The sequence below is a fragment of the Pseudomarimonas arenosa genome (assembly GCF_014841215.1).
GTDB classification, from domain to species: Bacteria; Pseudomonadota; Gammaproteobacteria; order Xanthomonadales; family Xanthomonadaceae; genus Pseudomarimonas; species Pseudomarimonas arenosa.
Map to the genome: position 1 here is coordinate 1 of NZ_JACYTR010000037.1, position 44,881 is coordinate 44,881.

The window sequence follows — 44,881 nt, forward strand, 5'->3', positions numbered from 1 at the left end:
GTTGCGTCAGCGTTGTATCGGGTTACGAAGAGCTCAATCTCACCATCCGCGCGCAATCGGCCCATCAGCGTTTCCCGCAACCAAGCCCGGAAAAGTATACGTCATTTATGAATGTTATTTATGTGACATGACGCTAGCAGCGCGCAAAACGTCTGAGGCGCAGTGCTGATGCGAACCGAGCAGCGCTCCGCGTGAGCTGGCTACGACAGGCCAGCGAAGAGCTCGGTGACGCCTTGGCGCTACCGCTGGTCCTTGTCCGCACCTTGCTGGCCGCCGGTCTCGTTCTTATTCAGCCGGCCAGCTTTGCGCAGGGCTTCACGCAGCACGTACTCGATCTGGGCGTTGACTGAGCGAAGCTCATCTTCGGCCCACGACTGCATGGCCGTCAGCACGGCTTCGTTGATGCGCAAAGGATAAGCTTTCTTGTCGGCCACGGGTGCTTACTTCGTGCTGAGACGCTGCACCTGAATCGAGCAAATCAGCGTAGCGATGACCATGACGCCCGAGACTGCGTGAATCAAGGGCTTCAGCGTTGCCGGCGCCACGGAGATGAGCGCGATGCCGATGATGGCAAGGCCTACGGCCGCCACCGCAAAGATGGTGATGAGCCATGGACGAATGCGTTCGCAGTTGGGAGAGCGAGCAAGTTTGGCAGGCAGCCACTTGCCAGTGGCCACCAACAGGCCTAGTAGGCCTGTTGGCAGAGCGGCTAGAACCACAATCAGCGAGGCCACGGTTTTCGCGTCCATCAATCGCTCCTCAATACATCGAACCGGTGTTCACGACCGGCGTGGTGGCGCGATCCGAACACAACACCACCAGTAGATTGCTCACCATCTGCGCGCGGCGTTCTTCATCGAGATCGACCACGCCGCCTGCTTTCAGTTTGTCCAGTGCCATCTCGACCATGCTGACCGCGCCTTCAACGATGCGGGTACGGGCGGCAATCACGGCATTGGCCTGCTGCCGCTGCAGCATGGCGTGGGCGATCTCCGGGGCATAGGCCAAATGGCTGATACGTGCTTCCAGTACGTCGATGCCGGCGGTGGTCAGGCGCTCATCCAGTTGCTCCTTCAGATGAGCGCTGATCTCGGTGGGATGGCTGCGCAGCGAGATCTGACCTTCTTCGTGCTGATCATAGGGATAGCTTGAGGCCATGGCGCGCAGTGCCGATTCGGACTGCACGTGAACGAAACTCTCGTAGTCGTCGACGTTGAACACAGCTTCGGCGGAATCAACCACTTTCCAGACAATGACCGCTGCAATCTCGATCGGGCTACCTTCCAACTCATTAACCTTGAGTTTGCCGCTTTCGAAATTGCGCACCCGCAGCGAGACTTTCTTGGTGCTGTAGAAGGGGTTGTTCCAACGTAGGCCCTGTTCCTTGACCGTGCCTCGATAGGCACCGAACAGACTGAGTACGGCGGCCTGATTGGGTTCCACCATGTAAAAGCCGCCCAGGCAGATCGCCGTGACAATCAAGGCAACGATGCTGCCAATAGCGATCAAGGGGCTGCCCATGCGCGCGCCATTGATCAAGGTAAACAGCTCGATCAGAAGCAGGGCGAGGAGGGCGATCAACACCGGAATACCGGCGGCGGAGGAAATGAGTTTTTCTTTCATGTCAGGGCTCCAGTCAGAACTCCGACCGACCGGGTCGGATGCACCGCGTGCGTTAATTAGATATCAAAAAGATATCTATGTGACCGTGCGAGCTCGATTTGTTTTGCTTTGGTTCAGCTAAAACGAAGAGGGCCACCCGTTCGGGTGGCCCTGGAAACTTGCCGCTACGTGTAGCCCAGGTGCTAAAGAGGCGCTGGCCGCTGCTTGCAGGTCAAGGTCTGGCCGTTGAAGGTGCAGGTCCACTCATACAGTCGCGCATTGCTGCCAACGATCTGTACACCCATGTTGCGCATGTGATCGATGAACCGATTCGAGGCGTTGCGATCGTCGCCAAAATAGTAGGTGCCAGCGTACGAGCCGGAGTTCTCCTCCGGCACGATCTGACCGCGTTGATCGCGAGCAGACCCTTGAATGTATCGGCAGCCTGTCGGAGGTGTGCATTCGATTTGCGCGCTTCCTCCCTGACCGCCACTGAAATTGATTCTCACGACAGTGACCAAGCCATCAGTGAATCCCATCGCCGCGCTAGCGCGAGAGCCAAGAAACGAGGCTGCCGCCGATAGTCCCGGAACGTTGCCGGCAGCTAAGGCGTCGCCGAAGCGAATCCGGTAATTCACATTGCCGATGAACTCGTAGACGCCAGAGTCGCCGATGCCCAGTTGCGAAGGGCTGAGATCGAGGTTCACCTTCATGGTTCCCCTGGTCTCAATCCACACCTGATAGGCTTGGCTGTAGAACTCGCTGTCGTCGACGCTGGTGGGCATTGACTCCATAACGCAGCGTTGCCTGGCCGCTAATTGGCTGGCGGTCGTTCTCGGCTGAGACCGCGGCTGGTTACCGATTCCACACTGGGCCAGAAAGGTTGCAATCCGGTTGTTGCGAAAGTCGTAGACGTTGGTGACGGAGCCATGCGCCTGCACTGCGAGCGACGAATAGCTGTTGGGATTGCAGCCGTGGCAGGCGCGCCAATAAGCATCTTGTGCATCGGCGCCGAAGCTAAGAGCGGTCAGTACCAAGATCAGCAGTCGCCCCATTAGTGCTTGTTTTCTCACTTGTGACATTTCCTTCTCATCCATCTTGTGGTGTGTTGGACGTGCCGCATCATATGTGCTTCTAAGGGGGGGGGCGCAACGACTGGTTAGCGCTCCGAAGGGCCATTGATGTCCTGCCAATTGATGATCAGCAGGCATTTGGCTGGAAACGAAGTCAAATCATTGGCAACGCCCTGAACCTGTGCTCATGCAGATCTATGTGGACTCTGAGGTAGTGATTGGCATCCCTTGGGCGATTGATAGAATGCGGCCAATACGTTGCCTGGCGGCCAGGCTACTAAACACATGAGTCCGTCAGGGCTCTCAGGAGAATTGACTTGGGTACTTTCGGATCCGCTCATTGGCTGTCAGTCGCTGTCTTCGGCGCTGTGTTCGTTATCCCGGCGTGGCGGATTTTGAGCAAGGCAGGATTCAACGGGGCACTGTCGCTGGTACTCCTCGTTCCGATAGTGAATCTTGTCGCCTTGTGGATATTCGCCTTCGTTCAATGGCCGATCGAGCGGCGCAGCAGCTGAGGGCAGTGCCCGCATGGCTGGGATGCGATGTGACGCATTCTGAATGTCGGCTGATGTCCATCGTCAAACGGTCTTGATTCCGAAGCCATCTGGAGGTTCGGGGCGCAAGCCGGAGGGTCGAGCTAGACGGGAAAAGGAGAAATTGAAGCCTAGACGACCGAGGATCGAGTTGGGCCAGACCCGCTTGTCTCAGGCTCGCGCTAGGTCTAGGCTCATTCTAAGGTCTGAGATGTAAACTCGGCCCCGCTACCGATTCGCGAACATCCCATTCGGAGATCCGCATGTTTGGGCGAATGAAGATCGGTCGACGCATCCTCGTCTCCTTCCTGTTGCTTGCTTTGTTGCCCTTGCTGGTGGTCTCCCTGGTGGCCTGGCGACAGGCCGTGGCGCAGTTGGAGACCGCAGCCGAGCAGCGTATGCAGGCCCAGGCCTCGCTCAAGGCCGCGCAGCTGCAGGATTATTTCGAGGCGATCGTCAACGATGTGCTGTCGTTGTCGGAAAATTTCATGACCACCTTCGCGGTACGCGAATTCAGTACCGGCTTCGCCGCGTTCGAGGCTGAGCGCATTGCCGCGGAGCTGGGCGACGAGGCCGCGCAGGAAGACATCGAGAATGCCTCGGCCGCCCAGGCCAGCCTGGATGAGGCGGCGGTGTCGGCCTTTTGGCGCGATCAGTTCGGCCAGCGCTATGCCGAACTCAACGCCGGCCGAGCGGCAACTGAGCGCGCCGACAGCAGTCGATTGAGTACGACCGCACAGGCCTTGCAACGCTACTTCATCGCCGAGAACCCGGCACCCTTGGGCGAGAAGGACAGCCTCGACGCGCTGCCGTTCGAGTCGGCCTACAGCAGCACCCACGCGCAAATCCACCCGGTGCTGCGCAGTCATCTGAAGCGCAACGGCTACTACGACATCTTCATCGTCGACCTTCAGGGCAATGTGGTCTACACGGTGTTCAAGGAAATCGACTTCGGTACCAATTTGTTAAGCGGGCCGTGGCGCGAATCGGGATTGGGTCGAGCATTCCAGTCGGCCCTGAACCTGCAAGACAACAATGCTGTGGCGGTGGACGACTACGATCCCTATCCGCCGAGCTACGAAACCCCGGCCATGTTTCTGGCCAGCCCGATCGTCGATGCGGGCGAACGGCTGGGCGTGCTGGTGGTGCAGGTCAATGTCGGGCGGGTGGCCGAAGTCGCCGGCAATCGCGAGGGTCTGGTGGAAGGGCAGGACGTCTATTTGCTGGGGCCCGATCGCCTGTTGCGCTCCGATTCGCTATTGGCCGAGAACTGGACCGTTGCCAACAGTTTCGCTGCCCCCGATCAGCACCGGGTGGCCGACGACCTGTGGCTGGCCGGCGAGCAGCGCTCGAGAAATACCCGCAGTGCAACGCTGCGCGGCATGCCAGCCGTGACTTCGCTGGCTGGGCTATCGGTGACGCCGGAGCTACGTTGGACGGTGGTTGCCCAGTATCGCGAAACCGAGGCCTTTGCGGCCTCGCGCGCCCTTAGCATCGCCCTGGGTGGGGCGGTGTTGGTGGCAGCGGCGCTGATAGCGGGGGTAGGGCTGCGTCTGTCGCGCAGTCTGGTCAGGCCGATCACCCGGTTGAGCGATGCCCTCGGGCAGGTGGCCGAAAGCGGCGATTTTTCGCGGCGCATCGACGCCAGCGGCCGCGATGAGCTAGCGATGGCGGGACAGACCTTCAACCAGTTGCTGGTGACCTTGGAGAGCTCGCTGGCCGAGGTGGCCGACTTGGCCGAAGCGCTGGCTGCGGGACGACTGGATGTGCGGATCAGAGGACGTTACGCCGGAACCTTGCAGGACCTGACCACGCGCATCAACACCAGTGCCGAGGTGATCGGCCATTCGCTGTCGGCAATTGCCGCAGCCGGCGACGCCCTGGCTCGCGGCGATCTCAAGCACCGAACCGAAGGTGAGTTTCATGGTGCCTACCGGCAGGCGGTGCAGGGCGTGGAGCAGGGTAGTGTCGCCATCGCGCTGGCATTTGACGAACTCAATCGCGTGCTGAGCGCGATGACCGGGGGCGACTTCACCCAGCGCATCGAACACCAGTTCGCTGGTGACGTAGCACGGGCAAGCGAGGCCATCAATCAATCGCTGGATGTGCTGGAGGATGCCTTCAATACCATTGCCAGGGTGGCGGGAGAAATTTCCGCTGGCGACCTGTCCGGTGCGATGGAGGGCGAATACCAAGGTCAGATTGCCGATGTGCAGAAAGCGTTGAACGCTGCGCTGAAGGCCTTGCGCATGCTGGTCGATGAAGTGCGCGGGGCGGCCGATACGGTGAACCAGGGCTCCAAGGAAATCGCCAGCGGCAATTCTGATCTCTCCGGGCGTACGGAACGGCAGTCGGAGTTTGTGTCCAGGTCGGCGGCCGACATGCAGCGCATCGTTGACGCGTTGGAGCAGGCAGTGGCCACCACGCGCCGCGCCGATACTTCGGCGCGCGGCGCTGAGTCGCGGGCCAAGGACGGCGCCAATACGGTGAGTTCGGCAATCGAGGCCATGGGTGCGATCACTCAGAGCAGCAAGCGGATTGCCGAGATCGTCAAGCTGATCGATGACATCGCCTTCCAGACCAATCTGCTGGCACTGAATGCTGCGGTGGAAGCAGCGCGGGCCGGTGAGCAGGGACGCGGATTTGCCGTGGTCGCCAGCGAAGTAAGAACGCTGGCCTCGCGCTCGGCGGAGTCGGCCAAGGAAATTCGCACCTTGATCAATGAGTCGAGCCAGAATGTGCACAACGGTGCTGAATTGGTAGAGCGCTCTGGTCAGGCCTTGCGCGAGATCGCCGAACTGGTGGGGCAGGTGTCGGCCGATGTCGGTTCGGCGGCAGCCAATATCGCGGCGCAAAGCGAGGCCAGCACTGAGGTCAATGCCGCGCTTGACCAGTTGGAGGTGTTGAATCAGCAGAATAGCGCCCTGGTGGAGGAGACGGCCGCGACCAGTGCCCATCTGCAGGAGGGGGCCGGCAATATGGCCCGGCTGATAGCCCGTTTCGTTACCCGCGAGAGTCGACGCACGGGGCGCTGAAGCGCTTCACTCGTTCGCCCATGGATGAACGCCGGCGCGGCCGGCTTTCGTCCCATGCTGCACTGCGATAACCTGCGCGGTCTCCCTTTGCCATCTGGGCTCCAGGCCCAAGCTCTTTCATGCACGAACAGTACGAAGCCCAGTCGATTGAGTCCGCCGCCCAGGCCTTCTGGCAGCGCCAGCGCGCGTTTGAAGTCAAGGAGGACCAGGGCAAGCCGAAGTTCTATTGCCTCTCGATGCTGCCGTACCCCTCCGGGGCGCTGCATATGGGCCATGTACGCAACTACACAATCGGCGACGTGATCAGCCGTCATCGGCGCATGCTGGGCTACAACGTGCTGCAGCCGATGGGCTGGGATGCCTTCGGCCTGCCGGCTGAGAACGCTGCGATCAAGAACAAGACGGCGCCGGCCAAGTGGACCTACGCCAACATCGATCACATGCGTCAGCAGCTGCAGTCGCTCGGCTATGCCATCGACTGGTCGCGCGAATTTGCCACCTGTCGCAGTGACTACTACGCCCACGAGCAGCGCGTGTTCACCCGCCTGTTCAAGAAAGGCCTGGTCTATCGCAAGAATTCGGTGGTCAACTGGGACCCGGTCGATCAGACCGTATTGGCCAACGAGCAGGTGATCGACGGGCGCGGCTGGCGCTCCGGCGCCGTAGTCGAAAAGCGCGAGATTCCGCAGTGGTTCCTGAAGATCACTGCCTATGCGCAAGAGCTGCTCGATGGCCTGGACCAGCTGCCGGGCTGGCCGGATGCGGTCAAGACCATGCAGCGCAACTGGATCGGACGCTCCGAGGGCCTGGAGATCGACTTCGGCGTGGAGGGCAGCGATGAGGCCCTGCGCGTCTTCACCACCCGCCCCGATACTTTGCTGGGCGTGACCTATATGGCGGTGGCGGCTGAGCACCCGATCGCCCAGCGTGCAGCACAGAGCAATGCCGAACTGGCTGATTTCATTGCTGGCTGCCGCCAGGGCGGCGTATCGGAAGCCGAACTGGAAACCCAGGAAAAGCGCGGCATGGCGACTGGCGTGTTTGCCATCCATCCGATCAGCGGTGAGCGGGTGCCGATCTGGGTCGCCAACTTCGTGCTGATGGGCTATGGCACCGGTGCGGTGATGGCGGTGCCGGGGCATGACGAGCGCGATTTCGAATTTGCCCACAAGTATGGCTTGCCGATCAAGCAGGTGATTGCGCTGGGCGCCGAAGCTGGCGGCGATGGCCTGTACGACACCGCCCAGTGGAAAGACTGGTATGCCGACAAGAACCATGCCGACATGCGGGTGGTGAACTCGGGTGTTATTGATGGCCTGAACCACCGCCAGGCGTTTGACAAGATTGCCGAGGTGCTGGGCGACAATGCCGAGCGTCGGGTCAACTTCCGTCTGCGTGACTGGGGCGTTTCGCGGCAACGCTACTGGGGTTGCCCAATTCCGATGATTCTCTGTGCTAAGTGCGGCGACGTGCCGGTGCCGGAGGAGGAACTGCCGGTGTTGCTGCCGGAAGATGTCGAGTTCAGCGGCGTGCAGTCACCGATCAAGGCCGATCCCAATTGGCGCAAGGTCAGCTGTCCGTGCTGCGGCGGCGAGGCCGAGCGCGAAACCGATACCTTCGACACTTTCATGGAGTCGAGCTGGTACTACGCCCGCTACACCTCGCCCGGTGCGCCGGATATGGTCGACGGCCGGGCCAACTACTGGTTGCCGGTCGATCAGTACATCGGTGGCATTGAGCACGCCATCCTGCATTTGCTGTACTTCCGCTTCTACCACAAGCTGCTGCGCGATCTTGGCATGGTGCAGGCCGATGAGCCGGCCACCCGTTTGCTGTGTCAGGGCATGGTGATTGCCGAGACCTTCTATCGCGAGGAAGAAGTCGAGATCGAAGAGTCTCGTCCAGACGGAACCGTTTCGACGACCAAGACGGTGTCGAAGACATGGATCAATCCAGCCGACGTCGAAGTGGAACGCGATGATAAGGGGCGGGTGATCGGCGCCCATCTGGCGGCCGATGGTCAGCCGGTGCAGATCGGTGGCACCGAAAAGATGGCGAAGTCGAAGAACAACGGTGTCGACCCGCAGTCGATGGTTGGCAAATTCGGCGCCGATACGGTGCGCCTGTTTTCGATGTTTGCCTCGCCGCCGGATCAGAGCTTGGACTGGAGCGAGGCCGGCGTCGAGGGCATGGCGCGCTTCCTGCGCCGGCTGTGGACCCAGGTCAGCAAGCATGTCGCCGGCGGCCCCGCGGGGGCGGTGGATCCTTCCGCGCTGAACGCCGAGCAGAAGGCCCTGCGTCGCAAGTTGCACGAGACGATCGAAAAGGTCGGCGACGATTACGCCCGCCGTTACGCGTTCAATACCGCGATCGCTGCCGTGATGGAGTTGGTGAATGCGCTGATGAAGGCCAATGACGACAGCGAACAGGGCCGTGCGGTTGCCGACGAGGCCTGGAAGGCCATCGTATTGATGCTGAACCCGATTGTGCCGCACACCTCGCACGCGCTGTGGCAGGCCTTTGGCAACGCCGAAACCCTGCTGGAAGATCAGGCCTTCCCGGTGGCCGATGCGGATGCATTGAAGCGCGATGCGATCACCCTGGCGGTGCAGGTCAATGGCAAGCTGCGCGGACAGATCGAAGTCGCGGTCGATGCTGCGCGTGAGTCCATCGAGTCGCAAGCCATGGCCGAATCCAACGTCGCCAAGTTTCTCGAAGGTGTAACCGTGCGCAAGGTTATCGTCGTGCCCGGCAAGATCGTCAATATCGTGGCCAACTGAGGCGACTCTGATGCGATTTCTGGTTCTAGCAGCACTCTCGCTTGGTCTGGCCGGTTGTGGCTTCCAGCTCAAGAAGGAACTCAGCTTGCCGCCTTCCTTGGTGAAACTGGAGGTGCTGAGTTCGGATCCCTACTCGCCGGTGCAGCAGGGGTTGGAGCGCGCGCTGCGTCGCGCCGGTGCCGTGGTGCCGGGCGGCGAGGGTAGCGGACAGTTGGAGCTGCGCAATCTGAGGATCAGCTCGCGACCGCTGTCACTGGCCAATACCGGTCGAGTGCAGGAGTTTTCTCTCGAGTATCGCGCGGACGTGATCCTCACCGACGGTACCGGTAAAGTCGTGTTGCCGCTGGAACCGATCGTGCTCGAGCGTGACTACAGCTTCGACAGCGCCAATCCCTCGGGCTCGCCCGCCGAAGAGGAGCTGATTCGCCAGGAGCTCGATCAGGCGATGGTGGATGCCGTGCTGCGCCGGTTGGACGTGGCCTTGCGTCAATAGCCGATGCCTCTGCAGCTAGCGCAACTCGATCGTCAGCTGGCCGAACAGCGGCTGGCCAATGTCTATCTGATTGCCGGCAGCGAAGACTTGCTGCGCATTGAAGCAAGTGATGCGGTGCGCGCCCTGGCGCGCGAGCTGGGCTTTACCGAGCGCGAAGTGTTTGATGTCGAGTCGGGTTTCGACTGGAACAGCCTGACCATGAGTGGCGCGTCGATGTCCTTGTTCGCCTCACGGCGACTGATCGAGCTGCGCCTGCCTACCGGCAAGCCGGGCAAGGAAGGCGGCGCTGCTATCGAACAGTGGTGTGCCAACCCACCGCCGGATACCTGTCTGCTGATCATCGCCAATGACTGGAGTCGCACGCACGAAGGGCGATGGTCGCAGGCGGTGGACAATGCCGGCGTGTTCCTGCCGATCTGGCCGCTGAAGCCGAATGAGTTTCCTGGCTGGCTGCAACGCCGGCTTCGTGCGGCCAAACTCGATGTTGAGGCGGATGCGGTGGCCCTGCTCGGCGAGCGGGTCGAAGGCAATCTGCTCGCGGCCAGCCAGGAAATCGAGAAGCTGGCACTGCTCTGCCGTGGCGAACGAATCACTGCCGAACGTATGCTGGCCCTGGTCGCCGACAGTGCGCGATTCAGTGTCTTCTCGCTCACCGAGGTGGCAATGGCCGGCGATGGCGAGCGGGCTCTGCGCATGCTGCGTGGCCTGCGCGCCGAAGGTGAACAGATCGTTCCGCTGATGAATTGGGTGGCGGGGCAGGTGCAGATTCTGGCCTTGGCGGCACAGGTGGCCGACAGCGGCGGCAATCTGGCCACGGTGTGGCAGCAGGCACGGGTCTGGGAGTCACGGCAACCGCTGTATCGCAAGACTGTTCAACGACTGGGCAATCGCGGCGCTGCGCGGCTGCTGCGCGCTTGCGCGCAGCTCGATCTGGCCAGCAAGGGGCGCGATGACGAGGATCCCTGGCGCCTGCTGGAGCGCATCCTGCTGGCACTTGCCAACGCCCGAGCTCTGGACTTGCTGCAGCCGGCCGGATGAATCCGCTTCGATTGATCTACGGCGGCACATTCGATCCGATTCATAGCGGGCATCTCGCTGTGGCGCGTGCTGCGCGTGAGGCGGTGGGCGCCGAGCGCGTCATCCTGTTGCCTTGCGGCGATCCTCCGCATCGCGCTCGTCCGGGAGCCTCAGGGGAACATCGCGCGGCGATGCTGCAAATCGCAATCGCCGATGACCCACTGTTCGTAATTGACACGCGCGAGCTGAGCCGGGTCGGTTTGAGTTATACGATCGACACCCTGCGCGAGCTTCGCCAGGAGCTAGGGCCGCTGACGCCGATGGTGCTGCTGCTCGGGCGTGACGCCGCAGACGGCTTGGCCAGCTGGCATCAGGTGGCCGAAATGCCCGCGCTGACTCATCTCCTCATCATGGCGCGACCCGGTTATCCGGGGATGCATCCCGAGCGTGCGCTGGGCTGGCAGGTGGCTACAACGACGGATGCCTTGGCGGGTTCTCCGGCGGGTCTGGTACTGGAAATGCCGCGACCGGTATCGACGGCGTCATCCACCGCGGTTCGTGGCGGTTGCGATGAGGCCTGGCAGGACCTGCCGCCCGGAGTGGCCGACTACATGCGGGCGCACCGGCTGTATCGCTGAGCCGAGGTGCGCAGAATTGCCCTTGGGATGGTGTCGCGCGGCCGCCAGCGGCCTATACTGATCCTACCCTGGACTCACACGAGCACGGGCGCTGCGCCATCATCACAGCCAGCCGTGTGAGTCGAAGGTAGTGGGGCTGCCGTGTGCCCCGCGCCGACCCCGACACGGCACCACAGTGAGGATCGCATAACTTGACACCCAGTCCCTTGCCGCAGCGCAAAACGCCTGCCCCGAAACTCGCCTCCAAGCCAGACCTCAGAAAGACCGTGGCCGAAGCGTTGGAGAATCTCAAGGCCAAGGACACACGCGAGATCGATGTCCGCGGCAAGACGGGCATCACCGACTTCATGGTGATTGCCTCCGGAACATCGAATCGACACGTTAAGTCGATCGCCGATGAGGTGATTCGCAAGTCAAAGGAGATGGGCGTTCAGCCCCTGGGCATAGAAGGCGAGCGGGAAGCCGAATGGGTGCTGGTGGATCTCGGCGACGTCATTGTCCACATCATGTTGCCGCGAGTACGCGAGTTCTATGGCCTCGAGCGGCTGTGGACGGTCGGCGATCAGCGGCCGGAAGAGATCGACGCTGCATCGGTGCAGTGAGCGCATTGACGCCTGTGGCTGGGCTTGTCAGCCCGGCCTGCCCGGCGCTTCCAAAGCTGCATGGTCGGTGGCTTGGCGACGCGAATCCCAGCATTGTTTGCCGCCTGACGGCAGTCGGGGTGTTGTCCCCAGGCGGTGACGTGCCGGGCTTGCCAGCCCGACGTGCCACCGCGCATCGAAACGCTGGCTCGTGAGAGGCAAGCTGATCGCCGTCGGCGTGTCGATGCCGCCCTGGGTGCAGGAGGGCTTCGGCGAATACCAGAAGCGGCTATCGCACTGGTTGCCGTTGGAGCTGCTGGAAATCGCGCCCGGCCTGCGTGGCAAGAGTCGTGATCCGCGCCGCGCCATGGCCGACGAAGGCGAGCGCGTGCTGGCTGCTTTGCCCAAGAATCCGTATCTGATCGTGCTCGACGGTCGCGGCAAACCCTGGTCGTCCGAGCAGCTGGCCGAGCGGCTGGAGCATTGGCGCGGCCTCGGGCGCGATCCTTGTTTCCTGATCGGCGGGCCGGAGGGGCACGATCAAGCCGTGCTGGCCAAGGCCGACGAGCGCTGGTCGCTCGGGCCGCTGACCTTGCCGCATCCGCTGGTGCGCATTGTGCTGGTGGAACAGCTGTATCGCGCCGCCAGCATTTTGGCCAATCATCCCTACCACCGCGCCTGAGCTGGGCGCTGCGGCAGCATCAGCCGCGGTGCTTGCCCGGATTCCAGCCGATATGCTGCAAGTGCTGTTCGCCGGCGGCTATGGCGCCGGCTTCGATCGATGTGCCCATCGAGTCGTTCCAGCGATTGAGATAGCCGAACAAGGCGATCACGCCGAGAATCTCGACGATCTCGCCCTCATCCCAATGCCGGCGCAGTTCGTCTGCAATCGGTTCGTCAACGGCGTTGGGCACGGCCGAGGCGGCCAGGGCAAATTCGAACGCCGCTTTTTCCGCGGCGCTGAACAGATCGCTGTCGCGGAAGTTCCAGATCTCGTGCAAGCGTGAATCGCTGCCGCCATAGCGATGCGCCGCCAGGATGGTATGCGCCTGACAGTAGCGACACCCGGTGTTGGCACTGGTCAAGTAGCCGATCAGGCGCTTTTGTTCACTGGTCACCCGGCCCTGATTCTCCATCACCGCCTTGTTGAGCTGGATAAAGGCTTTGGCAATGGCCGGCCGACGCTGCATGGTCAGCACGCTGTTCGGCGGAAAGCCCAGGGTTTCGTTGAAGAACTTGGCAAGTTCGGCCACTTCATTGTCGTGGTCGGTGGGCAGCGGACTGATCAGTGGCATCGGAGCTTCCAGGAAAACGAAGGGCGCGCCGCATGGTAGTACGTTACGGCGATTATGCCGAGCCGCCGATGGCGTTCAGCCAGGGCTGCCTGATTCGTGCAATGCGGCCTGCAGCTGCTCGGCGGTGAGAAAGCTTTGTTGTGCCGTCTGTTCGATCAATCGCAGCATCGACTGGTTCAACGGTGCCGACTGACCATGGTGTTGTGCCAGACGGACCACGGCGCCGCACAGATCGTGAATCTCGGTGGGCCGGCCAGCCTGGCGATCGTCGTACATTGAGGACCGTGCATCGGGCCGAATGCGCAGCATGGCCGAGGCCAGCAGACGAAACAGCGGGGTCGGCAGGCGCAGTAAGCGTGGAATCCAGGCGGTCGGCAGCGGCGTCACCCGCGCCAGCGGCAGGCCGGCGGCATCAATCACGCGCAGTGCTTCGCCCTGCAGGTCGGCGAGTACCTGGCGAAAGCCCCTGTTCAAGAGCTGCTCGCGCAGTGGCAGGCCGGATAGAGCGTTGACCGGATTATTGAGGTTGAGGATGAGCTTTGCCCACTGTACGGCACGCATGTCTTCGTACAAACGCAGCGACAGGCCGGCCTCTTCAAAGCGTGGCTTCCAGGCCTGCGTCAGCGGGTGCTGCTGCGCAGCCAGATGACCGTCGGTGGTTTGCCGCACTTCGCACTCTGAGATCTGCACCACGTTGAACGGCACCATGCCAGCCAGGGCAGCCAGGCGCGGCGCACCACGCTGCAGCCGCGCCAGATTGTCGACGCCGTTCTGCATCGACAGCACCACATTGCCGGCCGGCAAGGCAGCGGCCAGTTGGCCGGCCGCCGCCTCGGTGTGCGGACCCTTTACGGTCAAGAGGCACAGTGCAGGATCGATACCCGGCGGGACCTCGGTGCTAAGCCGAAGCTTCGTCGGTTCCAGTCGCTTTATCTGCCCATCAAGTCCGACGCAGGACAGGCCCCGATGGCGCAATGCCTCGACCACCCTGGGTCGGCCGACGAAGTGGACCTGGACGCCGCTGGCCGCCAGTCGTCCGCCCAGATATAGCCCGATGGCCCCGGCTCCGAGTACCAGAACCTCAGGCGCAGCCCCACTCAATAGCCGAGGCCGATGCGGCGGAACAGTTTTCCGAGTAGAAATATCGGCCCGACCAGCAGGTACTGCACATCCTCAAGGAAGGACGGCTTCTTTCCTTCGATATTGTGGCCGATGAACTGGAAAACCCAGGTCACCACGAACAGTACCAGGGCTACCCAACCGGGGTAGGGAACGAAAGTAAGTGTCCATAGACAGAGCAGGGCGTAGGCCGCCATCGCGATGGCAAACTGCCACGACAGCTTGAGGTAGTAGCCCAGCGAAAACACCGCCGCCGAGGCGGCCAGCAGAGGGTGAATCACCCACAGCATGGCCAGTACGCACCAGACAATGATCGGCACACAGATCCAGTGAATCAGCACATTGGTCGGGTGTCGATGTGATTCTGCGTAGTGCCCGATAAGGCGATCGACTTGCCGAATATCACGGCCCAAGGCGTTCGAATGCATGATCTGGCTCCGTGCAGCAGGTTCAAAACCAGCCAGCGCCGTCAGGCGGTCGATGGCTGCAACTCGCCACAATGTCAGCACAACCACCGATGCGGCACAACTGTGGCCGCTGAGGCGGTCACGTTCACGGTTTTCTCGCTAAGCTTGCAGGCATGCTCTACCTCGCCTCTCAATCGCCACGCCGCCTGGAGCTCTTGCAGCAACTGGGATTGCGCCCCGGCGTGCTGGAAATTCGCATTCCCGAGCAGCGCGACTCGCAGGAATCGCCGGAGGATTACGTGCGCCGGGTTGCCCGCGAAAAGGCCGGTGCCGGATTGCTGCAGGTCAGCGGTGCGCGGTCAGCGGTGGTCTTGGCTGCCGACACCGAGGTAGTGTTGGGCGATCGGGTCTTCGGTAAACCGGCCGATGCGGAGCAGGCGATCGAGATGCTGCGGGCGCTGTCGGGCCAGGTTCATCTGGTCATTTCTACCGTGTGCGTAGTCGATCATGGTCGCGAGGCCACCGAAACCTGCATTTCCAAGGTACGCTTTGCCACCCTTGACGAGCAGCTGATTGCCGCCTACGTGGCCAGCGGAGAGCCGTATGGAAAGGCCGGCGCCTATGCCATTCAGGGGCGCGCTGCCAGTTTCGTCGCTCATCTTGAGGGCAGTTACAGCGGTGTGATGGGACTGCCCTTGTTTGAGACCTGTCGACTGTTGAAGTCATTCCACGTCCTGTGTTGATTCGGCGGGGCCATTGCGCGTTTTGAAAGCTTTACCGATCTTGGCGAGGGAGCGCCTATGTCCGAAGAAATCCTGATCAATGTCACGCCGCGTGAGACGCGGGTCGCGGTAGTCGAAAACGGCATGCTGCAAGAGGTGCATATCGAGCGCGCCGCCAAGCGCGGCTATGTCGGCAACATCTACAAGGGCCGCGTACAGCGCGTCATGCCCGGTATGCAGGCTGCATTTGTCGATATCGGCCTGCAGCGCGCGGCCTTTCTGCACGCCTCGGATATCGTCCGTGCCTTCCAGGGTATGGTCGCCGAAGGTGATGCCGCACCGCCACCGTTGCCGTCCATCCAGGAGCTGGTGCGGGAAGGCCAGGATGTCGTGGTGCAGGTGGTCAAGGATCCGATCGGCAGCAAAGGGGCGCGATTGACCACCCAGCTATCCATCCCGGCGCGCTACCTGGTGCTGCTGCCGCACACCAAGGTGTTGGGTGTGTCGGTGCGGATCGAAGACGAAACCGAACGCAATCGTTTGAAGGAACTGCTGCAAGGGCTGATCGACGAAGAGCCGATGGGCTACATCGTGCGCACCAATGCCGAAGGGCAGGGCGAGCAGGCGATGCTGGAAGATCTCGACTATCTGCACAAGGCCTGGCAGGTGGTGGAAGAGAGCATGAGTGATGCGCCGCTGGGTTCCTGTGTCTACGAGGATCTCAGTCTGCCCCTGCGCTCGCTGCGCGATCTGATGCGTGACGATGTGGAGAAAGTGCGGGTCGATTCGCGCGAAACCTACGAACGCATGCAACAGTTCATGGCGCGCTTTCTGCCCGATATGGTGGAGCGACTCGAGCACTATCCGGGCGAACGTCCGATATTCGATCTGTTCGGCATCGAAGACGAGATTCAGCGTGCCTTGCAGAAGCAAGTGCCATTGAAGTCGGGTGGCTATCTCATCATCGACCAAACCGAAGCAATGACCACCATCGACGTCAATACCGGCGCGTTTCTCGGTCATCGAAACCTCGAGGACACGGTTTATCGAACCAATCTCGAGGCCGCCCAGGCGGTGGCGCGGCAGCTGCGGCTGCGCAATCTTGGCGGGATCATCATCATTGACTTCATCGACATGATCGATGTCGAGCATCGGCGTCAGGTAACGCGGCAACTGGAAAAATCCCTGTCGCGCGATCATGCCAAGACCACGGTGTACGAGTTCTCGCCGCTGGGGCTGATCGAGATGACCCGCAAGCGCACTACCGAGAGCCTGGAGCGGCAGCTTTGCGAGGAGTGTCCGACCTGCAGCGGACGCGGCAGCCTGAAATCGGTCGATACCGTGACCTACGAGATTTTCCGCGAGATCACCCGCGCCGTTCGGCAGTTTGAAGCGGCGACCCTGCTGGTGCTTGCTTCGCCGAAAGTGGTAGCTAAGATTCTGGAAGAAGAGTCGGCGGCAGTGGCCGAGCTCGAAGAGTTCATCGGCAAGAGCATTCGACTGCAGGCTGACGAGCGTTATGGTCAGGAGCAGTACGATGTGGTGCTGTTGTAAGCCACTGACCGAGCCCGCCTCAGCGTCGAACCGTGCACTGACGGTGGCTGAATGAGCCGCCTGCGTCGAGCGCTGCGTCGCCTGCGTCGCTGGACGACGCGCGCACTGGTGCTGGTCATCGTGTTGAGCGGCCTGCTGGTCGCCATTCTGTCGCGTATTCTGCCCTGGCTGGAAGCCAGGCCCGAGCAGGTCGAAGCTTGGCTGAGCGCCCGGCTGGACGAAGCGGTCGACATCCAGCGCCTGCGCGCCGAGTGGAATGGCCGTGGCGTGCGGCTGGATATCGATGGGCTGCGTATCGGTGACGCCGAAGGCATCGCGATCGATCGTGCCGTCGTTCAGTTGCATGCCTTCACCGGCTGGTTGCCCGATCAGCCCTTGACCTCGCTGCATCTGCTCGAGACCCATGTTCAGCTGGAGCGCTCCGAGCAAGGGCAGTGGCGGGTCAGCGGGCTTCTGGCGCGGCGTGGCTCGGGTGAAGTGGATGTCAGCTTGCTTGAGCGGATCGGGGAACTGGTACTCGACCGGGCCTCCTTGCACGTCGATGACCGCGCCAGTGGGCACACCTGGACCTTGCCGCACCTCGATGCGCGCTTGCGCACTCAGGGCGGACGTTTGCGCCTGGGCGTGAACGCCTACAGCGGTAAGTCTCGACCGCAAAGCCTGATCGCCGATTTTGACTTGCAGGGAGAGAGCGGGCGCCTGTATCTGAATCTGGATGTGGCGCGCGCGAGTAATTGGGCTGGCAGCTGGATGGCGGCCCATCAGTGGCCGGATGTGGCGCTGGCTGGCCAGTTGTGGGTCGACATAGCGCGGCGACAGGTGGTGTCGGCGCAGGGCAGTCTGGATCTGGGCCTGTTGCCGCCGACGCTGGCCGAGGGCGAGTCCGTGGTCGGTCCGATGCAACCTGCATCAACCCCGAACATGGCTCTGCAGTTTGCCCTGCAGAACGACCACAACGGTTGGCAAGGGTGGGCGCAGGAGAGTGGTGAGTCCGGTGCCTGGATCCGCTTGAGCAGCCATGCGGGTCGGCGGCAGGTCGAGGCATCGGGATGGCGGGTCGAGCGGCTGCTGCCCTGGCTGTTCCGGCTGCCGAGCGAGGCGCTGCCGGGGCTGGATGAAGGACAACGACAGCGTTGGCAACTGCGCGCGCCGCGCGGCGATCTCAGTGGCCTGCGGATGGCCTGGGGCGGCGACCAACCCCTGCAGATTGCCGCCCTGCTGCAGGGCGTGGGCATCGAGGCGTCTGGCAACGAGCCGGGCTTTGCCGCGCTCGATCTGGCCGTCGACGGCGAAGGCCAGCGTTTTGCGGTGCAGCTGCATGCCGCTGATCTGGCCTTTGATTGGCCCACCAGCCTGCGCAGCGTGTTTCACTCTTCGTTGCGGGGTGAATTCATGCTGTGGCGCGATGAGCAGCAGCACTGGTGCCTGTCAGCCCTGGACGCCGCTGTCCACGACGCTGAGTTTCAGATCGACGTAGGTGGCGAGCTGTGTTTCAACGGCGGCCGCCCCAAGGTGGAACTGTCAGTTGAGGTGGCGCCGGCAGAACTGGTGGTGGCAAAGCGCTTCTGGGTGATCAACAAGATGCCGCCGCCAGCGGTTTCCTGGCTGGATGATGCGATTGAATCGGGTCGACTGAGTCGCGGCCGACTGCTGTTGTCGGGCGACCTGGATGATTGGCCGTTCCGCAACGGCGACGGGCGCATGGAAGCGCTGGCTGATCTGGAGGGTCTGCAGCTGAAATACCGCAGGGACTGGCCCGCCGGCACCGAATTGACCGGCTGGGCGCGTTTTCTCAACGACTCGATGGAGGTCGAACTGGCGGGCCGGGTCGACGGCATCGAGGTCGAGCGGGTGACCGGCGGTATTGATCGCTATCGCCGAGGACTGCTCGATCTGAATATCCAGGGCAAGGCGGATACCGCGGCGATGATGCGGTTGCTGCGCGACACGCCTTTGTGGGCCAAGCTTGCGCCGGGCCTCGACAAGGTGCGCATGCAGGGGCCGGGCAGCATCGATCTTGCTTTGCAAGTGCCGCTGAAGAAGGAGGGAGGCAGTCCGCGCATTGATGGGCGAGTCAAACTGCTGGAAGCCGATTTGCGGCAACCTGAGTGGGGGCTGAGCTTCGAAGGTGCTCAGGGCGTTGTCGAGATCAGCGAGCGCGGCGCGCGGATCGAACAGCTGGAGGTGATCCATGCCGGCCGACCTGCGCGTTTTGATCTGAAGGTTGGCAGTTTCGTGCCCGATCCGGCCAATCTGGTCGAGGCGGCGCTGACCGGCCGCCTTGACGCCGAGGCCCTGCTCGACACGCAGCCCGATCTCACCTGGTTGCGCCCGTATTTCGAGGGCAATTCGCTGTGGCGAATCGACTTGGGCGTGCCCAGCGACGGCGTCAGTGCCGCCAGACTCCGGCTACGCTCAGACCTGGTTGGCGCCAGCCTGGAGCTGCCGGCGCCGCTGCGCAAGTCAGATGCGGTGTCCATGCCGCTGGATCTACAAGTTGAGTTGGGCAAGGAGCAGAAGTCCATCGATCTGGCTCTCGGTGAGCTGATGCGCCTGCGCGGCAGCTTGAGTGAAGATCGTCCGTTCAATGGCGTGGCGGAGTTTGGGCTCGACTCCGGCATTGAACGCCCGGCGCGCGGCCTGGCCGTGGTGGGCAGCGTGCCGGTGCTGGACGCCAGCGGCTGGATGGGGCTCGCCGGAGGCGGTGGCGGGCTGATCGAATCGGTGGACCTGCGTTGCGGCGAATTGGACATCGGCGGTCGCTCGTTCTCGGAAACTGAAGTTCGCTGGAACTCAACATCCACCCACAGCCAGCTGGAGTTTGAGGGCCAGGGATTGCAGGGCGAGGTGGAGATCCCCACGGCGATTGAACAGTTTCAGCGTGGCATAACGGCACGTTTCGACCGACTGTACTGGCCGCTGAATGAACAGGCCAAGGGCGCCGAGGCGGGTATCGATCCCGGTTTGCTGCCGCCCCTGCACGTGCACGTGACCGATCTGCGCCTGGGTGATGCAGAACTGGGCGACACGCGGTTGGAGACCTTTCCGGACGCCGGCGGCATGCGTATCGATCTGCTGCAGTCGCGGTCCAGTGCACTGGAGCTCAGCGCACGAGGGTTTTGGCATGGCACGGGTGAACGAGAATACTCGCAGGTAGATGCCGAGTTCGTCTCTCTGGATCTGGGAGCGATGTTGAAGGCCCTCGGTTTCTCGGCCCTGGTCGAGGGTGGTCAGACCCTGTCGACGCTCAAGGCCCGCTGGCCGGGGCCGCCCTCTGCCTTTGCGCTGGAGCATGCCGAGGGCAGCCTGAGTCTAAGCGTTGAGCGCGGCACCATTCCGGAAGTCCGCCCGGGTGCCGGCCGCGTGCTGGGGCTGCTGAGTCTGTCGGAAATTCCTCGTCGTCTGGCGCTCGATTTCAGCGATTTCTTCAAATCAGGCCTGGCATTCAACAAGATCGAGGGCGAGTTTGTATTGGCCGGTGGTTCGGCAGTGACCGAAGGGTTGCGGATCGACAGCCCGGCCGCGGAAATCGTCATTCGCGGCCGCACCGGCCTCGCCGCACGCGATTATGACCAGACCATGGAAGTGATGCCTCGGGCCAGCAGCGTGCTGCCGGTGGTGGGCGCTCTCGCTGCCGGACCGGCCGGAGCGGCGATCGGTGCTGTGGCGCAAGCTGTGCTGCAGAAGCCCTTCAAACAGATGACCCGCACCCTGTACTCGGTCAAGGGCAGCTGGGAAGAGCCGCAGATCGACATTGTAGAACGAGGTCCTCGGCGCCCCGCCGCCAGTGAAGCGACCGATGAGCAAGGTGGAGGGATCAGCCGCCCGGTGCCCTGACAGGCCGGAAATCAAACACGTGCGTGCTTGCTTTCCGGGCGCGCCGTCCTGGGCGCGCAATATCAGGCTGCTGAAATGAGTCTCAGCAGCCTGCAAAGCCCGCGCTACAATGAGGGCAAGCTGCCGCTCATCGGCGGCAATGCAACCGGGCGTCGCCTTTTGATCGCCTGGCCTTGCCCCCATCTACTGGGGAAAGCCGTTTCAACGGCTCCTCTCTTTTGCTCGCCAGGGCTCTCTCCAGCCTTCCGCCCCACGAACCGAATCGGATATCGAATCGCATGACTGAAAACCTGCTGTCCTTGGTGCAATCGCGCCTGCTGACGCCGTCCGGCCTGGAGCAGGATGCGCTCGATCAGGTGTTGGGGCGCCTGCTCGCACCGAGCATCGATTTTGCCGATCTGTACTTCCAGCATAGCCGCCACGAGAGCTGGTCGATGGAGGACGGCATCGTCAAGAGCGGCACGCATTCGATCGAGAAGGGTGTCGGCGCCCGCGCCATCAGCGGTGACAAGACCGGCTTTGCCTATTCCGACGAGCTGCAGCTGCCGGCCCTGATGGAGGCGGCCGGGGCAGCGCGTGCCATCGCTCGCACCAGTGGCGATGGCCAACGCGCCGACCTGCGCTTGCATAGCCCGACGCCGCTGTATCCTTCGATCGACCCGATCGACAGTCTCAGCAGTGAGGCCAAGGTCAAATTGCTCGGTGAAATCGATCGTTATGTGCGCGATGCCGACAGCCGCGTGCGTCAGGTCATGCTGAGTCTGGCCGCGGTGGTCGACACCATTCTGGTGGCCCGCAGTGACGGCGTGCGGGCGGCAGATATTCGCCCCCTGGTGCGCTTCAACATCAGCGTGATTCTGGAACAGCACGGACGCCGGGAGCAGGGTTATGCCGGCGGCGGTGGGCGTTTTGATTTATCCGAGTTGATTGCCGGCGACCGGCTGAAAACACTGGCCGACGAGGCGCTGCGCCAGGCCCGGGTCAATCTGGAGGCGATCGATGCACCGGCCGGCACCATGCCGGTGGTACTCGGCCCGGGTTGGCCCGGTGTACTGCTGCACGAAGCGGTCGGGCACGGTCTGGAAGGCGACTTCAACCGCAAGGGCAGTTCGACCTTTGCCGGCAGAATGGGCGAGCTGGTGGCTTCGCCGCTATGTACCGTGGTCGACAACGGCACCATCGCCGGCCGTCGTGGGTCGCTGACCGTAGACGACGAGGGCACCCCGGCGGGCAACAACGTGCTGATCGAAAACGGTCGACTCACCGGGTACATGCAGGACACCCTCAATGCCCGTCTGATGGGCGTGAAGCCGACCGGCAATGGTCGTCGCGAGAGCTTTGCCCATCTGCCGATGCCACGCATGACCAACACCTACATGCTGGCCGGCCAGGATGCGCCGGAGGACATCATCAAGAGCGTCAAGCGCGGATTGTATGCGCCCAATTTCGGCGGTGGTCAGGTCGACATCACCTCCGGCAAGTTCGTGTTCTCGGCCAGCGAGGCGTATCTGATCGAAGACGGCAAGATTACCGCACCGGTCAAAGGAGCCACCCTGATTGGCAACGGGCCGGAAGTGATGAAGCGCATTTCGATGCTGGGCCACGATCTGGAACTCGACGCCGGGGTCGGCATCTGCGGCAAGGACGGCCAGAGTCTGCCGGTGGGCGTGGGTCAGCCGACTCTCAAGATCGACGCGCTGACGGTGGGCGGAACCCAGGCTGGATGAACCGAACAGCGACGGCCGTCCGCGGCTACTCTTCTTCGTCGCCGCTCGGTCGGCCCGAATCGAACAAGGTCTTGAGTTCGCGGAAGATCTCGCGAAACGCCTGCGGCGGCTTGTTGTGCAAGTGCTCGTCGCGGGCATTGCGCATCAGCTGGCGCATATGATGACGATCAAGCTCGGGAAACAGCTCGGCCAGTTGGCCGAGGGCCGCGTCGCCTTCGTTGAGCAGGCGCTGGCGCCAGCTTTCCAACCGATGCAGCAGGGCCGTTTCGCGCCGCGCTTCAGCGCCCTCGTGGTGCAGGGCATCGCGAATGGCTTGAAGCTCCTCGTCGTCTTCGCGACGCATCAGTTTGGCCAGATAGTGCAGCTGGCGCTTGCGCGCGATATGCGAGGTAATGCGCTGAGTGTCGCGAATCGCATCGCGCAGATGATCGGCAATCGGCAGGCCGCCCAGTTGCTGCGTGCTCAGCGCAACCAGCTTCTCGGCCAATTCGAGCACAGCCTCGGCTTCCCGCTTTCGCTGGCTGCGACTCGGGGCAAGGAAATCACCAGATTCAGGATCACGTCCGCGCATGGCGCGGGAAGGATACGCGGATGAGCCAACAAATCGCAAAGAAATTGTCGAACTCGGAGGTGGATCACTCCGGGCGTCTGGCCGAACTGGCCGAAAAAGTACTGGCCGAATGCCGTCGACGCGGCGCTTCGCAGGCCGAGGTCGGATTGAACGAGGAGTCCGGTCTGTCGGTGAACGTGCGCCTGGGCGACGTGGAGACCATCGAGTACACCCGCGATCGCGGCCTGAGTCTCACCGTCTATTTTGGCAAGCAGCGTGGCAGCGCCAGCACGGCGGATCTCGATCCCGAATCGATCGATATCACGGTCGATCAGGCCTGCGCCATCGCTCGCTACACCCAGCCCGATGACTGCGCCGGCCTGGCCGAAGCCGAACTGATGGCCACCGAGTTTCGTGACTTCGATGTCTGGCATCCCAACGCCATCGATGCCGACGCCGCCGTGGCGCTGGCCGTGGAGGCCGAATCGGCTGGGCGAGAACTCGATCCGCGGATCAAGAATTCCGATGGTGCCAGCGTCAATGCCGGTCAGGGCTTCTCCTTGTACGCCAATAGTCACGGTTTTCTGGGTCATGAGCGAGCCACCTCGTACAGCGTGAGCTGTTCGCTGATCGCCGGAGAAGGCGAGGGCATGCAGCGCGACTACTGGTATGACGGTGGCTGCCGGCTGGATCTGCTGCAATCGGCGCGGGACATCGGCCGCACCGCCGCGGAGCGCGCCTTGGCCAGGTTACAGCCGCGCTCGCTGCCCACCGGCCGCTACCCGGTGCTGTTCGCCGCCGAGATGGCGCGCTCGCTGATCGGGCACCTGTGCTCGGCGGCCTCTGGCAGTGCCCTGTACCGGCAGGCCTCGTTCCTGCTCGATCATCTGGGGCAGCCGGTGTTACCGGCCGGCATCAGCCTGATCGAACGGCCGCACAAGATGCGTGGCCACCGTTCCGCCGCCTTCGACAACGAAGGTGTGGCTACCTACGACAATCCCTTGGTGGAAGACGGTGTATTGCAGCGCTACATCCTCAGCAGCTATTCGGCGCGCAAGCTTGGCCTCAAGACCACCGCCAACGCCGGCGGCCTGCATAACCTCGAGGTAAGTTGCGGGGCCAAGAGTCGCGAGGAGCTTGTACGGGAGATGGGGCGGGGCGTACTGATCACCGAGCTGATGGGGCAGGGCGTGAATACGGTCACCGGCGACTACTCGCGCGGCGCGGCTGGTTTCTGGGTGGAAAACGGCGAGATCCAGTATCCGGTCGATGAACTGACCATCGCCGGCAATCTGAAATCGATCCTGATGCAGATCGTCGAGATCGGCGCCGATATCGATACCCGTTCTTCCACCTCAGTGGGCAGCATTCTGATCGAGTCGATGACCGTCGCCGGTAGCTGATTGGCCGGGGCGGCCGCTTAGGACAGGCGTGCTGACGGCTGCTGCGGCGCGCCGCTGAATGCATCGAAAATCGGTCCGTCACAGCATCCAAAGGTCGTCGTCCTTGACCTTACGAGCGGAAGCGCCGACAGTGGCGACCGAGCCAGCCGTTTCAGCGGCTGGTCCAAGGTCCGTTCGTTTCTAAGCCCGCGAGGAGGATACCGCAGTGACCGATGCTCAGAACCCCAGCCCGACCCCGCCGCCGCCCGGCGATCCCGCAGGCCCAGGTCAAGAGGCACGCCAATGGGCCATGTTCACCCACTTGTCAGCCCTGGTCGGATTTCTAATCCCACTCGGTAGCATCATCGCGCCGCTGATCATGTGGCAGGTGAAGAAAGCCGAGTCGCCGTTCATCGACGAACAAGGCAAGGAAGCGCTGAACTTCCAGATCACCGTATTGATCGCCGTGATCGTCTGTATCATTCTCAGCTTCGTGCTGATTGGCCTGCTGTTGCTGCCGATCGTCGGCATCGGGGCCCTGGTGCTCACCATCATTGCCGGCATCAAGGCCAACGAAGGTGTCAGCTATCGCTACCCGATGACCTTGCGCCTGATCAGCTGATCAAAGGTGCAGCGCCTCGTTTCAGTTCAACGAAGCGAGGCGCTAAGTGGTGCAGCTGCGCCGCGATCGGGTTTCCCAAAGTAGGCGTGTAGCCCCAGAATCGTAGGGTGGGCCTATGGCCCACCGGTCGCAGCACCGGGGTGCGCCATTCGCTTCAGTGTTGCCGCACGGCCACCCATTGCCCGATGGCGTGCAGGGCGGAAGAGTCGCGCTGCAAGCGTTGCAACGCCTGATCTATGGCTTCTCCTTGCAAGCGCAGCTTACTGCGCGCGCCTTCCAGCCCGAGCAGGGCCACATACGTCGGCTTGTTGGCGGCATCGTCCTTGCCGGCGGTCTTGCCCAGGGTGGCGCTGTCAGATTCGACGTCCAGCAAGTCGTCCTTGATCTGAAAGGCCAGACCCAGGGCATTGGCGTAGTCATCCAGTGCAGCGAGTTCGGCGCCATCGGCATTGCCGGCGATGGCCGCGATACGCACCGCGGCGCGAATCAGCGCGCCGGTCTTGCGTCGATGCATATCTTCCAGCGCCATCAGGCTGAGGGTTTGGCCGACCGCGGCAATATCGATCGCCTGTCCGCCGCACATGCCGATCGAGCCTGAGGCCCGGGCCAGCGTTCCAACGATCTCAACCAGACGCTCGGTCGGCAGCGCAGAACGGCAGGCGACGGCGAAAGCTTCGGTCAACAAAGCATCGCCGACCAGTATGGCGGTGGCCTCGTCAAACGCACGATGCACAGTCGGTCGGCCGCGGCGCAGGTCATCATTGTCCATCGCCGGCAGATCGTCGTGGACCAGGGAATAGGCATGGATCATCTCGATCGCCGCCGCCAGCGCATCAAGTCGTTCTGGGGCGTCGCCCAGCACGTGCCCGGTGGCGTACACCAGGGTAGCGCGCAGGCGCTTGCCGCCGCCCAGAGCGGCATAGCGCATCGCTTGGTGCAGGCGCCGTGGCTCAGCCTCGGCCTTCGGTAGGTGTTGATCGAGCGCCTGTTCTGCACGCGCCGCCCAGGCGGCCAGCGAGAACTCAGTCTTCATCGAAGTCCTGAGCGGTTTCCGGTTTCAACGGGTCACTCAGCAGCTTGACCCGCAGCTCCGCCTTCTCCAGTGCACCCTGGCACTGCCGATAGAGCGAAATGCCGCGTTCGTAAGCGCTGAGCGATTCGTCCAGACTCATATCACCCCGTTCCATCTTCTGAACCAGTGACTCCAGCTCATCGAGGGATTGTTCGAAGCGGTTGATCGAGGCGTTGTCGACTTGCTCGGCTGACTCGGCTGACTCGGCGGGGGGCGGCGTGCCTTTCTTGCTCATGAAGCGCGATGCTCGGGGTGCGGGTCTGCCGCGAGTGTGCCGAGGCCGGGTCTCAGGGTCAACGCATGACTGGTGTTCAGGCCACTCGATGTGCGGCGTCGCGCCAATGCACCAGGGCCTGCTCGATGGCCAGTTCGGTGCGCGCCCGTTCGGCCTGTTGTGCTCGATACGCCATCACCGCCTGCTCCAGACTGACCGGCTGAAATCGCAGTTCGCTACTGGGCCGGCATTGCGCCATCAAGCCGAGGTCGGCTTGAATCACCTGACCCATGACCGGATAGCCGCCGATGGTCTGTGCATCGACCCCGAGCACGATCGGCAATCCATTCGGCGGCAGCTGCAGCGTACCCGGCAGCACCGCTCGCGACAGCAGACTGCCGTGTGCGGGTGCAGCCAGCGCCGTGCCCTGCAGGCGCAGTCCTTGGCGATTGCTGTCCGCGCCGACGCGCCAGGATTGCGCCGTGAACGGTTCGATCTGGGCGGCCATCTGCGCAGCCGCTAGGAATCGGATCGGCAGCGAGCCTCTGCGGATCGATGGGGGCGGCGCCAGCCACCACGCCGGTGCAGATGAAATGTCGCGAGAATTTACCTCTCGTCGTGGTGGGTGGGCCAGGAACAGCTGATCGCCTTCACGCAGCGCCCGGCCGTGCAGACCGCCAAACCCAGCACGAAGATCAGTGGCCGCGCTGCCCATCAGGAAATCGGCTCGCCACCCGCCATCCACGCAGAGATAGAACAGACTGCCCCGACTCAGCCGGCGCACTCGCATTCGTGTGCCTGCCGGCAGCTCGACCGGACGCGCGAGCGCCAGGCGCTGGCCATTGCAATCGATTTCGGCGTCCGCACCGTAGGCGGCGATGCGCGCCGGCCGATGGAACTCGATGTGAAGGCCGGATTGCCAGATCTCCAGTGCCGCGCAGCCGGGCGCAGCAGACAGCAGGCGGCAGGTCAGTTGATAGGCATGCAGGTCAGCGGCGCCACCGGCGGCAATGCCCAATCGACGCAATCCTGGTCGACCGGCATCCTGCAGACTGCACAGCAGTCCTGCGCTGAGCACGCTGGCCAGTGCGCTGGAGGCGAGCTCGTTCATGCTCACTTGCCATCGGCCACGGCCACAAATCTGACCCGCTGGCCAGGCTGTAGCAAGGTCGGTGGATTGGCATAGGGGTCAAACAATGCAGCCTCAGTGCGGCCGATCAACTGCCAGCCACCCGGGCCGGCGATCGGATAAATGCCGGTTTGACTGCCGGCGATGCCGACGCTGCCGGCAGCGACCTGCCGACGCGGGGTGGCATGACGCGGACAATGCAGGCGATCGTCAAGGCCGATCAGGTACGGAAACCCGGGCGCGAAGCCGAGCATGGCCACGGTGTACAGCGGCGCCGAGTGCGCTGCGATGAGTTCCTGATCACTCATCCCCACGCGCTGGCACAGGGCAGTGAAATCCGCGCCGAACCTGGCGCCGTAGCGTACCGGAATCTCGATTGCTGCCTGACTGTTCGAAATGCGGTGGCTGCTTTGCTCAGCGCGGTGCCTTGCTGCGATGGCACCTTGCAGCAAGCTCAGGATCTCTGCGCGCCGTTCCATCAGCACCACGGGATCGAACACCAGGCCCAGGCTGGCGTACGCTGGCACCGTATCGAGTAGGCCTGGCAAGGATGTCAGCGTCGCGGCCAGGCCTTGCACCTCGGCCACGAGCAGCGGATCGATCTCCTCATCTGACCAGCGCACCAGATAGCCAAACTCGCCAAGCGGCTCGAGCTTGGGATGGGCGGGCTGAGGTGCCGCGCGCAGGGAGGTCAGTTTTCCAGCGCCTGACGCAGGTCGCGCACCCTCTTGACCAAGGCCTCCGGTTCGTACGGACGCGCGTGGGTGCGACCCCACACCGGCGCCGGCCAGGCCGGGTCGTCGGTGAAGCGGGCGATAACATGCACGTGCAGCTGCGGCACCACGTTGCCAAGTGCGGCGACATTCAACTTGTGCGGTCGAAACAGCTGTTTCAGAACGCGCGAAACGCTGTTGATTTCGCCCATCAGCAGGGCTTGCTCGCCGGCATCGAGATCGATCAGCTCGACGGCTGCGGAAACCCGCGGTACCAGAACCAGCCAGGGATAATTGCAATCATCCATCAGGCGCAGCGAGCTGAGCTCGAACTCCGCCACCGGGTGTGAGTCGGATGCCAGTTGGGCATGTAGCGAAAACGGCTGCTGACTGCCATTGGCGTGGTGGCTGGGTTTGATCATTGGCGTGCTGGGTGAAGGATAGCTATGCATGATCAACTCCTCAGGACCCGGGTAAAGAAGTGCATGGTGCGTTCCATCGCTTGAGCCGAGGACACCGGGTCGTAGTCGGCACGTTCATCGCAGTTGAATCCGTGGCTTGCCTGATAGGTGTAGACGCGCGCGTCGATATGATTCTCACGATGCGCCTGGATGTCTTCGGCACTGATCAGCGGATCGTTCTCGCCGAAATGAAACTCCATCGGTGCCTGCAGTCGCTCGCGAATGAAGGGCATGCTACGCGCACCGTAAAAATCGACCGCGGGCAGGCCCAGGCGCGTGTTTGACAGATAGGCCAGGGTGCCGCCCCAGCAGAAGCCGACTACACCGACCATGGCTTCAGAGGACAGTTCGCGCTGCAGAGAATTGATGTCGCCGAGGCAGCGTTCGAAGCCCAGTTGTTCGACCAGCTCCCGGCCCCGCGTCACGCCGGCCTCGTCGTAATTGAGCTCGATATGTGGGGCGATGTGATCGAACAGGGCCGGGGCGACGGCGATGAATCCATGGTGGGCAAAGCGATCCACCAGATGGCGAATATGACCATTCACGCCGAAGATCTCTTGCACGATGATCACTGCCCCGTGCGGCAGATTGGGCGGGTCGCAGCGCCAGCCGCCGATGCGACCGGTGGGTGTGCTGATGGAAACCGGATGACCCATTGCTCTCTCCGCGCCGAATTCCCCATGTTCGCTGCCATCCTGCATCCTGCAGTTTTGCAGCGCAATCGGTCGCGACAAAGCCGCGCCACCACTGCCGGAATTCAAGCACTTGCGTGTTCGATTTCCGCGCATGCCGCTCCCTGGCATGCGACACCGGCTGCCGGTGAACCGCAGCCGCCTTGCCTGCTTAGATTACGTCAATCCCACGGCGACGTAAGCCCTATAATGTCGAGGTTCAGGGCTGATGATCGGCTGGTTGGTCCATTGCGCCCGGTGGCTCGCATTTGCGCGCTGCACTTCAGACTCTTTGCGGAACTCATTCATGTCGCGTCAACAACCCAAAGTCGGATTCGTCAGCCTCGGCTGTCCCAAGGCACTGGTCGATTCCGAGCGTATCCTCACCCAACTCAAGGTTGAGGGCTATGACATCGTGCCCACCTATGACGCTGCCGACGTTGTAGTCGTCAATACCTGTGGTTTCATCGAATCGGCGGTAGATGAGTCGCTAGGCGCGATCGGCGAAGCGCTGAACGAGAATGGCAAGGTGATCGTCACCGGCTGCCTCGGCAAGCGGCCAGAAAAGATTCTTGATGTGCACCCAGGGGTGCTGGCGATCAGCGGCCCACAGGACTATGCCAGCGTCATGGATGCGGTGCACAAGGCGATTCCGCCCAAGCACGATCCGTTCGTCGACCTGCTGCCGGATTACGGTCTCAAGCTGACACCCAAGCACTACGCCTATCTGAAGATCTCCGAAGGCTGCAATCATCGCTGCAGCTTCTGCATCATTCCGTCGATGCGTGGTGACTTGGTTAGTCGGCCTGTCGATGATGTGCTTCGAGAGGCGGAACGTCTAGTTAAAGGTGGCGTGAAGGAACTGCTGGTGATCTCGCAGGACACCAGCGCCTATGGCGTGGACACCCGATATGCCGAGAGGCAGTGGCGCGACAAGACCTACGCCACGCGCATGGGCGACCTGTGCAAGGGGCTTTCGGAACTCGGTGTCTGGGTGCGGTTGCACTATGTCTACCCGTATCCGCATGTCGACGACATCATTCCGCTGATGGCTGAAGGCAAGCTGCTGCCCTATCTCGACATCCCGTTCCAGCATGCCAGCCCAAAGATTCTCAAGGCGATGAAACGGCCCGGCGCGATCGACAAGGTGCGCGAGCGAATTCACCGCTGGCGTGAGATCTGTCCGGAGATCACCTTGCGCAGCACCTTTATCGTCGGCTTCCCGGGCGAGACCGAGGACGATTTCGAGGAACTGCTCGACTTCATCGACGAGGTCGAACTCGATCGGGTGGGTGCCTTTGCCTACTCACCGGTCGAAGGTGCGGCGGCCAACAATCTGGCCGACCCGGTGCCGGAAGACGTCAAGCAGGAACGCCTGCAGCGCTTCATGGAACTGCAGGCCGAGATCAGCGCCGACAAGCTGGCCGACAAGGTCGGTAGCCTGCAGGAAGTGCTGGTCGATCGCGTCGATGGTGAACTCGCCTTCGCCCGCTCGAAAGCTGACGCGCCGGAAATCGATGGCTCAGTGCAGATCCAAAACGGGGCAGAGGCCGGCCTGAAGCCGGGCGACTTCATCGAAGTCGAAATCATGGGCAGCGACGAGCACGATCTCTACGCCCTGGTGCGCGATTGATCCGGCAGATCGAGAGCCGCGCTTTGCACCTCCCCTTGCGACGCGCAGCGTCGGAGGGGGAGGCCGGGAGGGGGTAGCTGCGCTTGGCCAAGCAACGCTTCGTTGCCCCGACCCGAGCCAAGCTCGATCGCTCGGTATTCGATCACCCGGTGTTCGCCGAATTCGAGTTCGCCAAGCCCTGGCTGCAGTCCACTGACTGGCCAGGCCTGGTCGAACTCAACGATAGGCTAAGTGAGCGGCTGTCGAATGAAGGGCTGCCGAGCACTCGCCTGGTGGCGCAAACGCCGGGTTTGTTGGCTGATGGACTGCACTATGAGCAGCGTATCGCCGAAGGGCGCCTGGCCACGCGCGAAGAAAACTGGCACGACTTGCTGAATGCGTTGATCTGGATGCGGCATCCAGCGATCAAGCGGGCGATGAATGCGCGCCAATGTCGGGACATTGCGTTGGTCGGCAGCAAGCAGCGCACCCGGGCACAGGCAGCCTTGACCCATTTCGATGAGGCCGGTGCCGTGGTGGTGTTGCGTGATGCCGAGCGCACCGCGGCCTGGGATCGGCACGACTGGGCGGCGGTGTTTATGGATCTTCAAGCCGCCGACATCGCGGTCAGTATCGTCGGTCATGCCCTGCTTGAACATCGACTTGAGCCCGATCGGCTGTTGGTCGGCAAGGCCTGGGTCTGGTTCGACCCGCAACCTCAGGCTCATCTGGAGCAAATTCTGCAAGTCTGCGCCGAGCAGATTGCCGTCGGCAGCGCCCTTAACGACCCCTTGGACCTGCGACCGTTTCCCATGATGGGTCTGCCGGGCTGGCATGCCGATGCTGGGCAGCCGGCCTTCTACCGCGAAGCGCCCTGTTTCCAGCCTGTGAGAGCAGGGCGGACTTATCCGGACCCGAGCATGTTGGTCGGGCCGACCGAGCCGTAGCTGACTTCGGTGATCACGAATTGCCGACGCCCCTCGGGTAATTGCACGCTGACTTCATCGTCAACCCGGGCCTTGAGCAGGGCTCTGGCCATCGGCGAATCGATACTGATCCAGCCACGTGCCGCATCGGTTTCATCCGGCCCGACCAGGCGATAGCGGACCAAGTCGCCGCGCTCACAACACTCAAGTTCGACCTCGGCCCCGAAGAACACCTGCTGCGGATCACTCGGCACCTGATCGACGACCTTTAGCTTCTCCAGCCGCTTGCTGAGATAGCGCACCCGACGGTCGATCTCGCCCAGCTGCTTCTTGCGGTACTGGTATTCGGCATTCTCCGAGCGATCGCCCTCCGCTGCCGCCGCGCTGAGTGCACGCACCACCTCCGGTCGCCGCTCACGCCACAGCTCGTTCAACTCCCCACGCAGCCGCTCGAAACCCTCGCGGGTGATCAGGGCGGTGGATGTCGGGGCCGGTGGACGCCAGCGGCTCATGCCAACGTCCTGGGAAGCAAGTTGCGTGCTATCAAGATCTGCTCTGCGTCGTTGTCGAACACAGAAGTTTACGCGTGCTGAGCGCGATGGGAACTGGCTGGGGTTGCTACTCCAGGATTCGTGGGCGGAGTCAGGCGTTTCCCCTCTCCCCAACCCCTCCCCCGCCAGGGGGGAGGGGCTTCAAAGCGACGCTGCATCGCGCATGCACGACTATCCTGCCTTGCGAGAGAGGCGGGGATTCCGCACGGCACTGCGAGGCGACCGCAGGACGAAGAACGACCATGCTCTAAAGCCTCTCCCCCCGGCGGGGAGGGGTTGGGGAGAGGGGGATGACCTCGCCTTACCCTCACTCCGCAGGGCGTCCAGTCCCCCAGCTACTTAGCCACCAATACCAGCACGCCACGCCCGCAGACGCTGTACGGGTACCACTCACCGCCGATAAAGTCCTCGCTGCCCGGAGTGCGCACCTGATTGGGGCCTTCGGCCCAGCTGCAGCTATCGGTCACCCGATACCAACGCTTGCCATTGCCGGGCCAGGGCAGGTTGAAGGTCACGCTGCCGCTCCAGCCGTTGTAGGCGACATAGATGGCCGAAGCGGGGTCGCCGAATTCGCTGCCGTCGATGCGGAAGGCAATCGCCCGGTTATTGCTGTTGTTGAAATAGCTGGCGTCAGGCACATAGCCATCGGGTTTGAACCAGCGGTGCTGCTCCATCACGTTGCCGTTGTTGTCGACCGAGGAGTAGAAGTTCAGCGGCCGCAGCGCCGGATGGGCCTTGCGGAAGGCGATCAAACGTTGGGTGTAGGTCCAGAAGTCCTGATTGAAGCCGCTGCCGGAATAGCTCAGCCAATTGGTCGATGCATCGAGGTTGTAGGGATTGTTGTTGCACTGCAGGCTGCGCAGGTATTCATCGCCGCCGACAATCATCGGCACGCCGGCGCTGAGCAGTTGCAGGGCCATGCCATTGCGTGCCGCCTTGCGTTGATCGGCGGCGATATTGCCTTGATCCCAGCTGTTGTTGTCATCGCTGCCGCCATCCGAGGGGCCCCAGGGCCAGGGCTGGTTGTTGTTCTTGTTGTTGCAGCTGTAGAGATCCTTCAGGGTGAAGCCGTCGTGGGCGGTCATGAAGTTGACCGAGTGCCAGGGCTTGCGACCATCATCGCCGTACAGATCGGAGGAGCCGGCGAAGCGGCTGGCCAGCTGGCCCGGTGTGATCGGTGCAACACCGAGTTTGTTCTGCGACTGCCGGATCACATCGCGATACTGGCCGTTCCACTCGATCCACTTCACCGGAAAGCCGCCGACCTGATAGGTATTGCCACCGATCGCCCAAGGTTCGGCAATCAGATCGATGCCGCTGCCGCCGCTGGCGGGGCGCGCGCTGAGTTCGGCGGTGATGCGGTTGAGCGCCGTGTTGGGATCATCGCGACTGTAGTTAAAGCAGCCATGCTCGCAGGTATTGCCCAGCACCGAAGCAAGATCGAAGCGGAAACCATCGACGCCCAGCGTGCGATGCCAGTAGTCGAGCGAATCGATGATCAGATTCTGCGCGATCGGGTTGCGGGTATTGAAGTTGCCACCGACGCCGGTGTTATCCCAGTTGAACTGCTTGTCGCTGGTTAATGAGTAATAGGTCGGGTTGTCCAGCCCGCGCCAACTGAACACATTGAAAGTGCTGGAGTCGCTGCCATTCCAGGCACCGCCCTCGCCGGTGTGGTTGTACACCACATCGATATAAACCTTGATGCCGACGTCGTGAAAGGCTTTGACCATCTTCTTGAATTCACGAGTCGGTCCACCCGGCGTCTTGTCCTTGGCATAACGACGATCAGGGGCGAAGTAGTTCAGGGTCATGTATCCCCAATAGTTGTCGCCCGCGGTGCTGGTCGGATTGACATCATTGGCGTCGTTGTCGGTTTCCTGCACTGGCAGGAACTCGACCGCGGTGATGCCGAGGCTGGCGAGATAAGCTGCTTTCAGACCGGCGCCCTCGTAGGTGCCGCGCGCCGCACTGGGAATGCTGCTGTCGTTGCGGGTCAGGCCGCGCACATGGATTTCGCTGATCACCTCGTCCTTGAACGCACGGGTCGGCTTGCTGCCGGTGCTCTGGCTGTCGGCCGCCAGCACAATGCCTTTCGGTGCTTTGGCGCCGCTATCCTTGTTGCGATGCAGAGGGCCAGAGGCGAATACCGTGCCGTCGGTGTTGTTGGCATTGTTCGGGTCATGGCTGATCTCGCGCGCATAGGGATCCAACAACAGCTTGTTTGGATTGAAGCGGTTGCCCTGGCTGTCGACATCGCTGACAAAGCCGGTCGCGCTCCCCTTGCGCCAGGCACTGCTGTAGGTCCAGTTAGGCCCCCAGGCGCGGTAGCCGTAGTAGACCGTGCCGGTGAGTCGATAGCTGTTGGCCAGAGTAGAACTCGATACGGTTTTCGACCAGACGTTGCTGCTGTTCTTGGTCAACACGTACTTGGCCACTTCCTGCGCTCCGTACGGTGTCTTGTACAGCCAGACTTCGATCCGCGTGGCGCGTTGCGAATAAACCTTGAAGGTGATCTGTGATTTGTCGGCGTTGTAGCGTCCGCCCAGTTGCTGGGCGTCGATCGCGGCCGAAACTTCGAAAGCAAAACACAGGCACGAGAGTACAAGAGCCCAAAGGCTCAGCTGGACTGAACGCATGATTTTCCCCACCATGATGATCGCTGCGGCGGATGCCGACTGGTTCGCGCGTTACGTCCTGCAGAGCCAATCCAGCATTCAGCGCCGATGGTTGCCTTCCCCAAGGCAGGATGCACAATGCGCGGGTGTGAAGTGATCGTCAATTGTGCAAGCCCTGTTTGCATACGTATTCAGTCGCCACCCGTCGGAAGGCACCCATGTCCCCATCTGGCTCCAACGAAGTGAACCCGCAAGCCCAATCGCCGGACGATGCTGAGCGCCACACTTCGCGAGTGAGTTTCGAGCGCCTGCGTGAACGCACCGACGAGCTGGAACTGCTGGTATCTGGCCTGTCGATGCTGGCCTTGTTCAGCGTTCCCGGATGGTTGGTGGATCGCTACGAGGAGTACTTCACGCAACTGCCCTTGGGCCTGATGGCTGCCGCCTTGACTGCCGTGCCAATGGCCATGGCAGTGGCTTATCTGTTGGCGTTCTGCTTTCTGATCCACCTGGGTATTCGAGCCTATTGGGTGGGCCTGGTGGGACTGCGATCAGCCTTTCCCGGCGGTATCCACTGGGACAATGCCAAGGGCATGGGGCCGATCAACCGCAGCCGATTGCAGGCCTTGCTGCCAACGCTGGAATCGGCGATCGAACGCTCCGATCGCCTGTGCTCGGTGCTGTTTGCGGTGATCACACTGGCCGCCCTCACTTTCCTCTGGCTGGGCTTCCTGATGACCCTGGTGTTTGCTGGGGCAGGCATGGTCGGCAATCACTTCGGCAGCACCAACCGCACCATTGACTCGGTGATGTCGGCATTCGTGCTGCTGGTGGTGGGCGCACCGTTGATGTTGTGGTTTCTCGATGCGCTTCTGGCCGCCCGCATTCGTGCGTTACGCGAGTCGAAGTTGTATGCAGGTATGGTCAGGTTGCTGGCCTGGGTGGTAGGTAGGATTTTTCCCGAACGCCTGATTTCACCGGTTCGTCTGACGCTGCAGACCAATACTCGGCCGCGAATGGTATTAGCCGCATTCGTGCTTAGCATCGTGCTGGTCCCTTGGTTTGGGGTCACGGTATTCCAGTCTGCGTTGTCGTTGGATGCACTGGGTACGATCAAGTACGTACGCTCTTGGCAGACCTTGGGTGGCCAGCGATCGCAGAACTACGAGTCCTTGCGCGTAGCGGCTGATCGGCGCAGCGCCGTGCCAATGATTCCTGATCAGGTGATCGAACAGGCCTGGGTCAATCTGTTTCTGCCCTACATGCCGATTCGCGACGACCTGTTGATCCAACAGCGCTGCGCCGGCTACGTGAAATGGCTGGAGACCGCGCGCAACGATTTCGATCCTCTGGCGCCGCGCGACCCGAGTTTCGAGTTTGACGACCAAAGTGCCGAACGAGCACGGGCGTGCCTTGCCGAAATATGGCAGGTACGGCTCAACGGGCGTCTGATTCCTCTGGATGCAGCCTGGACGTCCGAGCGGCGCGACTTGTCACTGCGTGGCCTGACGTTGCCGATTGATCTTCGCGGCGAGCGCCCGGGACCGCAGCATCTCGAGGTGATATGGCGACCGAACCCGGAGCGCGACCAGAAGGTTGATGACTACATGCCCGATATCTGGCGATCGCGGATTCCTTTCATCTGGTCACCCGAATGGGCGGCCGAGCCGAGTGGGATGCCGTAACTGATGCCACGGGAACCGGCCGCCTAGCAGGCTGCTGAAGTACTCATTTCAGCAGCCTGATATCGCGCGCCAAGGACGGCGCGCGCGGAAAGCAAACCCGCAAGTGTTTGATTTCCTGCTAGCGTTTGCGGCCGCCACTGAGCCCGCCCAGCACCCCGCGCAGCAACTGCTTGCCCAGCTGGTTGCCCATCGTGCGCATGGTCGACTTAGCCATGGCTTCCACCGCACCCTGACGCCTCGAAGTGCCAAACAGCCATTCGTTGATCTTCTTGCCCCAAGGGGACGAGGATTCCTGCGCGGGTGCGGCCTTGCCTGCCGGGGCAGGCGCAGGAGTGCCGGCCGTGTTGGCGGGCGCCGTCTCCACCGCGCGCTTGGCTAGAATTTCGTAGGCCGATTCGCGGTTGATCGCCATGTCGTAGCGACCGCCGATCGGGCTGCGCTGACGTTGCTGCTGTCGCTCCTCGGGCGTGATGGCGCCCATCCGGCAGTGCGGTGGCGCGATCAGCACCCGCTGTACCGGCAGCGGAATCCCTTTGTCCTGCAGCGTCGACACCAGGGCCTCGCCGACGCCGAGCTGGGTAATCGCCTCGGCCACATTGATCGCCGGGTTGGGCGGAAAGGTTTCAGCCGCCGCGCGCACCGCTTTCTGATCGCGTGGGGTGAAGGCGCGCAGCGCGTGTTGCACGCGGTTGCCGAGCTGACCCAGTACTTCGTCTGGAACGTCATCCGGATTCTGTGAACAGAAGTACACGCCCACGCCCTTGGACCGAATCAGCCTAACTACCTGTTCCACCCGCTGACGCAAGGCAGGCGGGCAGTCGTCGAACAGCAGGTGAGCCTCGTCGAAAAAGAACACCAGCTTGGGTTTGTCGAGATCGCCCACTTCAGGCAGGTTCTCGAACAACTCCGATAACAGCCACAGCAAAAGACTTGAATAGAGGCGCGGCCTGAGGATCAGCTTGTCGGCAGCCAGGATATGCACCAGTCCCTTGCCTTCCATGGTCTGGCGGAACAGGTCGTTCAGATCGAGCGCCGGCTCGCCAAAGAACAGCTTGCCGCCTTCGTTCTCAATACGCAGCAGGGCGCGTTGAATGGCCGCCAGCGAGGGTGAGCTGACCAGGCCATAGGTGGTGGAGACTTCTTTCAGATTGTCAGCGACGAAACCGAGAAGGGCGCGCAGATCGTCGAGATCCAGCAGCAGCCAGCCGTTGTCATCGGCCAGCTTGAACACGATTTCCAGCACCCCCGCCTGGGTATCATTCAGCTCCAGCGCGCGCGCCAGCAGAGTCGGCCCCATTTCGGTAATTGTGGTACGTAGAGGATGGCCCAACTCGCCGAACATATCCCAGAACACCACCGGACTTTGCTCCGCGCGCCAGTCGCCGATGCCCATCGTGTCCAAGCGCGCCTGCAGCTTTTCGCTGGCATGGCCGGCGGCCGCCAGCCCTGCCAGATCGCCTTTCACATCGGCCAGAAACACCGGCACACCCTGGCGCGAGAAATTCTCTGCCAGCAACATCAGGGTGACCGACTTTCCGGTGCCGGTGGCGCCCGCAATCAGCCCGTGACGATTGCCATAGCGCAACAGCAGCGCGGCCTCCTGGTCGCCCTTGCCCAACAAGATCGACGTCATTCCCGGCGCTCCTCGCTTGGTCTGGACGCACATGCTAGCAGCGCCAGCGCTCAGCTCGGCGCATCGGCGCGACTCAATTGGCAGAACGGCAGCCAGCGCCTTGTTTGCCGTGGCGTGGCTGGTTAGCCTTGTGCTGCTTTGCCTTCTGGCGATGCGTGCTCCCCGATGTCGAGACCGAAGATGAACGTTTCACTTCAGCAAAAGCCTTTCTCCTGCCTTTCCGCCGCGCTCGTCCTGGCGCTGGCGGGCTGTGCCAGTTCGCCCAAGCCAGCCTTGGGTGATCGAGCGCCGGCCGATGCCTTGTCGGTGGCGGTGGTCGGCTGGGAGCTCGCCGCGGTGCGCTACGCGGAAGAAGACTCGGCCGAACGGCTGGCAGACCTCAACGCAGCTGGCGAACTGCTGGAGCGCGAGATCGGCGAATGTGCCGCCGTGCCATGCGCGCCCGAGGCCCTGGTGCAGCATTACCGCCGGCTACTGCAATTCGAAACCGAACGCCTGTTGCCGGTCAGCGAAGCCGAGCAAAGCGGTGAAGGCGAACGGGTCGATCTCGCCGAAACGCCGGTCGAGGCGACCGTCGCCGAGAACCTCAATGCCACCCTGAATCTGCTGAAGGGGCGCGATCTGCGTGAACTGATCGACCTCAACGAGCCGGTGCGCGCGGCACTCAATGAGTGGCTCACCTGGATGCGCCCGCAATTGATTGAAGCGCACGAAAACTATCAGTTCATGCGCGGAAGAATGTGGCCGGTGTATCAGGAAGCCGGCCTGCCCGAGGCGCTGTTGTTCGGCATTCTGGCCAAGGAAAGCGCCGGCAAGGTGCATGCTGTTTCGCGTGCCGGTGCAGCCGGCCCCCTGCAGTTCATGCCAGCCACCGGCGCCCGCTACGGCCTGCGCCGCAGTGCCGACGGTTTCGATGATCGCTTCGACCCCGAACTCGCCACCCGTGCCAACGCCAAGTACATCGCCGATCGTCTGGCGGAATTCAACAACGATCTGGCCTTCGTGCTGGCCGCCTACAACGGCGGCGAAGGGCGTGCCTTGCGACTTTATCAATCGTCGCGACAGAAGAATTACTGGGCCTCAAACGTCAGCGGCCGTTTGCCTGCCGAAACTCGCGACTACGTACCGATGGTGCTGGCAGCCGCCTGGCTGTTCCTGCATGCCGAGGAATACGGACTGCAGTTCCCGCAGGTGTTAAGCGAAGAAGCCGACCTGCAACTGGCCCGCGACAGCTCGATCAATGCATTATCGATTTGTCTTGGCCAGGAAGGCACCCGCAGCGGCTGGTTCCGCGCGCTGCGCAACCTCAACCCGAAACTCCTGCCGCAAACCGCTTTGCCCGCCGGCAGCAGCCTGAAAGTGCCACAGCCGGTGGTGGCACTCTATGCGCAGAATTGCGTCGCCGGCGAACGTGCCGAAGATGCATCACTGATCGCCGCCGCGGCCAGAACGCACACCATCAACCCCGCCATCGCATCAGCCTCGTCCTACCGCGTGCGCAGCGGCGATACCCTGGCCAGCATCTCCCGCCGCCACGGCTGCCGCAGCCCACAAGCCCTGGCCAGCGCCAACGGCATCGCACCGCCAAGGTACTTGATCAAGCCGGGGCAGACTTTGAGGTTGAGTGGGTGTAAGGGGTGATGGAGTGCGCCCACGCCAGTACGTGTTTGGTGAGTGAGTGGCCCCTGAATTGAAGAACAGACTGCAAGACTATGGCTAGTCTCCCAGCGGGCACTCGGATTCCTGTTCACCTCGAGGTGGTGAATCGAACGGTTGAGTACTTTCTGCCAGCCAGGCTGTCACCGATTGCTGAGTATGTTGTTTCGCCTGTAGTTGATTGCTCCTCAGACCTGCTCGATGTCGCGGTGTGGCCGTGGGTATTGGCTTCGCTGCCGCAGTCTGAACACGGTGTGGAGCCGAATCAAGTGTCCAGCGCGCCGATGCCGAGGCAGGCGTTGCAGGGTCTGTCGCAATTCTTGGCCGAAAGGCGCGCCGAGTTCGACAGCCCATGGTGGAACGAATTTCGTCTTGCCCTGGGCTTTCCACGCCCGGGGTATCGCAATGGCTTTCATTGGGTGGGCGGTGGAGAGCCGGGTCGGGCTTGGCTTATTCCGCCGCCCGTTTCGGCGCTTGAAGGGCTGATGGGCGATCTTAGCCAGTTTCTCACTGCGAGCCGAGATCCGTTGGCGACCATGGCCCTCGCAGCCTATCAGCTGATTCATATTCACCCTTACTCCGATGGCAACGGTCGTTGCGCCCGGGCACTGATTCTTGCGTTGGGTGCAAAACTCGGCAGCGCCAGCATCGCTACTGCGCTGGGCTTGCTGTTTTCTATGCAGAAGCAGCGCGTGGGCAATTGGATGCTGCAACTGCGAGAGGGTTGTTTGCAGCCCTATCTGCAGCAGGTTGCAACCGTAGTTGACCTTTGGCAAGCAGCAAAGCGAGAACATCAGCCCGCGGCCACCGAGTCGTTGCATCAGGCGTTCAACGCAGCCCATCTCGCTCGCTGGTATGAAGCGTTAAGTAAGTGCTATTTGCAAACCGGCGCACTTAGCGAAGCAATGCTCGTTCGCCTGATGGGGGGCTCTACCAACCTGGCCCGCAAGTACGTGAACTCACTGGTTTCCCAGCTGGGTTGGGAGCAACGCGATCTGGACCAGTTGGTCTACCCGCCTTTTGAGTACGTGCGACACGCGGTGATCCTGAACATGGCCGAATCGCTTCGGAAGCCAAATCTGGCCTGCTTGACTGTGAACTAGTTCACAGCGGATTTCACAACTTTTCGGTTGACCTTGCCCCCCCCCTCATCACTTACCATTCACGCCGAATTTTCTGCCGTTAGGCGAAGTCCTGGATAGCACCGGGGCTAGGCGGTAGTCGACCGCGTCGGGGCGACACCCTCAGATTCAACTCTTTAGCGTCCAGTTCAGCTGCCTGACCTCGCGGTCGGCGGCCGGTCGACGTTTGTCCCTAATTTTCCCTGAGTGTTGGTGTCGTGAACAAGACGGTAGAACAGTTGGATCTGGAACAATCTGTAGCCTCCCTAGGCAATACGCTCGGTTGGCAGAACCGAGTAAGCCTGAGTACCGCCATTCGTGGCGCGTGTTGCTTGATGGTGATGTGGGGCGTGGTGGCGTCGGGTGATGCGTTGGCCAACAGTCCCAGTGAGGTTTGGCAGAGGGCAGAGGGCGATGACCGAGCCGTAATGGGCCACGTTCAGGCCGAAGGCACCCGCAACGACGACTTCTACCGAGTGGAGCCCAGCTACGATCCTTGGTGGCGCCCGAGTGGGTTAAATCGAGATTGGGGCGACTTTGACATCGATCTCGACACGGGAAGCTATTGGGAGCCGCCAAGCTCGGGCAGTTTTAATGTCGCCAATCACGTGCCGAAGAGTCCCTGCCATGCCTCCCCCAACCCGGTGGCGTATCGTTCGGGCAACAAATTACGCAAAGAAGTCGATTTCCACGCTGAAGGCGAAATGGCCTTGGGCCTGGTTCGTCACTACTCAGCTGGTCTGGCTTTGCGAGGGGGGAGCGCATTGTTTGGTCGAGGTTGGACCCACAATCTGATTCCGACGATGGCCTTCGGAGATTCGTCGATCATCATCATGCTGAACCAAGGCCAGCAATATGAATACGATGCAGTACCCGGCAGCTCCACAACGTGGAAGCTAAAGGGGGACTCATTTTCACAAGTTACTCGACGTGCAGACGGCGGCTACACACTGAGTCGCACTGATAACAGTTCCATCGAGTTCGCGCCAGATCGTCGAGTCACCAAGATCGTCAATTCGCATGGCCTTACTTGGACGTACACGTATGAAAGCCAGCGAATAATCATCACTCGCAGCGGTGGCCAGAGCGTGGTCATTGATCATGGTGATCCACTCGAAACAAGGGTGACCGAATCGGCCGGTAAGGTCTATACCTACCGCAAAGACGAGCAGGGTCGATTGGTGGAAGTCGACTATCCTGGCACAGCCGACGACTCGCGTAAGTATCACTACGAGTACAGCGGAGGCGTGATGGGCACCTCAATGTACTTGTTAAGTGGCATCAGCATTGGCGGTCAGCGCTATCAGAACTACAACTACGATCACGACGAAGCCAGCGTGTATCATCAGCGCGCCACGCTTTCAGAGCTGGTCGGCGGTGTGGAACGGATGACGTTTACCTATGGCGTAACGAGTGACTACCGAGAGTCGTTCTCCACGGCGACCAATGCCGCAGGGCTGGCCACCACGTACTTCTACAAGGGCGTCTACATTCCCCACTTACAGGGTACGAAAGAGCAACTGGTCCGTGTCGAGCGCCCCGCCTTCACTGGTTGCGCCGCGGGAACGGCAGATTCTGTCTACGATGCCAATGGCTACCTCGATTACACCATCGACTACAACGGTGTAAAAACCGACTATACCTACAATATCGACGGCCAGCTGCTGGAAAAGGTGGAAGGTATCAAGGCCGGTGAGGCGCCTGAGGGGCTGCGTTACACAAAGAATTCCTGGGATCCCAAGAATCGCATCACCATGATAGTGGTGGGCGAGATCGATGTCGCCGCGAATAACCTCCGACGCGACTTGCATTCGATCACCACGGTGTATGCCGACACCACCACAGCAACCCACCTCCAAGTAGGTGATGTTCGAAACCGCGTCAAGTCTGTCACTCGCACCAGTCTGATCGGCCGTAGCGTCAGCGAAACCACCACCTTCAGTTACCGGATGCGTAACCAGCCGAATACCGGTGTCGTGTGGATGCGGGTCGATGGCCCTGCGTCGGGTACCGATGATGCGGTTGACTACACCTTCAACAGCGCTGGTCTACTGGAAACGGAGACCAATGCGCTGGACCACGGTGTCAGCTACCAGCGCAATGCACGCGGTGACATCACTCAGTTCACCGACGCCAATGGTGCAAGCACTGCCTACACCTATGACGATCGCGGTCGGGTGAGTACTGAAACCCTCACCGCAGGATCTGTCTCGCGACGCACCGAGTACAGCTACGATCGGTTTGGCAACGTCAAGCGTGTGGTCACCGAGGGCGCGCCTGAGAAGGTGTACGAGTACGATGAGGCAGGTCGCTTGATCTCTGAGTCGACCGTCCGCGATGGGCTTGAGTACGGGCGAACCGAACGCTTCACCACCTTCTACGCGCTGAATGCGCTTTCTCTGCCTACCGAAATCACGCGTTGGCGCTTTTTTCAACAGCCCATGCTGTCCGGTGCAGATATTCTTTCCATGCAGCGGCGCACCTACGATGAAGCCGGGCGCTTGCTTTCGATTCTTGAGCCAACTGATGCCGTTACCAAGACGGTGATCTTCGACCCGGACATGCCGTTCAAGGAAGTCGCTAGCTACAAGTACGACGCCGAAGGCCAGGTCACCAAACTCACCGCCACCGGTAACCGCAGCACCGACATCACCTACGATACGCTGGGCCGGCGGAAGACGGTCAAGGATGCGCTGGCCCACACCACCACGGTGAATCACAGGTTTGCCGCGCTGCCAAACGGCGACATTGCGAAAGTCGTCGAAACAGTGCCCGCCAATCAGTTAAAAACGACTGAGTACTTCGATGGTTTCGGCAATCTGCTGTATCGGAAAACGCCGGATGCTGGAATCTGGCAGTTCAACTACGGCAACACTCGCCTGGATTCCGTAGTCCGTGGCGACGACAAGCAGATCGATTACGCGTACGACAGGCTGGGCCGCATTGACACCGTCACGGCGCCATGGAACATCGATGGTTCGTTTGGAGCGCCGGGCGTGCTCACGTACGAATATGACTGTGACAACGGTTTGGGCCGGCTGTGTTCGGTCTCCAACTCGCTCGACGACGGGAGCGGTCGCGCCAATACCCGCTACACCTACGATGAGCTGGGTCAGCTGACGTCACTTGTGGAAAACTTCGTAGATGTGGAGAACTCCGTAGAGCGCAGCATCGGGGTCAGCTATAAGTACGATACGTACGGACGGCTGTACAGCTTGACCTATGCCAATGGCGTGGTCGTTACCTATAGCTACGCCGGTGGAATGGTGTCGGCGATCAATGCCAGGGTCAACGGCGCGGTGCGGACCATTCTCACCAATGTAAGCTATCGCTCCGCCGGTAGGCCGTCCGGCTTCACCTACGGGAATGGCGCAGTGCGCCAACTGACCTACGGGTGGGACAACCGCTTGCACAGTATCAGCACCGGTGCACTGCAGTCGCTGAGTTACGGCTACGACGCCAACGATCGAATGAGCTCAATTGCCAACGGCTACGATGGCAGCACGCAAACCTTTGGCTATGACGATGTCGATCGTCTGACCATGGGCCAGCGGCACGACGGGCAGGATGAGTACTGGAGCTACGACAGCATCGGGCATCGGCAGACACACAACCGTGGCGGCAGCGGGTTTGGGCTCACCTATCAGGGCAATTGGCTGAGGCAAGTGGCCGGCGGCTCGGTCGATCGTCGCTATCAGATCGATGCGCTCGGCAACCGCACCAAGCTGACGCATGGTGGGGCGACGGAAGGCACCGACTTCTACTACGACCCGTTCCAGCGGCAGCGCTGGGTGGTGCGAGGCACCAACCAAACCGAATGCGACACCGCTCGCGCAGGTACGTGCCCGGTGA

34 protein-coding genes and 2 pseudogenes are annotated in these 44,881 nt (G+C 61.9%); 19 read left to right on the plus strand and 17 right to left on the minus strand.

Annotated features, from left to right (window positions below):
* Positions 1-239: 239 nt before the first annotated feature.
* The 4 genes and pseudogenes from IFO71_RS14665 to IFO71_RS14680 form a co-directional block, all read right to left on the minus strand.
* Complete coding sequence (locus IFO71_RS14665; RefSeq protein WP_192030402.1) at positions 240-434, minus strand: type II toxin-antitoxin system antitoxin; 195 nt, start codon at positions 432-434, stop codon at positions 240-242.
* Positions 435-440: 6 nt separating this feature from the next.
* On the minus strand, positions 441-749 hold the full coding sequence (locus IFO71_RS14670; protein ID WP_192030403.1) for a hypothetical protein: 309 nt from the start codon (positions 747-749) through the stop codon (positions 441-443).
* Between the two features lie 10 nt (positions 750-759).
* Positions 760-1,449 (minus strand): annotated as a pseudogene (locus IFO71_RS14675) (SPFH domain-containing protein); the annotation flags it as partial.
* Between the two features lie 356 nt (positions 1,450-1,805).
* Positions 1,806-2,699, minus strand: a complete 894-nt coding sequence (locus tag IFO71_RS14680; RefSeq protein ID WP_192030405.1) for a hypothetical protein — start codon at positions 2,697-2,699, stop codon at positions 1,806-1,808.
* A 772-nt stretch (positions 2,700-3,471) separates the two neighbouring features.
* On the opposite strand from IFO71_RS14680, the gene IFO71_RS22195 reads away from it, so the two are divergent.
* The 7 genes from IFO71_RS22195 (at position 3,472) to rlmH (ending at position 12,434) form a co-directional block, all read left to right on the plus strand.
* Positions 3,472-6,243, plus strand: a complete 2,772-nt coding sequence (locus tag IFO71_RS22195) for a methyl-accepting chemotaxis protein (RefSeq protein ID WP_192030406.1) — start codon at positions 3,472-3,474, stop codon at positions 6,241-6,243.
* A 119-nt stretch (positions 6,244-6,362) separates the two neighbouring features.
* Complete coding sequence (leuS, locus tag IFO71_RS14690) at positions 6,363-9,023, plus strand: leucine--tRNA ligase (RefSeq protein ID WP_192030407.1); 2,661 nt, start codon at positions 6,363-6,365, stop codon at positions 9,021-9,023.
* Positions 9,024-9,033: 10 nt separating this feature from the next.
* Entirely contained in the window at positions 9,034-9,516 is a 483-nt protein-coding gene (locus IFO71_RS14695) for an LPS-assembly lipoprotein LptE (protein ID WP_192030408.1), read from the plus strand.
* Between the two features lie 3 nt (positions 9,517-9,519).
* On the plus strand, positions 9,520-10,554 hold the full coding sequence (gene holA, locus IFO71_RS14700) for a DNA polymerase III subunit delta (protein ID WP_192030409.1): 1,035 nt from the start codon (positions 9,520-9,522) through the stop codon (positions 10,552-10,554).
* Entirely contained in the window at positions 10,551-11,171 is a 621-nt protein-coding gene (nadD, locus tag IFO71_RS14705; protein ID WP_192030410.1) for a nicotinate-nucleotide adenylyltransferase, read from the plus strand. Before holA ends, nadD begins: the two co-directional genes overlap by 4 nt.
* A 191-nt stretch (positions 11,172-11,362) precedes the next feature.
* Positions 11,363-11,773 (plus strand): ribosome silencing factor, encoded by a 411-nt coding sequence (gene rsfS, locus IFO71_RS14710; protein ID WP_192030411.1) that lies wholly within the window; start codon positions 11,363-11,365, stop codon positions 11,771-11,773.
* A gap of 190 nt (positions 11,774-11,963) precedes the next feature.
* Positions 11,964-12,434, plus strand: a complete 471-nt coding sequence (gene rlmH, locus IFO71_RS14715) for a 23S rRNA (pseudouridine(1915)-N(3))-methyltransferase RlmH (protein ID WP_192030412.1) — start codon at positions 11,964-11,966, stop codon at positions 12,432-12,434.
* A 19-nt stretch (positions 12,435-12,453) separates the two neighbouring features.
* On the opposite strand, the gene IFO71_RS14720 is transcribed toward rlmH, so the two are convergent.
* From IFO71_RS14720 to IFO71_RS14730, 3 genes are all read right to left on the minus strand, one after another.
* Complete coding sequence (locus IFO71_RS14720; protein WP_192030413.1) at positions 12,454-13,047, minus strand: carboxymuconolactone decarboxylase family protein; 594 nt, start codon at positions 13,045-13,047, stop codon at positions 12,454-12,456.
* A gap of 75 nt (positions 13,048-13,122) precedes the next feature.
* A complete protein-coding gene (locus IFO71_RS14725) occupies positions 13,123-14,148 on the minus strand; it encodes a 2-dehydropantoate 2-reductase (protein WP_192030414.1) in 1,026 nt (341 codons plus the stop codon).
* A complete protein-coding gene (locus tag IFO71_RS14730; RefSeq protein WP_192030415.1) occupies positions 14,145-14,594 on the minus strand; it encodes an Mpo1 family 2-hydroxy fatty acid dioxygenase in 450 nt (149 codons plus the stop codon). The genes IFO71_RS14725 and IFO71_RS14730 overlap by 4 nt, the downstream gene beginning before the upstream one ends.
* 152 nt (positions 14,595-14,746) lie before the next feature.
* Here IFO71_RS14730 and IFO71_RS14735 point away from each other — a divergent pair, with 152 nt between their 5' ends.
* The 4 genes from IFO71_RS14735 to tldD all read left to right on the plus strand — a co-directional run bounded on the left by IFO71_RS14735 (position 14,747) and on the right by tldD (position 22,413).
* Positions 14,747-15,316 carry a Maf family protein gene (locus tag IFO71_RS14735; protein WP_192030416.1) on the plus strand — a complete coding sequence of 190 codons (570 nt, stop codon included), beginning with the start codon at positions 14,747-14,749 and terminating at the stop codon, positions 15,314-15,316.
* Positions 15,317-15,373: 57 nt separating this feature from the next.
* Positions 15,374-16,849: a ribonuclease G gene (gene rng / locus IFO71_RS14740; protein ID WP_192030417.1), complete on the plus strand. Its 1,476-nt coding sequence runs from the start codon at positions 15,374-15,376 to the stop codon at positions 16,847-16,849.
* Positions 16,850-16,900: 51 nt separating this feature from the next.
* Positions 16,901-20,686, plus strand: coding sequence for a YhdP family protein (locus IFO71_RS14745; RefSeq protein WP_192030418.1), 3,786 nt, complete (start codon positions 16,901-16,903; stop codon positions 20,684-20,686).
* Positions 20,687-20,964: 278 nt separating this feature from the next.
* Entirely contained in the window at positions 20,965-22,413 is a 1,449-nt protein-coding gene (gene tldD, locus IFO71_RS14750) for a metalloprotease TldD (RefSeq protein WP_192030419.1), read from the plus strand.
* A 25-nt stretch (positions 22,414-22,438) separates the two neighbouring features.
* Here the strand turns inward: tldD and yjgA are convergent, their stop codons facing one another.
* Complete coding sequence (yjgA, locus tag IFO71_RS14755) at positions 22,439-22,984, minus strand: ribosome biogenesis factor YjgA (protein WP_192030420.1); 546 nt, start codon at positions 22,982-22,984, stop codon at positions 22,439-22,441.
* Between the two features lie 20 nt (positions 22,985-23,004).
* On the opposite strand from yjgA, the gene pmbA reads away from it, so the two are divergent.
* Positions 23,005-24,366: a metalloprotease PmbA gene (pmbA, locus tag IFO71_RS14760; protein WP_192030421.1), complete on the plus strand. Its 1,362-nt coding sequence runs from the start codon at positions 23,005-23,007 to the stop codon at positions 24,364-24,366.
* Positions 24,367-24,571: 205 nt separating this feature from the next.
* Positions 24,572-24,967 (plus strand): DUF4870 domain-containing protein, encoded by a 396-nt coding sequence (locus tag IFO71_RS14765; protein ID WP_332309380.1) that lies wholly within the window; start codon positions 24,572-24,574, stop codon positions 24,965-24,967.
* A 154-nt stretch (positions 24,968-25,121) separates the two neighbouring features.
* Here the strand turns inward: IFO71_RS14765 and IFO71_RS14770 are convergent, their stop codons facing one another.
* The 6 genes from IFO71_RS14770 to IFO71_RS14795 all read right to left on the minus strand — a co-directional run bounded on the left by IFO71_RS14770 (position 25,122) and on the right by IFO71_RS14795 (position 29,212).
* Positions 25,122-26,000 (minus strand): polyprenyl synthetase family protein, encoded by an 879-nt coding sequence (locus tag IFO71_RS14770; protein WP_192030422.1) that lies wholly within the window; start codon positions 25,998-26,000, stop codon positions 25,122-25,124.
* On the minus strand, positions 25,990-26,274 hold the full coding sequence (locus tag IFO71_RS14775; protein ID WP_192030423.1) for an exodeoxyribonuclease VII small subunit: 285 nt from the start codon (positions 26,272-26,274) through the stop codon (positions 25,990-25,992). Before IFO71_RS14775 ends, IFO71_RS14770 begins: the two co-directional genes overlap by 11 nt.
* 76 nt (positions 26,275-26,350) lie before the next feature.
* Positions 26,351-27,364 carry a 5-oxoprolinase subunit C family protein gene (locus IFO71_RS14780; RefSeq protein ID WP_192030424.1) on the minus strand — a complete coding sequence of 338 codons (1,014 nt, stop codon included), beginning with the start codon at positions 27,362-27,364 and terminating at the stop codon, positions 26,351-26,353.
* A 2-nt stretch (positions 27,365-27,366) separates the two neighbouring features.
* Positions 27,367-28,158, minus strand: a complete 792-nt coding sequence (pxpB, locus tag IFO71_RS14785) for a 5-oxoprolinase subunit PxpB (protein ID WP_332309381.1) — start codon at positions 28,156-28,158, stop codon at positions 27,367-27,369.
* Positions 28,074-28,517, minus strand: coding sequence for an HIT domain-containing protein (locus IFO71_RS14790; protein ID WP_192030436.1), 444 nt, complete (start codon positions 28,515-28,517; stop codon positions 28,074-28,076). Before IFO71_RS14790 ends, pxpB begins: the two co-directional genes overlap by 85 nt.
* A 32-nt stretch (positions 28,518-28,549) precedes the next feature.
* Positions 28,550-29,212, minus strand: a complete 663-nt coding sequence (locus tag IFO71_RS14795) for a dienelactone hydrolase family protein (protein ID WP_192030425.1) — start codon at positions 29,210-29,212, stop codon at positions 28,550-28,552.
* Positions 29,213-29,534: 322 nt separating this feature from the next.
* Between IFO71_RS14795 and rimO the strand changes: the two are divergent.
* Positions 29,535-30,842 (plus strand): annotated as a pseudogene (rimO, locus tag IFO71_RS14800) (30S ribosomal protein S12 methylthiotransferase RimO); the annotation flags it as partial.
* A gap of 101 nt (positions 30,843-30,943) precedes the next feature.
* Positions 30,944-31,786, plus strand: a complete 843-nt coding sequence (locus IFO71_RS14805) for a DUF3025 domain-containing protein (RefSeq protein WP_225444671.1) — start codon at positions 30,944-30,946, stop codon at positions 31,784-31,786.
* Here the strand turns inward: IFO71_RS14805 and greB are convergent.
* Positions 31,744-32,277: a transcription elongation factor GreB gene (greB, locus tag IFO71_RS14810; protein WP_192030427.1), complete on the minus strand. Its 534-nt coding sequence runs from the start codon at positions 32,275-32,277 to the stop codon at positions 31,744-31,746. The two genes, IFO71_RS14805 and greB, sit on opposite strands and share 43 nt — an antisense overlap.
* Before the next feature lie 374 nt (positions 32,278-32,651).
* On the minus strand, positions 32,652-34,955 hold the full coding sequence (locus IFO71_RS14815) for an isoamylase (RefSeq protein WP_192030428.1): 2,304 nt from the start codon (positions 34,953-34,955) through the stop codon (positions 32,652-32,654).
* Positions 34,956-35,152: 197 nt separating this feature from the next.
* Here IFO71_RS14815 and IFO71_RS14820 point away from each other — a divergent pair, with 197 nt between their 5' ends.
* Positions 35,153-36,619, plus strand: coding sequence for a hypothetical protein (locus IFO71_RS14820; protein ID WP_192030429.1), 1,467 nt, complete (start codon positions 35,153-35,155; stop codon positions 36,617-36,619).
* 118 nt (positions 36,620-36,737) lie between these two features.
* Here the strand turns inward: IFO71_RS14820 and IFO71_RS14825 are convergent, their stop codons facing one another.
* Positions 36,738-38,252, minus strand: a complete 1,515-nt coding sequence (locus tag IFO71_RS14825) for a helicase HerA-like domain-containing protein (protein ID WP_192030430.1) — start codon at positions 38,250-38,252, stop codon at positions 36,738-36,740.
* Between the two features lie 180 nt (positions 38,253-38,432).
* Here IFO71_RS14825 and IFO71_RS14830 point away from each other — a divergent pair, with 180 nt between their 5' ends.
* The 3 genes from IFO71_RS14830 to IFO71_RS14840 all read left to right on the plus strand — a co-directional run.
* A complete protein-coding gene (locus IFO71_RS14830) occupies positions 38,433-39,893 on the plus strand; it encodes a lytic transglycosylase domain-containing protein (RefSeq protein WP_192030431.1) in 1,461 nt (486 codons plus the stop codon).
* Positions 39,894-40,012: 119 nt separating this feature from the next.
* Positions 40,013-41,011, plus strand: coding sequence for a Fic family protein (locus IFO71_RS14835; protein WP_192030432.1), 999 nt, complete (start codon positions 40,013-40,015; stop codon positions 41,009-41,011).
* Between the two features lie 236 nt (positions 41,012-41,247).
* Positions 41,248-44,881, plus strand: a 3,634-nt coding sequence (locus tag IFO71_RS14840) for a DUF6531 domain-containing protein (protein ID WP_192030433.1), incomplete at its 3' end; no start/stop codon positions are given.

Excerpts from the sequence above, each read along its gene's own strand:
- IFO71_RS14720 (WP_192030413.1), bottom strand. The coding sequence starts at position 13,047 with ATGCCACTGATCAGTCCGCTGCCCACCGACCACGACAATGAAGTGGCC.
- tldD (WP_192030419.1), top strand. The coding sequence starts at position 20,965 with ATGACTGAAAACCTGCTGTCCTTGGTGCAATCGCGCCTGCTGACGCCG.
- pmbA (WP_192030421.1), top strand. The coding sequence starts at position 23,005 with ATGAGCCAACAAATCGCAAAGAAATTGTCGAACTCGGAGGTGGATCAC.
- IFO71_RS14770 (WP_192030422.1), bottom strand. The coding sequence starts at position 26,000 with ATGAAGACTGAGTTCTCGCTGGCCGCCTGGGCGGCGCGTGCAGAACAG.
- IFO71_RS14745 (WP_192030418.1), top strand. The coding sequence starts at position 16,901 with ATGAGCCGCCTGCGTCGAGCGCTGCGTCGCCTGCGTCGCTGGACGACG.
- greB (WP_192030427.1), bottom strand. The coding sequence starts at position 32,277 with ATGAGCCGCTGGCGTCCACCGGCCCCGACATCCACCGCCCTGATCACC.
- IFO71_RS14825 (WP_192030430.1), bottom strand. The coding sequence starts at position 38,252 with ATGACGTCGATCTTGTTGGGCAAGGGCGACCAGGAGGCCGCGCTGCTG.
- IFO71_RS14795 (WP_192030425.1), bottom strand. The coding sequence starts at position 29,212 with ATGGGTCATCCGGTTTCCATCAGCACACCCACCGGTCGCATCGGCGGC.
- IFO71_RS14730 (WP_192030415.1), bottom strand. The coding sequence starts at position 14,594 with ATGCATTCGAACGCCTTGGGCCGTGATATTCGGCAAGTCGATCGCCTT.
- IFO71_RS14695 (WP_192030408.1), top strand. The coding sequence starts at position 9,034 with ATGCGATTTCTGGTTCTAGCAGCACTCTCGCTTGGTCTGGCCGGTTGT.
- IFO71_RS14670 (WP_192030403.1), bottom strand. The coding sequence starts at position 749 with ATGGACGCGAAAACCGTGGCCTCGCTGATTGTGGTTCTAGCCGCTCTG.
- IFO71_RS14820 (WP_192030429.1), top strand. The coding sequence starts at position 35,153 with ATGTCCCCATCTGGCTCCAACGAAGTGAACCCGCAAGCCCAATCGCCG.
- IFO71_RS14780 (WP_192030424.1), bottom strand. The coding sequence starts at position 27,364 with ATGAACGAGCTCGCCTCCAGCGCACTGGCCAGCGTGCTCAGCGCAGGA.
- IFO71_RS14735 (WP_192030416.1), top strand. The coding sequence starts at position 14,747 with ATGCTCTACCTCGCCTCTCAATCGCCACGCCGCCTGGAGCTCTTGCAG.
- rng (WP_192030417.1), top strand. The coding sequence starts at position 15,374 with ATGTCCGAAGAAATCCTGATCAATGTCACGCCGCGTGAGACGCGGGTC.
- leuS (WP_192030407.1), top strand. The coding sequence starts at position 6,363 with ATGCACGAACAGTACGAAGCCCAGTCGATTGAGTCCGCCGCCCAGGCC.
- IFO71_RS22195 (WP_192030406.1), top strand. The coding sequence starts at position 3,472 with ATGTTTGGGCGAATGAAGATCGGTCGACGCATCCTCGTCTCCTTCCTG.
- IFO71_RS14830 (WP_192030431.1), top strand. The coding sequence starts at position 38,433 with ATGAACGTTTCACTTCAGCAAAAGCCTTTCTCCTGCCTTTCCGCCGCG.
- IFO71_RS14775 (WP_192030423.1), bottom strand. The coding sequence starts at position 26,274 with ATGAGCAAGAAAGGCACGCCGCCCCCCGCCGAGTCAGCCGAGTCAGCC.
- IFO71_RS14815 (WP_192030428.1), bottom strand. The coding sequence starts at position 34,955 with ATGCGTTCAGTCCAGCTGAGCCTTTGGGCTCTTGTACTCTCGTGCCTG.
- holA (WP_192030409.1), top strand. The coding sequence starts at position 9,520 with ATGCCTCTGCAGCTAGCGCAACTCGATCGTCAGCTGGCCGAACAGCGG.
- IFO71_RS14680 (WP_192030405.1), bottom strand. The coding sequence starts at position 2,699 with ATGGATGAGAAGGAAATGTCACAAGTGAGAAAACAAGCACTAATGGGG.
- IFO71_RS14790 (WP_192030436.1), bottom strand. The coding sequence starts at position 28,517 with ATGATCAAACCCAGCCACCACGCCAATGGCAGTCAGCAGCCGTTTTCG.
- nadD (WP_192030410.1), top strand. The coding sequence starts at position 10,551 with ATGAATCCGCTTCGATTGATCTACGGCGGCACATTCGATCCGATTCAT.
- yjgA (WP_192030420.1), bottom strand. The coding sequence starts at position 22,984 with ATGCGCGGACGTGATCCTGAATCTGGTGATTTCCTTGCCCCGAGTCGC.